The 56,163-nt window shown below is 61.8% G+C and carries 56 protein-coding genes and 5 pseudogenes (2 of these 61 cut by a window edge); 32 read left to right on the top strand and 29 right to left on the bottom strand.

Annotated elements, in window-relative coordinates; all coding sequences use genetic code 11:
• The 6 genes from FJ425_RS01740 to FJ425_RS01715 all read left to right on the top strand — a co-directional run.
• Positions 1-201: the 3' portion of a hypothetical protein gene (locus FJ425_RS01740; protein ID WP_140721303.1), read on the top strand. The gene continues 288 nt to the left of window position 1, outside the view; 201 of the gene's 489 nt are visible here — the last part of the coding sequence; its start codon lies off the left edge, out of view; its stop codon occupies positions 199-201.
• A gap of 17 nt (positions 202-218) precedes the next feature.
• Entirely contained in the window at positions 219-1,328 is a 1,110-nt protein-coding gene (gene sctQ, locus FJ425_RS01735) for a type III secretion system cytoplasmic ring protein SctQ (protein WP_246677860.1), read from the top strand.
• Positions 1,321-1,974, top strand: a complete 654-nt coding sequence (sctR, locus tag FJ425_RS01730; protein WP_140541207.1) for a type III secretion system export apparatus subunit SctR — start codon at positions 1,321-1,323, stop codon at positions 1,972-1,974. The genes sctQ and sctR overlap by 8 nt, the downstream gene beginning before the upstream one ends.
• A gap of 18 nt (positions 1,975-1,992) precedes the next feature.
• A complete protein-coding gene (locus FJ425_RS01725; RefSeq protein WP_140721298.1) occupies positions 1,993-2,262 on the top strand; it encodes a flagellar biosynthetic protein FliQ in 270 nt (89 codons plus the stop codon).
• Positions 2,263-2,271: 9 nt separating this feature from the next.
• Positions 2,272-3,087, top strand: a complete 816-nt coding sequence (gene sctT, locus FJ425_RS01720; protein ID WP_140541205.1) for a type III secretion system export apparatus subunit SctT — start codon at positions 2,272-2,274, stop codon at positions 3,085-3,087.
• Positions 3,088-3,201: 114 nt separating this feature from the next.
• On the top strand, positions 3,202-4,071 hold the full coding sequence (locus FJ425_RS01715; RefSeq protein WP_246677850.1) for a DUF1445 domain-containing protein: 870 nt from the start codon (positions 3,202-3,204) through the stop codon (positions 4,069-4,071).
• Between the two features lie 344 nt (positions 4,072-4,415).
• On the opposite strand, the gene FJ425_RS01710 is transcribed toward FJ425_RS01715, so the two are convergent.
• Together FJ425_RS01710 and FJ425_RS01705 are read right to left on the bottom strand one after the other, a co-directional pair.
• The gene (locus tag FJ425_RS01710; RefSeq protein ID WP_140721295.1) at positions 4,416-4,670 is read right to left on the bottom strand and encodes a hypothetical protein; all 255 of its coding nucleotides are present in this window, start codon (positions 4,668-4,670) and stop codon (positions 4,416-4,418) included.
• 37 nt (positions 4,671-4,707) lie between these two features.
• Positions 4,708-5,010: a hypothetical protein gene (locus FJ425_RS01705; protein ID WP_140721292.1), complete on the bottom strand. Its 303-nt coding sequence runs from the start codon at positions 5,008-5,010 to the stop codon at positions 4,708-4,710.
• Positions 5,011-5,502: 492 nt separating this feature from the next.
• On the opposite strand from FJ425_RS01705, the gene FJ425_RS01700 reads away from it, so the two are divergent.
• Positions 5,503-7,938 (top strand): EAL domain-containing protein, encoded by a 2,436-nt coding sequence (locus tag FJ425_RS01700; protein WP_140721289.1) that lies wholly within the window; start codon positions 5,503-5,505, stop codon positions 7,936-7,938.
• A gap of 622 nt (positions 7,939-8,560) precedes the next feature.
• On the opposite strand, the gene FJ425_RS31900 is transcribed toward FJ425_RS01700, so the two are convergent.
• From FJ425_RS31900 to FJ425_RS01680, 3 genes are all read right to left on the bottom strand, one after another.
• Positions 8,561-8,890, bottom strand: coding sequence for a hypothetical protein (locus FJ425_RS31900; RefSeq protein ID WP_246676270.1), 330 nt, complete (start codon positions 8,888-8,890; stop codon positions 8,561-8,563).
• Positions 8,891-9,223: 333 nt separating this feature from the next.
• A complete protein-coding gene (locus FJ425_RS01685; RefSeq protein WP_210241682.1) occupies positions 9,224-10,222 on the bottom strand; it encodes a membrane dipeptidase in 999 nt (332 codons plus the stop codon).
• Positions 10,219-11,667, bottom strand: a complete 1,449-nt coding sequence (locus FJ425_RS01680; RefSeq protein WP_140721286.1) for an aldehyde dehydrogenase family protein — start codon at positions 11,665-11,667, stop codon at positions 10,219-10,221. The genes FJ425_RS01685 and FJ425_RS01680 overlap by 4 nt, the downstream gene beginning before the upstream one ends.
• Positions 11,668-11,767: 100 nt before the next feature.
• Here FJ425_RS01680 and FJ425_RS01675 point away from each other — a divergent pair, with 100 nt between their 5' ends.
• Genes FJ425_RS01675 through FJ425_RS01655 form a run of 5 tightly spaced genes read left to right on the top strand, consistent with a single transcriptional unit; the run spans position 11,768 to position 17,039 of the window.
• Positions 11,768-12,676, top strand: coding sequence for a LysR family transcriptional regulator (locus FJ425_RS01675; RefSeq protein WP_140721282.1), 909 nt, complete (start codon positions 11,768-11,770; stop codon positions 12,674-12,676).
• 15 nt (positions 12,677-12,691) lie between these two features.
• On the top strand, positions 12,692-13,696 hold the full coding sequence (locus FJ425_RS01670; RefSeq protein WP_140721279.1) for an Ldh family oxidoreductase: 1,005 nt from the start codon (positions 12,692-12,694) through the stop codon (positions 13,694-13,696).
• Positions 13,693-15,342, top strand: coding sequence for a hypothetical protein (locus tag FJ425_RS01665; protein ID WP_140541198.1), 1,650 nt, complete (start codon positions 13,693-13,695; stop codon positions 15,340-15,342). The genes FJ425_RS01670 and FJ425_RS01665 overlap by 4 nt, the downstream gene beginning before the upstream one ends.
• A complete protein-coding gene (locus FJ425_RS01660; RefSeq protein ID WP_181175760.1) occupies positions 15,339-15,917 on the top strand; it encodes a DUF3726 domain-containing protein in 579 nt (192 codons plus the stop codon). The genes FJ425_RS01665 and FJ425_RS01660 overlap by 4 nt, the downstream gene beginning before the upstream one ends.
• Positions 15,918-15,932: 15 nt before the next feature.
• On the top strand, positions 15,933-17,039 hold the full coding sequence (locus FJ425_RS01655) for an SAM-dependent methyltransferase (protein ID WP_140541196.1): 1,107 nt from the start codon (positions 15,933-15,935) through the stop codon (positions 17,037-17,039).
• Positions 17,040-17,647: 608 nt separating this feature from the next.
• Here the strand turns inward: FJ425_RS01655 and FJ425_RS01650 are convergent.
• Positions 17,648-18,046 (bottom strand): VOC family protein, encoded by a 399-nt coding sequence (locus FJ425_RS01650; RefSeq protein ID WP_140541195.1) that lies wholly within the window; start codon positions 18,044-18,046, stop codon positions 17,648-17,650.
• A 96-nt stretch (positions 18,047-18,142) separates the two neighbouring features.
• Here FJ425_RS01650 and FJ425_RS01645 point away from each other — a divergent pair.
• The 4 genes and pseudogenes from FJ425_RS01645 to FJ425_RS01630 all read left to right on the top strand — a co-directional run.
• Positions 18,143-18,361, top strand: a pseudogene (locus tag FJ425_RS01645) (HTH domain-containing protein); the annotation flags it as partial.
• 130 nt (positions 18,362-18,491) lie between these two features.
• Entirely contained in the window at positions 18,492-19,193 is a 702-nt protein-coding gene (locus FJ425_RS01640) for a Crp/Fnr family transcriptional regulator (protein ID WP_140541193.1), read from the top strand.
• Positions 19,194-19,277: 84 nt separating this feature from the next.
• Positions 19,278-19,523, top strand: a complete 246-nt coding sequence (locus tag FJ425_RS01635; RefSeq protein WP_140721273.1) for a hypothetical protein — start codon at positions 19,278-19,280, stop codon at positions 19,521-19,523.
• 7 nt (positions 19,524-19,530) lie between these two features.
• Entirely contained in the window at positions 19,531-19,758 is a 228-nt protein-coding gene (locus tag FJ425_RS01630) for a hypothetical protein (protein WP_140541191.1), read from the top strand.
• Between the two features lie 1,199 nt (positions 19,759-20,957).
• Here FJ425_RS01630 and FJ425_RS01610 read toward each other — a convergent pair.
• The 16 genes and pseudogenes from FJ425_RS01610 to FJ425_RS31895 all read right to left on the bottom strand — a co-directional run.
• A pseudogene (locus tag FJ425_RS01610) lies at positions 20,958-21,785 on the bottom strand (IS66 family transposase); the annotation flags it as partial.
• Positions 21,786-21,808: 23 nt separating this feature from the next.
• Positions 21,809-21,967 (bottom strand): annotated as a pseudogene (locus FJ425_RS01605) (transposase domain-containing protein); the annotation flags it as partial.
• Between the two features lie 88 nt (positions 21,968-22,055).
• A complete protein-coding gene (locus tag FJ425_RS01600) occupies positions 22,056-22,859 on the bottom strand; it encodes an IclR family transcriptional regulator (protein ID WP_246677849.1) in 804 nt (267 codons plus the stop codon).
• A gap of 75 nt (positions 22,860-22,934) precedes the next feature.
• Positions 22,935-24,134, bottom strand: a complete 1,200-nt coding sequence (locus tag FJ425_RS01595) for an aminotransferase class V-fold PLP-dependent enzyme (RefSeq protein WP_140721268.1) — start codon at positions 24,132-24,134, stop codon at positions 22,935-22,937.
• A gap of 25 nt (positions 24,135-24,159) precedes the next feature.
• Entirely contained in the window at positions 24,160-24,651 is a 492-nt protein-coding gene (locus tag FJ425_RS01590; protein ID WP_140541188.1) for a RidA family protein, read from the bottom strand.
• Positions 24,652-24,666: 15 nt separating this feature from the next.
• Positions 24,667-25,662: an oligopeptide/dipeptide ABC transporter ATP-binding protein gene (locus tag FJ425_RS01585; RefSeq protein ID WP_140721265.1), complete on the bottom strand. Its 996-nt coding sequence runs from the start codon at positions 25,660-25,662 to the stop codon at positions 24,667-24,669.
• Complete coding sequence (locus FJ425_RS01580) at positions 25,659-26,666, bottom strand: ABC transporter ATP-binding protein (RefSeq protein ID WP_210241683.1); 1,008 nt, start codon at positions 26,664-26,666, stop codon at positions 25,659-25,661. Before FJ425_RS01580 ends, FJ425_RS01585 begins: the two co-directional genes overlap by 4 nt.
• A gap of 8 nt (positions 26,667-26,674) precedes the next feature.
• Complete coding sequence (locus tag FJ425_RS01575; RefSeq protein WP_140721262.1) at positions 26,675-27,892, bottom strand: amidohydrolase/deacetylase family metallohydrolase; 1,218 nt, start codon at positions 27,890-27,892, stop codon at positions 26,675-26,677.
• Positions 27,892-28,755, bottom strand: a complete 864-nt coding sequence (locus FJ425_RS01570) for an ABC transporter permease (protein WP_140721259.1) — start codon at positions 28,753-28,755, stop codon at positions 27,892-27,894. Before FJ425_RS01570 ends, FJ425_RS01575 begins: the two co-directional genes overlap by 1 nt.
• Positions 28,755-29,696 (bottom strand): ABC transporter permease, encoded by a 942-nt coding sequence (locus FJ425_RS01565; RefSeq protein ID WP_181175758.1) that lies wholly within the window; start codon positions 29,694-29,696, stop codon positions 28,755-28,757. The genes FJ425_RS01570 and FJ425_RS01565 overlap by 1 nt, the downstream gene beginning before the upstream one ends.
• A 111-nt stretch (positions 29,697-29,807) precedes the next feature.
• Positions 29,808-31,337: an ABC transporter substrate-binding protein gene (locus FJ425_RS01560; protein ID WP_140721256.1), complete on the bottom strand. Its 1,530-nt coding sequence runs from the start codon at positions 31,335-31,337 to the stop codon at positions 29,808-29,810.
• Between the two features lie 761 nt (positions 31,338-32,098).
• On the bottom strand, positions 32,099-32,359 hold the full coding sequence (locus FJ425_RS01555) for a hypothetical protein (RefSeq protein ID WP_140721253.1): 261 nt from the start codon (positions 32,357-32,359) through the stop codon (positions 32,099-32,101).
• A gap of 185 nt (positions 32,360-32,544) precedes the next feature.
• Entirely contained in the window at positions 32,545-32,730 is a 186-nt protein-coding gene (locus FJ425_RS01550; RefSeq protein WP_181175756.1) for a hypothetical protein, read from the bottom strand.
• Positions 32,731-32,946: 216 nt separating this feature from the next.
• Positions 32,947-34,479, bottom strand: a complete 1,533-nt coding sequence (locus tag FJ425_RS01545; RefSeq protein ID WP_140721247.1) for an IS66 family transposase — start codon at positions 34,477-34,479, stop codon at positions 32,947-32,949.
• 69 nt (positions 34,480-34,548) lie between these two features.
• Entirely contained in the window at positions 34,549-34,905 is a 357-nt protein-coding gene (tnpB, locus tag FJ425_RS01540) for an IS66 family insertion sequence element accessory protein TnpB (protein ID WP_140541180.1), read from the bottom strand.
• Positions 34,906-35,137: 232 nt separating this feature from the next.
• Positions 35,138-35,242 (bottom strand): annotated as a pseudogene (locus FJ425_RS31895) (transposase); the annotation flags it as partial.
• A gap of 1,017 nt (positions 35,243-36,259) precedes the next feature.
• On the opposite strand from FJ425_RS31895, the gene FJ425_RS01525 reads away from it, so the two are divergent.
• The 12 genes and pseudogenes from FJ425_RS01525 to FJ425_RS01470 form a co-directional block, all read left to right on the top strand.
• Positions 36,260-36,691: a hypothetical protein gene (locus tag FJ425_RS01525; protein WP_140541179.1), complete on the top strand. Its 432-nt coding sequence runs from the start codon at positions 36,260-36,262 to the stop codon at positions 36,689-36,691.
• Positions 36,688-37,908: a divalent metal cation transporter gene (locus FJ425_RS01520; RefSeq protein ID WP_140541178.1), complete on the top strand. Its 1,221-nt coding sequence runs from the start codon at positions 36,688-36,690 to the stop codon at positions 37,906-37,908. The genes FJ425_RS01525 and FJ425_RS01520 overlap by 4 nt, the downstream gene beginning before the upstream one ends.
• A complete protein-coding gene (locus FJ425_RS01515; protein WP_246676268.1) occupies positions 37,905-38,267 on the top strand; it encodes a hypothetical protein in 363 nt (120 codons plus the stop codon). The genes FJ425_RS01520 and FJ425_RS01515 overlap by 4 nt, the downstream gene beginning before the upstream one ends.
• A 2-nt stretch (positions 38,268-38,269) precedes the next feature.
• A complete protein-coding gene (locus FJ425_RS01510) occupies positions 38,270-38,701 on the top strand; it encodes a hypothetical protein (protein ID WP_246677848.1) in 432 nt (143 codons plus the stop codon).
• 123 nt (positions 38,702-38,824) lie between these two features.
• Entirely contained in the window at positions 38,825-39,070 is a 246-nt protein-coding gene (locus FJ425_RS01505) for a hypothetical protein (protein WP_140721244.1), read from the top strand.
• Between the two features lie 261 nt (positions 39,071-39,331).
• Entirely contained in the window at positions 39,332-39,784 is a 453-nt protein-coding gene (locus tag FJ425_RS01500; protein WP_140721241.1) for a c-type cytochrome, read from the top strand.
• 83 nt (positions 39,785-39,867) lie between these two features.
• On the top strand, positions 39,868-40,953 hold the full coding sequence (locus FJ425_RS01495; RefSeq protein WP_246677847.1) for a c-type cytochrome: 1,086 nt from the start codon (positions 39,868-39,870) through the stop codon (positions 40,951-40,953).
• Between the two features lie 159 nt (positions 40,954-41,112).
• Positions 41,113-42,186 carry a cytochrome c oxidase subunit II gene (gene coxB / locus FJ425_RS01490; RefSeq protein WP_181175754.1) on the top strand — a complete coding sequence of 358 codons (1,074 nt, stop codon included), beginning with the start codon at positions 41,113-41,115 and terminating at the stop codon, positions 42,184-42,186.
• Positions 42,183-44,096, top strand: a complete 1,914-nt coding sequence (gene ctaD, locus FJ425_RS01485) for a cytochrome c oxidase subunit I (protein ID WP_140721232.1) — start codon at positions 42,183-42,185, stop codon at positions 44,094-44,096. The genes coxB and ctaD overlap by 4 nt, the downstream gene beginning before the upstream one ends.
• Complete coding sequence (locus FJ425_RS01480) at positions 44,097-44,693, top strand: cytochrome c oxidase subunit 3 (protein WP_140541173.1); 597 nt, start codon at positions 44,097-44,099, stop codon at positions 44,691-44,693.
• Positions 44,693-45,637 carry a cytochrome c oxidase assembly protein gene (locus FJ425_RS01475; protein ID WP_140721228.1) on the top strand — a complete coding sequence of 315 codons (945 nt, stop codon included), beginning with the start codon at positions 44,693-44,695 and terminating at the stop codon, positions 45,635-45,637. Before FJ425_RS01480 ends, FJ425_RS01475 begins: the two co-directional genes overlap by 1 nt.
• Positions 45,636-45,968, top strand: a pseudogene (locus tag FJ425_RS01470) (isochorismatase family protein); the annotation flags it as partial. The gene FJ425_RS01475 and the pseudogene FJ425_RS01470, both read left to right, overlap by 2 nt.
• 2 nt (positions 45,969-45,970) lie before the next feature.
• Here the strand turns inward: FJ425_RS01470 and FJ425_RS01465 are convergent.
• From FJ425_RS01465 to FJ425_RS01435, 6 genes are all read right to left on the bottom strand, one after another.
• On the bottom strand, positions 45,971-48,271 hold the full coding sequence (locus FJ425_RS01465; protein WP_140721223.1) for an FdhF/YdeP family oxidoreductase: 2,301 nt from the start codon (positions 48,269-48,271) through the stop codon (positions 45,971-45,973).
• A gap of 1,135 nt (positions 48,272-49,406) precedes the next feature.
• Positions 49,407-50,225, bottom strand: a complete 819-nt coding sequence (locus FJ425_RS01455) for a transglutaminase family protein (protein ID WP_140721217.1) — start codon at positions 50,223-50,225, stop codon at positions 49,407-49,409.
• A 31-nt stretch (positions 50,226-50,256) separates the two neighbouring features.
• On the bottom strand, positions 50,257-50,508 hold the full coding sequence (locus tag FJ425_RS01450) for a DUF1488 domain-containing protein (protein WP_246677846.1): 252 nt from the start codon (positions 50,506-50,508) through the stop codon (positions 50,257-50,259).
• Positions 50,509-50,610: 102 nt separating this feature from the next.
• Positions 50,611-50,853, bottom strand: a complete 243-nt coding sequence (locus FJ425_RS01445; RefSeq protein WP_140721623.1) for a hypothetical protein — start codon at positions 50,851-50,853, stop codon at positions 50,611-50,613.
• A gap of 86 nt (positions 50,854-50,939) precedes the next feature.
• The gene (locus tag FJ425_RS01440) at positions 50,940-51,305 is read right to left on the bottom strand and encodes a hypothetical protein (protein ID WP_140721215.1); all 366 of its coding nucleotides are present in this window, start codon (positions 51,303-51,305) and stop codon (positions 50,940-50,942) included.
• Positions 51,302-51,562, bottom strand: coding sequence for a hypothetical protein (locus FJ425_RS01435; RefSeq protein WP_140721212.1), 261 nt, complete (start codon positions 51,560-51,562; stop codon positions 51,302-51,304). Before FJ425_RS01435 ends, FJ425_RS01440 begins: the two co-directional genes overlap by 4 nt.
• Before the next feature lie 492 nt (positions 51,563-52,054).
• On the opposite strand from FJ425_RS01435, the gene FJ425_RS01430 reads away from it, so the two are divergent.
• From FJ425_RS01430 to FJ425_RS32290, 4 genes are all read left to right on the top strand, one after another.
• Positions 52,055-52,393, top strand: coding sequence for a co-chaperone GroES (locus FJ425_RS01430; protein WP_140721209.1), 339 nt, complete (start codon positions 52,055-52,057; stop codon positions 52,391-52,393).
• 56 nt (positions 52,394-52,449) lie between these two features.
• Positions 52,450-54,084: a chaperonin GroEL gene (gene groL, locus FJ425_RS01425; protein ID WP_140721206.1), complete on the top strand. Its 1,635-nt coding sequence runs from the start codon at positions 52,450-52,452 to the stop codon at positions 54,082-54,084.
• A gap of 23 nt (positions 54,085-54,107) precedes the next feature.
• A complete protein-coding gene (locus tag FJ425_RS01420; RefSeq protein ID WP_140721203.1) occupies positions 54,108-54,323 on the top strand; it encodes a hypothetical protein in 216 nt (71 codons plus the stop codon).
• Between the two features lie 355 nt (positions 54,324-54,678).
• On the top strand, positions 54,679-54,807 hold the full coding sequence (locus FJ425_RS32290; RefSeq protein ID WP_281407496.1) for a hypothetical protein: 129 nt from the start codon (positions 54,679-54,681) through the stop codon (positions 54,805-54,807).
• Positions 54,808-55,275: 468 nt separating this feature from the next.
• Here the strand turns inward: FJ425_RS32290 and FJ425_RS01415 are convergent, their stop codons facing one another.
• Positions 55,276-56,163 carry the 3' portion of an FAD-binding oxidoreductase gene (locus FJ425_RS01415; protein WP_140721200.1) on the bottom strand. Its footprint extends 231 nt past the window's final position, so the window shows 888 of its 1,119 coding nt (coding positions 232-1,119); its start codon lies beyond the right edge, outside the window; it ends in the stop codon at positions 55,276-55,278.

Genomic DNA, 56,163 nt, shown 5'->3' with positions numbered 1-56,163 from the left:
ATGGCCGGCGACCTCGAGAAGCGACGGAATGTCGAGCTGTCGGCAGTCCGCAACGAGCACCGTGCGAGCATCAAGGCTGTGACCAAGCTGGACAGGCTATCGGAGCAATTGGCCAAACGCGACGCGTGTCGGCGCCAGGCCCTTGCCGAGCTTTCCGAGGAAGAGGAGCGCGGCCAGCCGCGCTCGTCCACAGAACGATAGCCCAATCAGTGATCGATATGGATGTGATGCCTCAGGACTTCGCGCCGGCAAGAACGAAAGCGCGGGCAAAACCGGCGAAACGCGCGGCCGCACAGTCGAGCATCGGCGAGCCGCTGACTTTGGCAACGGTAGCAGCCGCGGATGTCTGGGCGTTGAACGCCTTCTACCGTCGCCGCACTGCCGCGCGGATCACGATTGCCGGAAGCGCCATGGCGATCGCGGCCGCTTGGCCGGGGCCGAATTCCGCGAACCAGCCGCTATGCGCTGTTGGCTTCACCGTCGGGGACATGGCCGGGCAATTGCGCCTGCCGCTTTCTGTTGTCGAGCGAGGTCTCGCCAGGGTCGACGGAGCGGTCGATATGAAACGGCTTGCGCCGGCCCACGCCGCGCTCCTGTTGGAGGCGACGTTCGAACACGATCTCGAATGGATCGAGGACAGGCTGGGCGAGAAGATCGCGATTACCTCGCTGGCACCGGCAGATGCCGTTTCAGGGGAAACTACATTCGCTTTCGCCCTGACCGACAAGGATGAAACCATAGGCTGCGTCCTGACAGCGAATGACACCGGTCTGCCGGTACGGATCGGCCGCCTTCTCGACGAGCTCGGCAAACCAAGGCCGCCGGTCCCGGCCGAATTTCCGCTGTCCGTCCATCTTCGGCGCGGTCCGCTTGCGATCACCATTGGCGAGCTTCAAAGCCTGCAGGCTGACGATGTGGTGCTGTTCGACGATACGGCGGAAGAGGGCGTGGCGACGCTCATCATTGCCGAGCGCCTATTCGCGCCGGTGGGGCTGACCGCCGGCGGGCCGCAATTGCTTGCCGCGCCGACCGCAATCACTGGATCGAACTGGGAGTGGGCCATGAACCAGAACACGCCGCCGCCGGACACCTTGGAAGAATCGACTTTGGACGAATTGCCGGTCGTCCTTGCCTTCGAGGTCGGCCGCACGGCAATGCCTCTTGGACAAGTAAGGCAGCTTGCGCCCGGCGCCATCATTCCGCTCGCCGATGTAGCCGACGCGACTGTCGACATCATTGCCAACGGCAGGCGTGTCGGTCGCGGCGAGATCGTGCGGATCGGAGAAAGCCTGGGCGTGCGGGTCCTGCGCATGTTCGACAATGCTTGACAACTCGCCCAACCTGCTTGGAATCCTGATCGCCGTCGGTGTGGTCGGGTTGCTGCCGCTGGCGGTCGTCACGATGACGGGCTTTCTGAAGATCTCGGTCGTGTTGTTTCTGATCCGCAACGCACTCGGCGTTCAGCAGATGCCGCCCAATTTGGTGCTCTATGGCATAGCGCTCGTGCTGACCGTCTATGTCACCACGCCATTGCTGAGCGAGATGTCGAGCCGGCTTCAGGAAGGGCAGGTCCAGTTCCAGACAACCGACGATCTCGCCAGGGCGGCGCAACTGGTCCGGGAACCATTGCAGCGCCACCTCATGAAATTCACCCAGCCGCAAGAGCGTCAGTTTTTTCTCGATGGAACGGCCCGCCTGTGGCCGGAACAGGCCCGGCAGAATCTCAAGGACGACGATCTGTCCATTCTGGTTCCTGCCTTTGTCGCCTCCGAGCTTACCCGTGCCTTCGAGATCGGCTTCCTGCTTTATCTGCCTTTCCTCATCATCGACATCGTTGTCGCGAACGTGCTGATGACGCTCGGCATGATCATGGTTTCGCCGGTCCTTATTTCGATCCCGCTGAAACTGTTCCTTTTCGTCGCCATAGACGGCTGGTCGCGGCTTATGCATGGCCTCATCCTGAGCTACTCGTGACGCTGCCGGGGGTTTCATATGAGCAATGATTTCATCCTGGCGAAGGTCCAAGGCGCGCTTCTCACCGTTTTGCTGGCCTCCAGCCCGGCCATCATCACCGCACTGGCCGTCGGCGTGCTCGTCGGCCTTGCCCAGGCGCTGACACAGATTCAGGACCAGTCGCTGCCGCAGACGATAAAGCTCGTCGCCATCCTTCTGGTTATCATCGTCTTTGGTCCATTGCTCGCTCAGCAGATTGCGCAGCAGGCGTCGACGGCGCTGGACGAGTTTCCCGTCGTCACCCGTTGAGACACACGGATGCCGGTCGAACCGCTCTTCACCTCGGTCAAAGAGCTTCAATTCTATCTCCTGGCAGGCGCTTTCGCGCTCGCGCGCATGACCGGGTTCATGCTGCTCATGCCGCTTTTTTCGCGCGTGCCGCTGTCAGGGCTTCTGCGCAGCGGTGTGGCGTTGGCGCTGGTGGTTCCGGTCTTTCCGATCATCGTGAACAAGTTGACGACCACCGATCTGCCGACGACGATGATCGTGTTGTACATGCTCAAGGAGGTCGTGGTCGGGGTAACACTCGGGCTGGCGATGGGCATACCGTTCTGGGCCGCGGAAGCGGCGGGCGATATACTGGATCTGCAGCGCGGCTCCTCGATGGGTGCGCTGATCGATCCGATGATGACCCATGAGACGGGGGCCACCGGCACCTTGCTCGCCATCATCATGGTCACGATCTACCTCGCAGCCGGAGGCCTGCAGCTTTCGTTGACCGGTCTCTACGACAGCTATGGCCTTTGGCCGATCGATCATCTCCTGCCTGTGTTCAGCAAGGACGCTGCTGGAATCTTCCTCGGTCTGCTGAACCGCGTCGTGGTTATGGCGCTGACTCTCGTTTTCCCGCTCATCATCAGCATGCTCTTGTCCGACATCGTGCTGGCCTTCCTGGCGCGAGCCTCGCCGCACCTGAACGTTTTTGCGCTTTCGCTGGTCGTCAAGACACTGGTCTTCAGCCTCGTCTTCGTCCTCTACGCAGCTTTCCTGCTCTCCTACATGAACCGTGACCTGGGCTTTCTGCGCGAGGCAGGTCGCCAGATAGAAGCGATCGGCTGCCGAGATTGTCAGTGAGAGTCAGTATGTCTATGCTAAAGTTCTAATAATTTAGAGTTTGCCATCTAATTAATAAATACAATTTATCGAAGAGGAAAGATTCTGATAATTTGACAATCCGCTGGCTTGCCGATGATCTTACGCGATTTCGTGAATCGTCCATTTTTCCGGAAGCCCATGCCTCGCCAAGTCACTTCATTGTTCTATGACAATTTGCGAGTGATCGATGCAGATAAACTGCGGAGGCTCGTTAGAGCGGGGGCCTACGAAGGCCGGACAGGAGGGCTTGCGAGGGGCAAGCTCCAAGCCAACGTCGTGATTGTTCCCCGTCGCTTTGCCGGCGATTTCCATCAGTTTTGCGTCCGCAATCCCAAGCCCTGTCCGTTAGTGGGCGTGAGCCGTGCGGGCAGTCCATTTCTTCCAGCGCTAGGCGACATCGATATCCGCACCGATGCTCCGCAATACAATATCTACCACTTTGGGGAGGTGACCCATCAGAGGACAGATATCATCGACCTCTGGCGGGACGATTTTGCCGCCTTCGCGCTCGGTAGTTCGCTTACCGTCGAAGTGGCCCTCCTGGAAAAGGGCATCAAACTGGGCAGCACCGGCTGCGGCAAAGTCCTCCCAAAGTTTCGGACCAAAATCAAGACGCGCGGCGCAGGACCTTTTGAAGGCGAGATGGTCGTCTCCATGCGTCCCATAAGACGAGGTGATGTCGACAAGGTTCGCGCCCTTACCGCACGCTTCCCGCTTGCCCATGGTTCTCCTGTCCATGTCGGAGACCCATCGATTATCGGAGTAGGAGATCTGATGGCTCCCGACTGGGGTGACGCGGTCGAGATCATGGAAGGGGAGGTCCCAGTGTTCTGGGCAAGCAGCCTGACCGCGCAAGATGCTCTTGCTCGCGCCGAACTCGCGGTCTCGATCACGGTATCGCCAGGGCATATGTTGATCACCGACGTCGATGCAAAAGCGGATGCCGGCACTTTCAAGCTTTGATAGTCGATTCCAAATCTCAGGAACCGAGGACCTGAAAAGGTGGCAGAAAGGACATTCACAGTCAGCGCGCAGTTGAGCGGGGAGGTGTCCGTTTCTGTACCCGGAATGGGGCGGAGGAGGTTGGAAATATAGGGGATAAGTCCGGCCAGAGATTCCGCAACTTCATGGTCAGGTTGATCGAGGACGCCGCAAGGGGCGCATAACGAGCCTGCTGCTGTCCATGACGAAATGAGCGGGCCGGCACGAAGAGCCGGTCGTCGCGCCCACTCAGTCGCAGGCGGGAGCAAAAAAGGCCATCCCGGTAAATGCGGAGGTGGACGGCCTTCTTTGCAATACTTCAAACCTTAATAGGACTTCTTCGCGGCGCTCCTCTTGTGCTTCACCGGGCACTTGTGCTTCTTGGTCGCCTTGCAGGCCTTCGTTACGTGCTTCTTAGCCTTCTTCATGGTCATAGCATCCGAGGCGGGTGCAGAGCCAGTTGCGTCCGTCGCTGCTGGCGCTGGCTTCGTAGCCGCGGCGGCGTCGTTAGGGCCGAGAACTGGCATCGAGACGGCGAGCGCGAATGCAAGACCGACGGCAGACAGAAGAGACTTTTTCATGTGTCTATTCCTTGTTTGGCAAGTCGGGGGTTGAGCGTCACCGATCAGGACCGATGGGTGTCACTCCAAGCAGCTTCAAAGCTTTCGCGAGCATCCGGATTCCCTGCGCCTCCTTCTTCTTGGCGCAGTACCGGTTTCCCTTTCTCTGAAGAGCCTTCGCCGCGGTGACCTGCGTTGCCGCGGCATGCGTTTTGAGGGCTTCGTCGACTTGACGGCTGAGAATGGTGCAACGCTCGGTCCGGGTGAGCGGCGCCGCCTTTGAGGTGGAGGCTCCGATCGCTGCCGTAGCGAGCGACAAGCTGAGCAACGCACCCATCAAGTTGATCGAGATTCTGTGCATCGCTTGTCGCAAACCCGAGCAAGTGCAGCACTGCTGCAGCCGATGAACTGATCCCTCCAGAGCATGATACGCTTGAATGATTTCTGCAGTTTTTCCTGAATGTTTCTGGATTGTGTCTGCCCTCGTGCGGAAGGTTCGCTGCCGCAAATGCCGGAGGAGCATGCGCGACGTCAAAACTTGGTGGTGGCATGACACGGCTCATTCACGCCTGCGGTGGTGGCAATCGAGCTGTCGGGCAGGAAATCAATAGAGTTAGAGCCGGCGGTCTGTTTCGTTCGATAGCCTCCGACAGTGCGGCGAGCGGGCGGAGGGAGTTAGCCCGCCTTTAAAGATAAGCGTTTCTATTTGCAGCCGTTACAGCCGTTAGCATTCAGTGGCTGCGGCGAGTAAGGGTCCTATTTTGCTAGATTAGAAATCCATAATCTGGGTGGATCATTAGCGGTTCCTAAACCGGACAACACTAACCTCTGCCGATTGGTAGGGGGGCCCCGGATGAATGCCTTCAGGCGAACAATAGGCTTCGGCCTAATCATGTTGATTAGCGTTGTCACCCTGGTGGGGTTGCGTATTGACGCGAGCAGGGAATTTGCGCTTGCCAAGGAACGATATCTGGAAAATTCACGGGCAACTTCGAGGGCGACTGCAAAGACCGTCGAAGACGCTCTGAACGCCATCTATCAGAATGTCCGAACCCTGACGTTCCTGCCGAGCGTCCGGGCCCTTGACCGACACGGCACCAACCTCGGCGACGAAGGGCGAGCAACGATCCAGCAGATTTACAACAACCTCGCCGACAACGTCTCGATCTCGGAGGTCTACTTCCTGCCTCTGGATTTCGATCCCGATCGGTTCGACGCCGTGACCGGCAAGCTGGAGGAGCCAATTCTTCAGTTCGACCAGCTAATCGTCAATGCCAAGGCGAGATCCGAAGCTGCGGCAGCGCCCAAATCCAGGAAGCTGGACGAGAATGCGCTGACTCGCCCGCCCGAGGAGGTCGAGACCTATGAATACCACGAGCTGGCAAAACAGCTTGCCTGGCTGAAGGCAAACTACCCCAACTCAAGCACCCTTGACGGGCTAAACGTGCCGATCATCGGGACCAAAGAGCTGATCACCTGCGACAACACGAATTTCATTCGCACCGGCGATGATGCCGACCGGTCTGGCTTCATTCTTTCGGTTCCGGTCTTTGGACAGGACGGAACCCTGCGCGGCTCCGTTTCGGCGATCATGCTCACCTCGGCGCTGCGAAAGCTGCTGCCTGGCAGTGGCTATGTGATCGTCAATGCCGGATATGGCTTCGAGTCCGACCAGCACCGGATGTCAGAATCGCTGGTGACCAATACGAGATCTTTCACGGGACCTGATCCCAGGCTGATCTATTCCGAGGTCATCCCGCTGTCGCTCAACGATCCGAGAAGCGCCTGGCGCCTTTGGGCTGGCTTTCCCGACACGCAATTCACGAGCAATGTCGATGTTCGATCGGTGCGGGAGTTCGAACTGGCTGGGTATGTGGCCGTCGGTATTGTCACCTTGCTGGCGTTGATTTGTTGGTACTCCATCGGTCGCACCATGATCATGCAAGCGCAGGCGGCTGAGACGCTTGAACAGAGGGTAGAAGAACGCACCGCCCAGATCCAGCATCTGGCAACACACGACATTCTGACCGGACTTCCCAACCGCGGTCTACTGGCCGACACGATGGACGAAGCCCTACGCAGCCTCAGGCAAGGCGAGAAGCTTGCCGTCCACTGCATCGATCTTGATCGCTTCAAACCGGTCAACGACACCTTAGGCCACCCCATCGGCGACGAGTTGCTGAGAGCTGTCGCGGACCGGCTGAGGCATCATGTAGGCGAGACCGCCATGGCCGCCAGGGTGGGCGGCGACGAGTTCGTTCTCGTTCAGCTTCTGCTTAATGGCAACGATCAGGCCGGGGCGCTTGCCGGCCGGGTCATTCATGCTTTGTCCGCTTCATTCTCCATCCAGGGCCACAATATCAACATCGGTTGCAGTGTCGGCATTGCCGTTTTCCCGAACGACGGACAAAGCCCGGAAACGTTAATCCGCAACGCCGACCTCGCCCTATACAAGGCCAAAACCGAGGGCCGTGGCACATGCAGGTCGTTTGAACCTGGAATGGACGCACGGCTGCAGGAGCAGCGCCAATTCGAAGCCGAGTTGGCGCAGGCAGTGTCGAAAGACCAGTTCGTGCTCCACTACCAGCCTCTGCATGATACGAGGACCTCGAAGCTCACCGGTTTCGAGGCGCTGGTTAGATGGAACCACCCGGTGCGTGGACTTCTGCCGCCTGCAGAGTTCATCCACCTCGCCGAGGAGTCAGGGGTTATCGACGGTCTGGGGGAATGGATCCTAAAACAGGCCTGTAATGACGCGTCGAGATGGCCTTCCCACGTCAAGGTTGCCATAAACTTCTCGCCTGCGCAGTTCAAGCAGCCGGGGCTGGCGCTTCAAGTAGCCTCGGCATTGGGCGCGTCAGGCTTGTTGGCGTCACGGCTCGAGCTTGAAATCACCGAGTCGGTGCTATTGGCGCACAATGAAAATACGCTCCAGACATTGCACAGCCTACGCGATCTCGGAATCAGCATCGCGATGGACGATTTCGGAACCGGCTACTCATCGCTCAGCTATCTGCGCTCTTTCCCTTTCGACCGCATCAAGATCGATCGTAGCTTTGTCAGCCTGATATGTGAAAGCAGCGAAAGCCGGGCGATCGTCAAGGCCGTCGCCGAACTTGGGGCCACTCTCGGTATGACCACGACAGCCGAGGGCGTCGAAACTGAGGAACAGTATCAGTTGATCAGGGAGCATGGCTGTACCGACGTACAGGGTTGGCTGTTCGGTCGCCCCCTACCTCAGTCTAAGGTCTTTGCCCTATTCGAAGAAGCAGCCCATTTGAGAGCTTGATAATCGATCAATGGACCAAGATTGGCGTGCGATGCGATCCATACAGGTCGTACGGCTAGCCACGGCTTGGTTCAGGCAGGCGGGTTCGCCGGTTCGTGAGGTCCCCCGGTCAGACGCTTGTGCTTCCCGAACAGGTGCAGCTTTTCGGGGTATCCAAGCCTCAGCGCCGCGTCGCAGGACGGGCATTTGAATGAGGATATGGTTTTAAACCATGTGCCTTTTCGAACGATGGGACGTTCGCACCGTGGGCACTCAAAGGTGAGATATTCGTCGTCAAGCTCTTGAGGAATCGGCAATCCGGCACCTTTAGGCTGATGGATGCCCACCATCATCATAGGTAATGGTGGGCATGCATGAACTGGCGATGAAGGGACTATGCTCGCCAGCACTCCCAAATGAAGATCTGCGGAATATGTTGCGTCGTCTGGACTTATGAGTTGGCGGATAAGACGTCTGTCCGACGCGTGTTACGACTGACGGGCATGACACAGGTGTCGGGGGAACAACTCGGGCATTTGCGCTGTTCCCGAGTAGCCTGCCGCGCACGTTGCCACTTCGCGCCCTCAGGCTACTCCAGTACTGCCCGCTGGCTCTGGCCGGCGGCTTTTTGTCGGACGGCGGCCTAGCCGTGCACAGCCTCCGTTTGCGGTATATAGAGCGTCCCTGATGGGACTTTCGCCGCGACCTGAAGCGTGAACAGGAGATGATTTTCATCGTCCGTCACTTTCATGGCTTCATATACTTCCAGAAAAAAGCGCTTGCTCTCGTCCAACTTGGTCCAAGGGGAAAAGTTCCTCGGCACTCCAAAACGTAAAACCCCGGTATAAACGATGGCGTCGCCCTCGTGCGTATGGGCCTTCTCGCGCACCGGCAAGACGTCCTGTTCGACCTGGAACGTATTCCGATCGACGATTTTGGGCGCTGCCATATTCTCGCTTGTAACCTCGGTCATCAACTTCTTCTCATCGCGCGGGGTACCGTTCAATCACCTCAGCCACACCGTCCGGATTGTCGGCCACTGCATAATGGCTGGCGCCTGGGACTACGTCGCTTTCCACATGCGTCATGCCCTTCGCGCGATAGCCGTCCACCAGGCCAAAAGCCGACTTTCTGCTCGCGGCCCCAAGGTTGGCGGGCCGCGATGCGCTTCAAATCGGCCGTAGAAACAGGCTTGCCGCTCGACGGAAGCAGACGTTGGCGGCGACCAGAGTGGCCGCGGTGCTAACGGGATCTGGCGTGGTATTAACCTGAGACCGTGCTTGGTGTGTACGCATGCGGGGCAAATCTACCTACTGGTGGCTTGCGAATCCCGGGTCGAAGGCAGATTGGTCTCGAGGAAGCGATGCCAGGCGCCGCCGAGCAAGAGCGACGTTTGCGCCTTGTCAAAGCCCGCCGAGAGAAGGCCCTCCGAAAGCGTTGCAAAATCGAGGTTCGACCTGAACCAGGATGGTTGCTGCGGGAAACTTGCCGCCGCCTGTGTCTCGCGGGTCCAGCGGCCTTCGCGCATCCAGCGCACCACGCTGTCGGGCTGGTCCTGGCAGAGATCCGAGCCGATGCCAAGATGGTCAGGTCCCATGATCCCGGCCGCTTCCGCAGCCATTTTCCCGAACTGCTCCAGCGTCGTGTCCGATCCGTTCGGAAGGTGCAGCGGATACAGCGACAGGCCGAGCAGCCCCTCCTTTGCGCGCAATGCCTGCAAGAGGGCCTTGGAGACATTGCGGTTGCTGTCGCGCAGCCAGCGTGGATTGGCGTGGCTGACGACCACCGGCCGCTCGGAGAGCGCGATCGCTTCCAGTGCGGTCCGCTCGCCGGCGTGGGACAGATCGATGATCATGCCGAGCCGGTTCATCTCGGCGATCACCTCGCGCCCCATCCGTGTCAGGCCGCTGTCCTCCTTTTCCATCCAGCCGCAGCCGAGCAGCGACTGGTTGTTGTAGGTGAGCTGCATGAAGCGGATGCCGAGATCGAAAAGCATCTCGATCAGGCCGATGTCGTCCTCGATCGGCATCGGGTTCTGCAGGCCAAGCAGGATCGCCGTCCGGTTTGAGGCCCGCGCCCGCTCGATGTCGCCCGCATCGCGCGCCAGGAGGATCAGGTCCTCATTGTCGCGAAGCCAAGTGCGCCAATCGACGAGATGGCGCACCGTCTCGCGGAAACCTTCGTGATAGCCGACCGTGGCATGAACCGCGGTCAGCCCGCCCCGGCGCATCTCCTCGAAAATTGCGCGCGACCAGTTGCAGTATTGCAGCCCATCGATGAGCATCTGCGGCGCGTCGCTGGTCATTCGGGCGCGCCCGCGTGGATGTAGGAGGTCTTGACCTGGGTGTAGAACTCGACCGCGGCGCGGCCTTGCTCGCGCGGACCGTAGCTCGAGGCGCGGACGCCGCCGAACGGCACGTGATAATCGGTGCCGGCGGTCGCCAGGTTGACCATGACGCAGCCGGAGCGCGAGGCGTGGCGGAACTTCGTGGCGCGCGCCAGCGAGCGCGTAGCGATGCCGGCCGTCAGCCCATAGGGCGTATCGTTGGCAAGGAAAATCGCCTCGTCGAGATCGTCGGCAGCCATCACGCAGGTTATCGGCGCAAACATCTCCTCCTGGTTGATGCGCATGCGCGAGCGGCCGTTGAGGAATACGGCCGGCGCCATGTAGTGGCCGCGATGCGCCAGATCGAGCGCCTCGCCGCCGGTCGCAAGCTCGGCGCCTTCGCTGATGCCGAGCGTCACATAATCGAGATTGGCCGAGAGCTGCTCGGCGCTGACGACCGGCCCCATCTGGACGCCGGCTTCGAGCGCATGGCCGACCTTCAGGGCCTTTGTTTTCGCCAGCAGCTTCTCGACGAAGGCGTCATGCACCTGCCGGTGGACGATCAGGCGGGACGAGGCCGTGCACTTCTGGCCGGTGCCGCCGAAGGCGCCGTTCACGGCAAGGTCGACGGCGCGATCGAGGTCTGCATCGTCCATGATCACAAATGGATTCTTCGACCCCATTTCGAGCTGCAGCTTCACGAAGCGCGCGGCGGCGAGCGCGGCGATGCCGGAGCCGATGGCGCCGGAGCCGGTGAAGCTCAGCCCTTGTATGTCGGCATTGACGGCAAGCTCGCGGCCGATCGTCGATCCTGAACCCATCACCAGGTTGAAAAGGCCCTTCGGGATCGCCTGCCGGCTGATGATCTCGGTGAGCGCCCAGGCGCTGGCCGGCGTGACGCTGGCCGGCTTCCAGATAACGGCATTGCCGAAGGCAAGCGCCGGCGCGATCTTCCAGGACGCGGTGGCGATGGGGAAATTCCAGGGCGAAATGATCGCGACGACCCCAAGCGGCTCGCGCTCGATAAGCACATCGACGCCGGCCCTGACGGAATCGGACGAGGAACCCAGATTGCGCAAGGCCTCCGCGGCGAAATAGGTGAAGAACTGGCCGGCGCGATAGACCTCGCCGACGCCCTCGAGAAGGGTCTTGCCCTCCTCGCGCGACAGCAGCTCGCCAAGCTCCTTCGAGCGCGCCATCAACTCGCGTCCGATGGCGTCCAGAACGGCGGCTCGCGCTTCCAGCCCGGCCGCCGCCCATTCCGGTTGCGCGCCTTGCGCCGCCGCGACGGCGTCATGGATGTCGGACTGCCGTGCCTGCGCGAAACGCCCGACAACATCGGTCACGTCGGACGGATTGATATCCTCGACCCAGTCGGCACCGTCGCGCCATTCACCTGCAACGAAGTTCTGACCGCTCAACATCCTGTTCCACCTGCATCAATTCGGTTGACAACGACCTAACCAATGCTGTGAACTTCAATCAAGCTCAATTTTTGGCACAAATGTTCAGGCAAGCTTAACAGTGACCAGAACCATCAGCCTGACCGGCATGCGCAGTTTCGTCGCGGTCTGCGAGACCGGCGGCGTGCGTGCCGCCGCCGACCAGATCGGCCGCACGCCGTCCGCTGTGTCGATGACCTTGAAGCAACTGGAAGACGATATCGGGGCGCCGCTGTTCGAGAGCGAGCGCAAGGGCGCGCTTTCGCCGGTCGGCCGTATCGTGCTCGACGAGGCGCGCGCCATGATCGCGCATTACGATCGCGCCTGCCTGGCGATCACCAGCTACGCGGCGGACCGGCGGGGGCGCTGCGACGTGGCCAGCGTGCCTTCGGTCGCGGTGACCTTGCTGCCGCGCGCGATCGCCAAGCTTCGCGCCGAAGGCAGCCGGTTCGACATCCACGTCCGCGACAGCGATTCCAGCGCCATCGTCGAGGCGGTCGAGAATGGCATGGTGGAGGTGGGCCTCTGCGTGCTCGCTGGCAGGCGGACGCAGCTTAGCTTCGAGCCGCTGTTCCATGAGCCGCTCGATTTCGTCTGCCCGGCCGACCATCCCCTGGCAAGATCGAAGCGCCCGTTGAAATGGGCTGAGCTCGATGGCGAGAGCTTCATCCGCAATGGCGCGGCCGCGGCACTCGGGCTTGCCGAGACCGAAGCGCTCGCCGCCGGCTCCAAGCTCACCGCGACCAATGTGAGCTCCAATTTGGCGATGGTGGAGGCCGGGCTCGGCGTTACCATCCTGCCGCGGCTCTGCCGCTGGAAATCGAGCCACGACGTGCGCTTCGTGCCGCTTGCCGATCCGCGTTCGAGCCGCACCGTCGGCTGGATCGCCAAGGAGGGTCGTAACCTGCAGCCGGCGTCGCTGCGCTTTATCGAATGCATTCGCCTGCAGACCCGGGCGAGCGAAGGAGAGTTCGGCTATGCGGCGGCATGATCGGTGGGTGAGGGAATGACACGCCTGACGCAAGCCCGCATCGAAACGCTCGCCCGCGCCGCGTTGCTGCGCCACGGCGCCAGCGAGGGTCAGGCCGGGGCGCTGGCCGCGGGCATCGCGGCGGCGGAACGCGACGGGTTGAAGTCGCACGGCTTGATGTATCTGTCGACCTATTGCGAGCATCTGACCTGCGGCAAGGTGCTGGGGCAGGCCGAGCCGCGCCTGACGCGGCCGGCTCCGGCGGTCGTCGCGGTCGACGCCGCCAACGGCTTCGCGCATGCGGCCATCGCCCTCGGCCTGACGGCGCTCATCGAGGCGGCACGCACGCAGGGCGTGGCGGCGCTCGCCATCCGCAACTCCTATAATTGCGGCGCGCTCGGCTATCACACCGAGCGGATCGCCCAGGCCGACCTGGTCGGGCTAGGCTTCACCAATGCGCCGGCCTCGATCGCGCCCTGGGGCGGCCGCGAGGCGGCGCTGGGCACCAATCCCTGGTCGCTGGCCGTCCCGGACGGGCAGGCCGGCGCGCGCTTCGTCATCGACCAGAGCGCCAGCGTCGTCGCCAAGAGCGAGGTCATCAAGCGCGCCCGCGCCGGCGAGCCGATCCCACCCGGCTGGGCTTTCGACGCAAGCGGCGAGACGACCACCGATGCCGGCGAAGCGTTGAAGGGCACGATGGTGCCGGCGGGCGGCTACAAGGGCGTCGGCTCGGCGCTCTTGGTGGAGGTCTTCGCCGCATGCCTGACGGGAGCCAACCCCGGGCTTGTCGCCAGCCCCTTCTCCGGCAAGGCCGGTGGCCCGCCTGGAACCGGCCAGTTCTTCCTGGCAATCTCGCCCGATGCGACCTCGGCCGGGGCATTCGCGGGGAATCTGGAAACCGTCACCGGCGCCTTTGTCGGTGAAGCGAGGCTTCCGGGCACGAGGCGCTTTGACGCGCGAGAGCGGAATGCAACCGAAGGCATCGCGGTGGCCGCCGAAACGCTCGCCACGCTCGAAAAGCTGGCCGGGACCGCCGCATGACGGCGATCGCGCTGCGCCCGCCGGAGGTCGTCATGCGCCTTAAGCGGCTGGGCGCGGCGCATCCGACGCGGCTCAGCTTCCTGCGCCAGCTGATCCGCCGCGCCACCAGGGAGAAATGGCGTGTCCGTAAGCACCTGTTCGACCTCAACGACAACGGGTTCGGGCGTGCGGTCTATGCGGTCGAGACGCCGGCCAGAACCTACAGCCTGGTCGCCTTCTCGACCCCGCTCGACGATGAGAAGCGATCCGACCGGGTGATCGCGCAGGCCTGGGACACGAGCTACGTGCTTTACGACGGATTGCCGGGTCAAGCCGAAATCGCGCGACTGGAAGCAAATGCGCCGCTGCAGGAGGCGGGCCGCTACACCAGAAGCGAGTTGGTGCTGGCGCGCGCGAACAAGAGCGTGCGGCTGTTCGAGGACGTGGCGTCGGCGCTGGTGCGGGGACAACAGCCGGACGCGGAGCAACTTCTCGGCGTCGGCTATCTGCTGCGCACCACGGCCGTCTACGGCAACGGCAAGTTCGGCATTGCCGACCGCGACGAGATCGCCGCGCGCCCGGAGCTTGCCGGGTCTTTCCAGGCCGAGATGCTCACCGTCTGGCTGATCCGATCCTTCACGCTCGACTTGGTCGACCACATCGCGGGTCGCCGCAATCCGGCCGGCGCGGCGAGGCTGGCGCCGGACTTGCGCCGGGCGCTCGGCGTGGGTAACGCCACGGGACTCGGCATGGCGCCCTTCCTCGTGCGCCATCCGCTGCTGACGCATAGCTGGTTCCTCGCCCGCGAAACCGCGCTGGCGCGGGTGCGCGCCGAGCCGCAGGCAGGCGAGGCGGAACGGAAAATCTTTGCACAGGCGCTCGCCGATCTGGCCCAACGCGTCGCCCGCTGGCACAGCGACGATGACCGACAGGCCGCCGCGACACGATCCCTGGCCGCCGATCTCGATAGGCTGGCCGAAAACCTCGACCGGCTTCTGGCGAACCCGCAGCCCTGGGACGTGCTCTACCGCTTCGCGGAAGAGCACTTCTCCCTGGAAGGGCAGGAGGCCTGCGTCTCCCTGATCCTCGAGCCGCACGGGGCGCTGGTCGACGAGCTCGGCGACACGATGAAAGCCGACGAGACGCTCGGCCATGCCATCGACGGCGGCATGGACTGCGGCTCGCTGCGCCAGGCGCTTCTCGACTGCTATTCATGGGCGAGGGCAATCGACTTTGCTCAGCCGGCTGCCAATGCGCGCTTCTGGTATGTATCGGCGGAGAAGCTCGAGCCCCGGCTCGGCGAGCGGTTCGAGGAGGACGGCGCCGAGCTCGAACAACCTTTGGCCACCGCGCGCGATGCCCTCAGCCTGGCGGCCGCGTTGGCGCAGGAGCCGGCCTCGGCCAGTGTCGCGGACTTCCTGCTGCGCCGGCCTGAATGGCGCCATGCGGTGCGGCGCGCCCAGATCGTCGCGAAATTCCCCTATGCCGAGATCCACGACAATCTGATCGGCGCCGAATTGCGGCCCGTCGACATATTGCGTGCCAAGCTGGCCTTCTTCGGCGCGCGCAGCTTCGATCCACGGTCTGACCGCTGGTTGCGCATCGCGCTGTTCAGCGGCGAGCCGCTGATCGAGGATGTCGCCGCGCAGGCAGGAGAAGCCGCGTGATCGACCTGTCGCTCAACGAGGTGGAAACGCTGAGCGCCAAGGCGGCGCGGGGCGTCGGGTTTTCATGGGGACTAGCCGATGATGTCGGCCGCGCCGCACGCCGGATCGCCGTCGAGGACGACAATTGGGGCATGGCCATGCTGAGCCTTGCCGAAAACGCGCAATCCCTCACGGCGCCCGATCCTGCTCGCGCGGCGCGCTGGCGAAAAGGCGAGGCCGACAAGCCTGCCCAAACGCCGCTCTGTCCGATCCGAACCGCGGCTTTGCTGCTCGACGCTCCGCCTCCGGCGAGCGCGTTGCCGCTGGCGATCATTGGTGTCGGTCTGCCGGTCTGGCTCGACGCCATGCTGCGCCGCTCGGCCATGCGCGTCGCGCGACCTGCGGGGCTGGCGAAGCGCGCCGGTGTCGTCATCGAACATCGCGCCGAAATCGAGCAGCCGGCCACAGGCCGGCGCGGCGCGATAGACGAGCAAACCCTTGCGGCGCTCAGTTCCTTCGCCGCCAGAACCTATGTGCCGGAAAGCGAGCGATCGCGCATGCGCGGCGCGGGCGGCGGCCGGGTGGACGATGAATAAAAAAGGGAGAAGAAAATGAGCGCAGCCGATGGCCAGAAGATCGCCATGCGTGGGGCGGGCTACTACTCGGCAAACACCGTCGGCGCCAAATACGTTATCGATAAGGTCGGCGATCTCGTCGTCAAGGCAGTCGCCGGGATGCCTCGGCTGGCCGATGGCCAGCCATTCGCCGTCGCCGATTTCGGCGCCGCTGACGGCGGCACCTCGATGGACATGATGCGGCGGCTGGTCTCCGCCGTTCGGGAGAGGGAACCGGACCGGGCGATATCGATCACCTACACCGACCTGCCCCATAATGATTTCTCGACCCTGTTCCGGCTGAGCCAGGGACTGCTGGGAACCTCCGCCGAGGTTCCGCTGGCCGAGACGCCCGGCCTCTACATCTTCGGCAGCGGCACCAGCTTCTATCGCCAGATCCTGCCGGACAATTCGCTGTCCTTCGGCTTTTCCGCCACGGCGATGCACTGGATCAGCAAGCGGCCCTGCATGATCGCCGACCATGTCCAGGCGGTCGGCGCCACCGAGGCCGAGCGGGCGCAGTTTCGCGCCCAGGGGCTGCGCGACTGGGAGACGATCCTATTGGCGAGGGCCCGTGAGCTCAGGTCCGGCGGCAGGCTGGCGCTGGCCAATTTCTGCGTCGACGAGGAAGGCCGCTATCTCGGACATACGACCGGGGTCGACATGTTCGACACCTTCGCGCGCCATTGGCGCGATTTGGTTGCGGCGGGGCGGATCAGCGAGGCGGAATATGTCAACGCGACGTTCCAGCAATTCTACAAGACGCCGGACGAGTTCGCAGCACCCTTTCGCGATCCCGTTTCGCCGGTGTCGCAGGCCGGGCTGAGGCTGGAAAACATCTTCACCATGCTGACGCCGTGCCCCTATGCCGAGGCCTTCCGGGTCCATGGCAACGCGCAGGATTTCGCCAGGGCCTATGTGCCGACGCTCCGCTCCTGGTCGGAAACCGTTTTTGCCAACGCGCTCGATCCCTCGCGTCCCGCCAATGACCGTGCCGCAATCGTCGACGATCTTTACGGCGCTTATGAAGCCGAGGTCGCACACGCTCCCGAAGGTCACCGCATGGACTACGTCCACTGCGTGGCGGAGATCGTCAAATCGTAAGGGGTGCCGAGAGTTTGCGCGCCGCTTCCTGAAAACGTTTAGATGACGATTATCCGGGCCAAACTGGACGTCCATTCTTGAAGTTTCACGGCCTCCGCCCCCGAACCGCCTCTGTGCCACAAGAAACATCGAAGCCGATCGCCGCTGGAGCGCGTCTATAGTAAGTGATGTGCCGCTCACGCGTGGGCGGCGTACAGTTGGATCAGGTGCGACGCGTGACCTGAACCTTAAAACGGGTTCTTGTCTGGATTGATCGCCTGAGGAAGCAGCAATGCTGCTTGAGTCCTAGCCGCCGCACAGACTTCGGATGTCGGCTGGCTAAGAGCCAGATTCAGCCCGTACTGACCATACTGCCAATTTTGGTCCTTGGCAGCCTGATCCAAGTCTGACTTGTTAGAAATCGCCTTCACGGCTTTCCGCATATTTTCGACGTCAGTCTCACTGAAAGAGAGATCATTATGGCGATAGCAGGTAACCGTCCGGTGAAGCACGCACATCTGCATTAAAGTATCGACTTTTACCGTCGTAGGGAGCTTTTCCGCCTGGGGGCGTGGTCTACAGGCTGGCGCGTCTGGATGTCGCAGCCAGGCTTGGACTTTCACCGTGGTCTATCGCGACCCGAAGCGCAGCTTGGCCGCATCGGTCACGGGCGTGAACAGGCTAACCAGCGTACCTTCCGGATCGCGGAATTGGGCGGCACGGTTGCCCCAAGGCATGTCCTTAGGCTCCTGAACGACTTCTACGATTTCCTTCAGACGAGCAAATTCGGCATCGACGTCCGCGACCAAAAATTCGAGAATGGCCGTGCGATTAGAGGCAGGTTGCGCGCTGCCTTCACGGAAAAGAGCGACCGTTCCCGCCCCGCCGATCGCGATAACCCCGCCAGCCACGACAATTTCGGCAAAGACCGGGGCGAGCCAGTCGGCTGTTGTCCCGGTGAGCGTTTCGTAGAAGCGCACGACGGCAGCGATGTCGGCGGCGATCAAACGGGTCGAAGCAAATTTCATGACGGATCCTCGCGGGTTGGCCACGGCGAATGCGGTGGCCTGCGTGTGCCTTGTGGCATAGGGCTGCTGCCAGCATGATGGCAGCAGGTGACAGCAGTGCGCCGCGCCGATCGCCTTTTCCAGATCATCCAGATCCTGCGCCGCTCCAGCCGGCCCGTGACGGCGGCAGCGCTGGGCGCCGAACTTGAGATGTCGAAACGCACGGTCTATCGCGGCGTGGCTGACCTGATCGGCCAGCGTGTTCCGATCGCAGGGGAAGCTGGCTTTGGTTGCGTTCTGGCCGATCGCTATGACACGCCGCCACTAATGCTGACTTGGCAATGCGCGCACGCCGTCATATTGCTAGTCGGCCGCCCGAGGCTTATGCTCCTGGATATCGGCCGCCAGATGTTCGGATGCAGCCGACAGTGAGAGGTACGTGCTCTTGCCCGTTAGGGAGAGAGCCATGCCTCAACTCAATCTTCGCAACTACATTTTGAAATCTATTGCTGCAGAGGATTTTGCGCTTTTGCAGCCGTCCATGCATCGTGTCGAACTCGCTATCAACGCCCGGCTGGAAGAACCCTATCACTCGATCGAGCATATCTATTTTCCAGAGACGGGTATCGCATCGGTGGTTGCCACCATGACCGGAGGACGACAGAGCGAAGTCGGCATCATCGGTCGCGACGGCATGACAGGGGTTACGATAATTCTCGGTCAGGACAGTTCTCCCAACGCAACCTATATTCAAGTCGCCAGCAATGGCTGGTGCCTGCCTGTTGAAAATCTTCGCGCTGCGATTGCAGAAAGCCGGACCCTTCGCGAGTCGCTGCTTCGCTACGCCCACGCATTCCTAGTTCAGTCATCCCGAACGGCACTGGTCAACGGTCACTCTAAGATCGAAGAACGACTGGGCCGATGGTTGCTCATGGTCCATGACCGCGTGGGGGGAAGCAAGATCAACCTGACGCACGAATTTCTCGCGACTATGCTCGGCTCTCGGCGCACCGGCGTTACTGCGGCCCTCCAAATGCTCGAATATAGGGGACTGGTCCATGCCAGGCGCGGCGAGATCACAATCGTCGACCGCGCCGGAATGATAAAGCTCACGAGAGGCGCCTATGGGGAGGAGGAGCAACGCCACTTCGGCATTGCCCCCGGCTGAATTGTCCGGAATCGGACATAAGCTTGTAGACGGCCGAATATTGGCCGTAAATCGTGCTGGTTTGGGTTCAGGGAGGAACTCGCAATGACCAACACTTTTCAAAGCGTTACGGTTGAAAAGGCGACCGAAGCTTATGTCCTTTCCAGAGGCCGGGCTTGCTTCCTTTCCATCGCACAGGCAATCCGCGCAATCCGAAGACTGATGCCGGCCTGCAGAGCCACCGACCACGAACTGGAGGAGATGTTGGCGGCCGCCTGCATCGTTCATGGTGTGCCCGTCGCCTTCGACGTGACAACGGCCGCCAGCGCGGAAACGCGGCTCCACTCGTAGGACAGCGATGCCCGCGCTTGCGCAGACGCTCACTGCATCGGACGTTCGCCAAGCGATTATCTGTTACCTGATTGATAAGGTCGACAATTCGAGCGTTTCGATATCCGAGGTCATCCGGGGCCTTAGAGAAATGTTCCCGCTTTGCGAAATGACGGATTGGGAACTGGCCGACTACATTGCACGAAGCGCGATCGACGCTGGGTTTGCGATTGAATTCGACGCGGGGGTTCCCTGATCGTCGTCATCTTGCCGGTCAGCGGTAGTGGCGGCCCATTCGTCCCGATATGGAACATTTCCCTCGCTAAGATTGTTACGGTAGGCGGTCGATTCCTCAGGGATGCAGCCGCCTCCAATAAGTCCCCTCATGAAAAAGCCCGTTGTCCTGTCCCCCTGGCAGCGGGCTTTTTGGGGACGAGATGCAGATCGAACTAGAGAAGCAGCGGCAATGTTGGGTTTTCGTCCCAACAGAGCCGTATCGAACGGATCGACTTTAGGCGGGGTCTTCTCGAAAATCCTGCAACGACGCGTGGCGCAAGTCATCCTCGCCCGTGCAGACGCTTCACACAGCCAATCAGCCCCAGTTTGATCCACTGCCTCGCCGGCCGCTTCCACGGAGGAGGAGGCGCTTGCCAAGGCGATCATTGCGACAGTTGAAAGGCTCACCAGCAAACCAGAATGAAACCCGTGTCTTTAGCCCGCTTACAATGGCGTCGCGTTAATTGCGGTATTAAACCTTGAATTCGCTGCGATTCGTCGCTTATCGATTGCAGCGGCGTCTGTTCGGGTATTTTCTGCTCTTTCCCGCCATATTTGCCCGGCTCCGCCGCCGTGACCCACGTTTCGTCAAGCTGGCACTCGTTCTTAGTAACCTTGTCGTCCTCTTCGGCCCCCGTTACGCAGGTTGGCGCCTTGGATTCGCAGACTGACGACGTTGGCGCCCATCGCTTGATAGCGCCTACAGTCCTCGTGAACGGCGGATCGCTGAAGCCGTTCTAATGGCAGGCTCCCGGCTATTTCCTTCAGGTCATCAAGGACCGAAGCAATATGGGGCCAAGGAAAGTCCGTCGGGTCGTAACCCTCCGGCAAAGGCCGCGGTGGCGCCGATATTGGACGAAGGCCGTTAGTGGTTGCCGAACTCAGGTCGGGCACTCACCAGAAGTTTGGCGACCCGCTTCTCTCAGCTAGCTGTCCGCGGTCCGTTAGTCCCATATGCTCGGTAGCTACGGCGAATAGATAGGCTGCGATGTCACTCGCGGTGGCGCTTTCGTCCATCAACATCACGTAGACCGTGTCGGCGTAGGCGTCATATTCGCCGGTGGCATCTGGTATGCCGGAGACGCCGATAGGATCCCAATCGTGCAGCAAAATCTCCCGAACCCGAGCCCGGTTTTCTCGTGACTGATACTTGTTTCGCCCGTGAGCCATTCTCTTGTCCTATGCAGCGATGGCCTTCGATGATCGACGTTTCCAGTTCCACGGCAGGAGTTCGTTCAGCCGGCCTTGCGGCGTGTCGGCGATGCGGGCGAGCACGTCGCTCAGCCAGGCCTGTGGATCGACGTCATTAAGCTTCGCCGTGCCGATCAGCGTATACATGATGGCAGCGCGGTCGGCGCCACGGTCTGAACCCGCGAAGAGCCACGACTTTCTGCCGAGAGCCAGACCACGCAGCGCCCGTTCGGCAGCATTGTTCGTGAGACAGATGCGCCCGTCTTCGAGGAAACGGGTGAAGCCTGCCCAGCGCTTGAGCATGTAGTCGATCGCCTGGGCAACCGGCGCGTGGCGCGAGAGCTTGGCCCGCTCGCCACGCAGCCACTCTTCCAGGTCAGCGACGAGTGGCGCAGCCCGTTCCGACCTGACGGCGAGGCGCTGCTCGGCAGCCATTCCATTTATGTCGCGCTCGACGTCGAACAGGAGATCGATGCGTTTGACGGTCTCGAAGGCGATCGGCGAGATCGGCGGCGCCGTCTTCCCTCGACGCGCACTGGCGGCGATGTCGGCAAGGACGAAGAACTTGCGCCGCGCATGGCTCCAGCACAGCGCTTCCGTGACCGGTCCGGGTCTCCGGTCGGGGAGATAAAGCCCGTTGTAGCCGGCATAGGCATCGGCCTGCAGAATGCCGGTGAACTGCCTTAAGTGCCGCTCGGGATGATCGCCCGACCGGTCGCGCGAGGCATAGAACAGCGCTGCCGGCGGTGCGGTCCCAACAAAGGGCCGGTCATCGCGGACATAGACACAGGCTCGGCCGGTATCGGTCTTGCTGCGGCCTTAACCTTCTGATTGGCGATGTAGGCCCAGGGTAGGAGATCGTCGATCTGGCTGTTTGGGTGGCCATTGACGATCCGGGCGAGCACTTCGGCGAGGTAGCCGAGCGGCTCGACGTCGTTCAGCTTGCAGGTCTCGATCAGCGAAGCGACGACGGCCCAGTGCTCGGCGCCGCCGCCTGCAGCGCTATCTTGGCGTCTAGTCCAGGTCGAGGCGCGGTTGCCAGTAATGACGGACGCGCGTGGGATGCCGATCGGTCGCCGTTGTTAGTCACCTTACACTGCGCCAGCCCAACCGGGATTCGATACGCCTGGCGCTAGCTTTGACCAGATGGATCAGATCCGGGTTCTTCTGTTTCAGCTTGATATCGGGAACCACGATAGAGATCGTCGCCCTGCAAGCCCCCTCGCCGTCGCATATGGGGGCGGCGATGCAGGCCACAGAGAAGTCGGATTCACCGGCCTGGATTGAGAGGCGTTGTTCGAGGGCCGCGGCGGCCGTGCTCGCCAGCACCTTCTCATCCGTTTCGGCTCGGCCGGTCGGGGAAGCCGTTGCGGAGCGCGCAAAAATGGCGCGGCGTTCCTCTTCCGGCAAGTGGCCGACCAGCATGCGGCCGGAGGCGGTCCAGTTGAGGGGGCTGCGGGTGCCTACGCGCGAGGTCACCTGGAAGTGGTCCTTGCCCTCCTTCATGGCGAGCACCACCATGTGATCGCCATCGCGCCCGCAAATCTGGATGGTCTCGCCCGAGCTTAGGGCGAGTTCGTGCATCTCCTGGATCGCGACGTTGAGAAGATCAAGGGTGCGCGCATAGGTCAAACCATAGTGGTAGAGGCGAGGCCCGAGCCACAGGAGGCCGTTGTCCTGCCGGTCAAGCAACTCCTTCTCCACCAGGTCGTCAACGATCACATAGATGGTCGACAGCGGCGCGCCTATGTCGCGGGCGATCTCGTAGGCGGTCGCCGGTCGCTCCACCTTCTGCAGATAATCGAGGATCTGCAGCGCCCGGTCGATGCCGCTGGTGCGCGAGCGGCGCGGCTCAGGCGCCGCAATTGGCGCCGCTTCGATGTGGGCCACTATCCTGGTCATTGGTTCGGACATCTTTCTCAAGGCGAGTGTAGAATGGGATGGCTGTTTGCGATACCTGATATATCAATCCGGCCATTTCAGGATCGCCGCTTCCCGTGCGCGCAGGCGCTCCTCAAAGGACGTGGCGGCCATCACGTTCGACTTGCGCGCCTGATCCAGTTCCACGGCCAGTCGCTTTGCCACGACAAGCTCCTCACCCGGATGCAGATTGCAGGGGTCGAGGAAGAAATAGCCGTGCTCGACCTCATGGTCGCGCACGACGACCGGAGGGTCGCCGGCAGCCAGGCGGTCGGCCAGATCCCAGGCGGCAACGCGGGCTTCAGCAGGGTTGACCGAAACTTTCAGACGATCGAGCGGATTTTTGGTCGGATCCGGGGCGATCTCGGCGATTATACCCGGTCGGCCATCGAGCGCCTCGACCCAGCAGTCGAGCGCCTTGCGTTCGCGGGCGCGGATGCCGTCATGGTCACGTGTTTTCCATGCCTGAAGTGCCGCCACAGCGCCGACGATGCCTTCCTTGCCCACCTTCATGCCGCGGCCAATGCCGCGATTTTGCAGATAGACGTCGCGCACCCTTGCCTTGGGTCCTGCAACGATGCCCGAGGTTGGGCCGCCGAGAAACTTGTGACCGGAATAAAGAACCAGGTCGGCTCCATCGGCCAGGAAACCCTTCAGGTCGTATTCCGACGCCGCATCGACGATCACCGGTACGTTGCGCGCGTGGGCCACTTCGGCGAAAATCTTCAAGGGGATTTGCGCGTAGCCCACCACGTGGTGTGACACGACGTAGACGGCGGCCGCGGTGTTTTCGGTAAGGGCGCCGGCGAGTTGATAGGCCGCGGCACTTGTCGCCTGGCCGACCGGCACGACCTTGGCTCCGGCAATACGGATCGCCTGCTCGATGGGCGCGCCGTAGCTCACCATATGGCCGGACTGGATGACCACCTCGTCCTTCAGCCCGGCCGTGTCGGGCAGGCGTTCGATCGCGACCAGATCAGGTCCGGTCATGCAGGCTGCCACCGCCAGGCTGATCGCCGCCGAGCAGGACGCCGTGACAAAGCCGGCTTCGGCGCCGGTCAGGTCGGCGATCACGGCGCTGGCGCGACGTTGTAAGTCACTCATTTCGACGAATTCGGTCAGGATCGCCGCCACTGCTTCGACGGCATCCGGCACCACGATGGAGGCGCCGAGCCCAGTCATCGTGCCGGAAACATTGATGACCGGTCTCAAGCCAAGGCGGCGACGAATGTCCTCAATCGGCATGGCGGTGGTGCTCCTTAGTGGGAATTCAATCGATGGCGATGATGGCTTCGATCTCGACGGTGATTTGGCCAGGCAGCGAACCGTGCCCGACGGCCGAGCGCGCGTGAATTCCGGCCGGGCCGAAGACGTCGATGAACAGATCCGAGCAGCCATTGATGACGGCAGGATGGTCGGCGAAATCGGGCACGGCATTGACCATGCCGAGCAGTTTCACCACACGCCGCACACGGCTCAAGTCGTGGAGCGCAGATCGCATCACGGCAAGCAGGTTGATGCCGGTCAGCCGTGCATGTGCATAGGCCTGCTCCACCGTCACGTTGCCGCCGACCTTGCCGGTGTGCTGCATGCCGTCAGCCTCGGTCGGCCCCTGACCGGACAGGAACAGAAGCTTGCCTTCCTGAACGTGGGTGACAAAATTGGCGATTGGAGGCGGTGCCTGGGGCAGGGTGATGCCCAGCGCCTTCAGCCGGTCATTGGGCGAGTTTTCCGATCGCTTCATCGGCTCGGAAAAAGTCATGTAAGCGAACTCCAGTCAGTCATTTCTTTGGTCGTGGCGAATGCAGGCCACATGATGTCCGCCGCCGATGGGCGAAACCGGCGGGATTACCGCGGCGCAGGCTTCGATTGCTTCCGGACAGCGAGTGCGAAAGACACAGCCCGATGGCGGATCAATCGGGCTGGGAATATCGCCCAGGAGCGGGACCCGAACGCGCACGCGCGTTGGATCCGGCACCGGTGCGGTTGCCAGTAACGCCCTGGTGTAGGGATGCCGTGGCGCCGCATAGACCAGCCTGCTTGGACCACGCTCCATCACCCGGCCGAGATACATGACGACGACCTCGTCGCACAAATATTCAACCACCGACAGGTCATGCGCGATGAACAGCAGCGTCAGGCCAAGCCGCTTTTGCAGATCGCCAATCAGGTTGAGCACTTGGGCCTGCACCGAGACGTCGAGCGCCGAAACCGGCTCGTCGGCAACAATGAATTCTGGTTCCACCGCAAGTGCCCGGGCAATGCCGATCCGTTGGCGCTGGCCACCTGAAAATTCATGCGGGTAGCGAGAGGCATGATCGGGTGAGAGGCCGACAAGGGCAAGAAGCTCGGCAATGCGGTCCTGCCGCGCCTTGCCACGCAAATAGCCGCGCGCGTCGAGAGCTTCGCCGAGTATCGCGCTGACACGCAGGCGCGGATTGAGGCTGGAGAAAGGGTCCTGAAAGACGATCTGCAGCTTTTGCCGATAGGCACGCATCTCGCGTGCCGACAGCGAGAAGAGATCGACGCCATTGAACAGGGCTTTGCCGCTGGTCGGCTCGATCAGACGCAAAATGGCGCGACCGGCGGTGGTCTTGCCGGATCCGGATTCACCGACCAGACCGACTGTCGAGCCGCGCTTGACCTCGAAACTGACGTCCTCCACGGCGTGCACGACACGGCCGTCGCGCGCGGGAAACCGCTTTGTCAGTGCCTGGACGCTGAGCAGGGGAGCTGCTTGTGTCGTGTCGTTGGTTTCAGCATCGGCAATCATAGTTCGGCGCTCCGGATGCAGCGGGAGAACCCTGCCGAGCCCGCCGGCATCAACGGTGGCGGGGCGGCCCGGCACGGGGCGATTGCGTAATCGCAGCGCGGCTCGAAGGCGCAGCCGGGCGGCAGGGCGGTGATCGCCGGCACGCTGCCGGGGATGGAGTAGAGTATTTTGCGCTCGCCGGCCGCATCGACGTCGCGCGCGGCATTCGGCGTGCAGGCAAGCAGGCCGCGCGTATAGGGATGGCGCTGATGCGCGAACAAATCGTTGACGGGTGCCTGCTCGACGACGCGGCCGGCATACATGACAACGACATTGTGCGCGATCTCGGCGACGACACCGAGATTGTGAGTGATAAACAGGATCGACATGCCGAACTGCTGCTGCAGCCGTCGCAAGAGATCAAGAATTTGAGCCTGGATCGTCACGTCGAGCGCCGTCGTCGGTTCATCGGCGATCAGCAGCGAAGGATTGCAGGCAAGCGCCATCGCGATCATCACGCGCTGGCGCATGCCTCCTGACATCTGGTGCGGATAATCATCGAGACGCGATGCGGCATCGGGAATTTCCACATGCCGCAGCATCTCCAGCGCCCGCTTGCGGGCCTCCTGCCGGCCGACCGGTTCGTGCAGCGCAATCATCTCGCCGATCTGGTCTCCGATGCAGTATAGCGGATTAAGGCTTGTCATCGGCTCCTGGAAGATCATCGCGACCTCCCTGCCGCGGATCCGGCGGAAATCCTTCGCAGCGAAGCTTGCGAGATCGTCGACTTTGCCGGCCCGGTTGCGAAATAGGATTTTGCCGCCGGCAATACGGCCCGGCTTCGACAGCAGCCCCATGATCGACAAGCTGGTGACCGATTTTCCCGAACCGGATTCGCCGACCACGGCCAGCGTCTCGCCGCGCTTCAGGTCGAAGGTGACGCCGTCGACCGCCTTGGCGGTGACGCGCCGGGTCACGAACCAGGCCTTGAGGTCCTGGACCGACAGGATCGTGTTCTGGGCCAGCGCCTCGCTCAAGCTTTCCATCCGCAATGAGGACAAGCGCCGTCGCCGGCATGCGCCGATGGCACGTGCCGGTGGGCTTCTATCGCATTCGCTCCCAGGATCGCGTAGCGCGGTTCGAACAACTGGTTGAGCACGCTAGTCGCACCCTGGGAGTCTTTCACCGTCAGTTCGGCATCGACCAGTTCGAACAATGTGAATTCCGCCGGCTTGCCCTTTTCCAGCAAGCTGTCGGCTGGCAGTCGGATGGCCCGGCGTGGTGCCACAGTCGACGCTGTCACTACGTCCTCGAACGCCATGCCCAGCGACAGAAGCTTCGACATGGTCGTCGCCATGTCCCACACGGTACCGTCGAGCGAGCGGTTGTGCAGATCGGTCGAGATCGTCTTCGGCGGCAGGCCGCGTTCCAGAGCGGCCTTGGCGACATCAAACGAGAAGGATGCCCCGCCATGGCCGACATCAAGCACGATGCCGCGCGACGCCGCGTCCTCGGCCAGACGGTAGAGATCGTCGTCCTCGAGGATCGAGCCGCCCGCCTTGCCGTTGAAGCAATGGGTGACGATGTCGCCCTCGGTCAGCAGGCCGAGAATGTCGTCATAGAGCGGCGGCGGCTCGCCGACATGCACCATCACCGGCAGCTTGACGATGCGGCCGAGCTTCTTGGCCAGCTTGACCGGCGTCAGATCCCAGCCGCCGGTGATGACGTGGCTTGCCCGCACCTTCAACCCGACGATGACGTCGCGGTTGGCTTCAATGGTGGCGATGGTTCGGTCGATGTCGATCGAGCGCATGTCGATCAGTTCGCTCACCCGGTTGCAGGCGACAAGCCCGATCGAGCCGATGTTCAAGAACGCGTAGAGGTTCTCCTGTGCCGGCTCGACGATGAATTCGCGAAAGCCGTGGAAATTCGCCTCGCCGGCAGAGCCTGCATCAACCATGGTGGTGACGCCGCGCGCGGCACCACATTGCTGGGGCCGAATGGAGATATCGGTGCCGCCATACCAGACATGGACATGCAGATCGGTCCAGCCGGGCGACAGGAAGGCGCCGTTCGCCTCCACCACCTTGACGTCGTCGCCGGCGCCAATCATCGAGCCGATCTCCGCGATGCGCCCGTCCTTGTCGACGAGCACGTCGATGGCAGGACCGAAACGATCGCCGAACGCCACGGGCCTGCCGCCCCTGATCAGCAGCGGCTGCTTCATTTCGGGAAAACGGTTGCCGAACATCAGATGTCCTTTACCAGACGGGGATCGAGAAGGTCGCGCAGGCCGTCGCCAACCAGTTGCAGGGCCAGCACGGTGATGACGATGGCAGCGCCCGGGAACATCATGATCCAGCCGGCCTGGTCCATGTACTGACGGCCGACCGCAATCATCGTGCCCCAGGTCGGGATGTCCGGAGAGATGCCGACACCGAGAAACGATAGCCCGGCTTCGGCCAGGATGGCGTTGGCGAAGATGAAGGTTCCCTGCACCAGGATCGGCGAGGTGACGTTGCGCAGCACGTGACGCACCAGGATGACCGGCGTCGGCACGCCGAGCGCGCGCGCCGCTTCGACATAGGGCAATTCGCGGATCACCAGCGTTGAGGCGCGCACCACCCGCGCCAGCCTCGGCGCGTAGACGATGCCGAGCGCGACGACTACGTTGACTGCCGTGGCGCCGAGTGCCGCCACCAGGGCGATGGCAAGCAGGATATCGGGAAACGCCATCATGGCGTCGACCAGCCGCGAAACCGGCGTGTCGAGCTTCCTGAAAAAGCCGGCCGTCAGCCCAAGCACAATACCGATCACCGAGGAGAAGACGACCACCGCGAAGCCAACCGACAGCGAGGTGCGCGCCGCATAGAGCATGCGCGTGAACACGTCGCGGCCGAGATCGTCGGTGCCGAACAGATGCTCGAGGCTTGGCGGATGCAGCCGGCTGGCGATCGAAAGCTTGGTCGGCGCATAGGGCGCGATGATCGGCGCCAGGATCGCCGCCAATGCGATGACGACGAGCAGGGCCAGCCCCACCGCCGCCGTCGGGCGGCCGAGCAGCCGTGATAGAAGATTGGGCTCCTGCTGCAGCGGGGTTGCGATGGCGGCCATCAGTAGCGCACCCGCGGATCGATGAGGATGTAGAGCATGTCGATGACGAAATTGACCAGCACGTAAAGGCCAGCGATGACCAGCAGCGCGCCCTGGATGACCGGATAGTCGCGCCGCAGCACCGCCGAGACGACGAGGCTGCCGACCCCCGGCAGGCCGAACACGGTCTCGGTGACGACGGCTCCCGAAATCAGCAGCGCCGCCGTCAGGCCGATCACGGTGAGGATAGGGATAAGTGCATTCTTCAGCGCGTGTTTCAGCACCACGCGCCATTCGCTCATGCCTTTGGAGCGGGCAGTGCGCACATAATCGTCGTTGAGGACATCGAGCATCGAGGCGCGCGTGAAACGCGTGATCAGGGCCGAGCTGACCAGCCCGAGCGCCAGCGCCGGCAGCACGAGATGGGCGATGCGCTCGCCGAACGAGGCGCCCGGGCCGCCATATCCCGACGTGTCGAACCAGCCGAGCCTGACGGCGAAGAACTGGATGAACAGCAGGCCGAGCCAGAAGCTCGGCACGCTGGCCGCGAACATGGCGATGGTCGTCGCCGCCTGGTCGAAAAGCGAGCCGCGCCTATAGGCAGAAAGGATGCCCACCGGCAGCGCGATCACGGTCGCGATCATGAGCGAGAACACGGTCAGAAAGAAAGTTGGTTCGGCGCGCTGGAGGAGTGCCGTGGTGACCGGCTCGTTGAGGAAGATTGACTGGCCGAAATCTCCCTGCATAACCCCGGCGAGGTAGTGCAAGAACTGTTGCGGGATTGAACCATCAAGTCCCAGTTTGGTGCGAAGGGTGGCGATGTCGGCGGCGGTGGCGTCGGGACCGAGCATGATCGCGGCCGGGTCGCCCGGCGTCACCCGCACGATGACGAAGACGATGGTGGCGACCAGGGCCATCACCACGACCATGCCGAGGAGCCTGTTGAGAACCGAGCGCAGCATCCGCGTTGATATCTCCGGGGCCGGTTTTGCGGGAAGGGCCGCCGGACCGCGGCGCCTCCCGGATCATGCCACGCTGCCTTCCCGCGACGGAGCGGGAAGGCAGGGGATTGGCTATTTGCCTTCGAGGTAAGCGTTCCAGAAATAGGGCCAGGGCGCCGGCGTGACGCCCTTGAGGTTCGGCGCCTCGGCGGCGAGCGCGTTGAAATCGCCGACCTTGTAAACCGGCGCTTCGTCGTAGATCACCTTCTGCACGTCTTCGTAGAGCTTGGCGCGCTTGGCCGGGTCGGTCTCGGAGTTGAAGGCATCGAGCACCTTGTGCTTGGCATCGCTCGACCACCAGCCCGGCGTGTTGTCGGACATGAAGCCGTTGAGCGACGGTTCGGCGAGAAAGGGACTGTGGGTGATGTAGATGTCCCACAGCGCCGGATCGGTGCGGTTCTTGGTCAGTGTCGCCCATTCGACGACATCGAGCTCGACCTTGAAGCCGGCCTGCTCCAGATAGGCCTTAGCCACTTGTGCCATCTTGTAGTGGAACTCGTACTGGCGGCTGGTCAGGATGCGCAGCGGCTTGCCGTCATAGCCGGCGTCCTTGAGCAGTGCGGCGGCTTTCTCGGTGTCGCCCTCGGGCTTGTAGGCCTCGGTACCTGTGTCCGAGTGCCAGGCGAAGCCTTCCGGATACATGGCACCATCGACTGCATAGAAATCCTTGGACCCGAAGGCGGCGAGCAGCATATCCTCAGGCGCCAGCGCTGCCTGGATGGCCTTGCGGATACGGACGTCGGAATTCAGCCCCTGTTTGGTGTTCATCACGAACACGGGCCAGCCGAACGGCTTCAGGATAAGCGGCTTTGTCTTGCCGCCGGAAATCTTGTCGTAGGATTCGACAGGAAGAGAATCGGCATAGGCGAACTGGCCGGCGACGGCGCCCTCGACGCGCGTATTAGGATCCGGAACCGGCACGAAGCGAATTTCGTCCAGATATTGTTTCCTTGCCCCACCATAGCCGTCCGGCTCTCCGTCGCGGGGCCTGTAGCCATCGAAGCGGGCGAGTTGGATGAACTGATCCGGCTTACGGTCCTTGAGCATGTAAGGCCCGGTCCCGATGAACTTTGTCAGCGGATCTTCGTCGGCATTCTCAGAGGGAATGATGATGGCCGCCGCATTGTTCAACGACAGCAGCGACAGCAGCGGCGCGTAGGGTTTCTTCAGTGTAATCTTGACCGTCCTCTCGTCGAGGGCGTCGAGCGAGCTTATGACGTCCGCCGCCTGCTTGCCGCGCGTCGCCACCTTCATCCAGCGTTTCAGCGAGGCCATGACATCGGCCGATGTCATATCCGAACCGTCGTGGAACTTGATGCCCGTCCTTAGCGGGATCGTGTAAGTCAGGCAGTCCGGCGATATCGTAGGCATGTCGGCGGCCAGGAGCGGCGTGATGCCCCACTTGTTGTCGAACGTATAGAGCGTCTCGTAAATGTGCTGGGTGATGATGCCGACCAGATCGGCGGTCGATGCCATTGGATCCAATGTCGGAGGCTCGCCGACGGTGGCGACGTCGATCACCCCCCCCTTCTGCGGTTCAGCCCATGCCAGCGCCGGCAGCAACGCGGCGAACGACGCGACGACTTGCAGTACGCGCTTCATTCGTTCTCCTCCATGTTCCAGTTTTATGGAATATATAGCTTAGTTACGCACTAAGCTTACGCCGATGGCTCGTCGCGTCAAGCGGCGAAGCCCGAGCTGGGCTAGATTGCGGATCCCGTCCGTGCGCGAATGGTCATGAGACAACTTCTTCAGATCTCGCCGCACTGGCCGAACCCGGGTTTCCGGATAGCGTTGGGCTTCGTGGCGCTGCCTTGTGCTGTTGGCGCGTTCTTCCGACGGAAGACATGCCAGTGCTTGGATGCTCAGGATTGCGGCTGAGGCGGACTGAGCTTGCCCCCAGGTTCTATCCAGTTTTGAGTTCGTTTCCGGCGTGGGTTTGTGCCGGCCGAGTGCAGAATTGGAAGGCGAAGCTCATTGTCAACCGGGACATACGCGGCGAAGGTAGCACCCAGCGTTGCCATACCTCATCCTTGGCCAAGAGAGCCTATAAGGGTCCTGATATCGAAGGGGGCTTCCCGGCGAGCCGCGCCGTGCGGTAGAGGTTGTGCTATTCAGTGGTTGGGAGGCTCAGACTATGAAACTACTCGGCGTCTTTTTGCTGCTCATATCCGTCATTCCTGCTGGAGCGGATGACCGGTCCGACCTACGAGACAGACTTCTGAAGTGCGTGAGGTTCCCCGCCTCGTCAGTTGACCTGCGCCTCAAAGCAAGTTTCAAGGCGAATTTGGATAAACGAGGCAAACTTGCGTCGATCAGCGTTCCTACGCTCCGCAAACAAACGCAGCTTCGATCAGCGCGACTCAGCTTGCCGCCGAGGTAAAGAGGTGCTGGCCAACTGGCGCTGATATGGTCAACATCGATTTGACCAGCGCTTTTCCCTGAAGCCCTTTGCCGAGGTGCCCGAAGCCTTCAATTGGCTGCAGCAGCATCTGCTCGGCGACCGGGAGATGGTCGAGATCCTGGCCCTTGGCGTGCACATGACAACAGGCCATGCTGGAAGGCGGGATGGCCTTGCGGGCCCGGGGGGCCGACCAAGGTCCACATCCTTCAATCACCTGCATAGGGGTCGACGGTACTCGCGGCACCACTTGTGGATGCACCGCACAGGATGAGTCTGGCCAAGGAGCCGGTGGCTAGTGTCGAGCGCTACGATGCGCTGCGCCAAGCTCCGGAGGTGCACCACGCGTCATGATTCCGTCATAGGCTCTGAGGCGACGGGTTGCGGTTCAGTTTGAAATGAGCGAGCCTATTTAGCCTTCGCATCATCCTTGCGGACTATCGACAGCTTAGGCCCATTCGCCTCACGAATGATCTTCGCGGCTTCGTCTATGGTGATGCCGCACTTGCGGGCATAGTAGGTTGCTTCTGCCGCCAGTTCGCCTTCTACCGGCGCTTCAACGACATGCGGCCTAAGCTTTGCCTTCTTCCCCATCGGCCGAATCATAGCACAAACTCCATGCTCTGATAAGGAAAGCCTGTCGCGCCCGCGCCCGTCGTGTCAGATAATGGCGCAAGCCGCGCCGAGGGCGCCGGGGATGTCGTTGTCGCGTTACAGTAGTGTCTACTGGCCAGGTGAGCTGGACATGCTCCAGCGGGTATTTGACCGCTTGTGCGACGAGCGTTGCCTAGTCTAGCGTAAGCAATGTTCTCAGGCCACGGCCCTGAGTTCAGAGGCGCGGATGTAAGCCCAGGGCAGGAGATCGTCGATCTGGCTGTTTGGGTGGTCGTTGACGATTCTGGTGAGGATGTCGGCGAGGTAGCCGAGGGGCTCGACGCCGTTGAGCTTGCAGATTTCGATCAGGGAGGCGATGACGGCCCAATGCTCGGCGCCGCCATCCGAGCCGGCGAAGAGCGCGTTCTTGCGGTTAAGCGCGATCGGACGGATTGAACGTTCGACCGTGTTGCTCTCGATCTCGATGCGTCCGTCGTCGAGGAAGCGCGAGAGGCCTTCCCAGCGCGAGAGCGTGTAGCGGATCGCCTCGGCGAGCTTTGTCTTCTGACTGATCAAGCCGAGCTTTTCGCGCAACCAAGGTTCGAGGTCGGCAATAAGTGAAGCGCTCCTCTCCTGACGCATCGCACGGCGCTTGTCGGCCGATAGGCCGCGGATGGCGTCTTCGATCTTGTAGAGCTCGGCGATCCGTCTTAGCGCCTCGCTGGCGATCGGCGCGGGACCGGCAGCTGCCAGTTCATAAAAGCGCCGACGGACATGGGCCCAGCAAAAGGCGAGCGTCACGCCGCTCTTTTCGGCCAGCGCGCGATAGCCACCATAGCCGTCGACATGAAGGATTCCGGTGAAGCCTGCGAGATGCGCGATCGGACGCTCGGCCTTCCGGTCCGGCGCATAGACATAGGCCACGCTTGGCGGGTCGCTCCCCTCCCACGGTCGGTCATCGCGGGCATAGGCCCAAAGTTGCCCCGTCTTCGTCTTGCCGCGGCCGGGGTCGAGCACCGGCGCTGTCGTCTCATCGGCGAAGAGTTTTGGTGAGGACCTCAGCTTTCCAAGCAGCCGCTCGTGCACCGGACGCAGATGCCAGGCGGCACGGCCGACCCAGTCGGCGAGCGTCGAGCGATCGAGATTGATGCCCTGCCGAGCGTAGATCTGCGCCTGACGATAGAGCGGCAGATGATCGGCATGTTTGGAGACCAGCACCTGGGCGACCGTCGCCTCGGTCGGCAGCCCGCCTTCGATCAGCCGGGCGGGCGCCGGAGCCTGAACGACAACGTCCTCACAAGCGCGACAGGCATATTTGGGCCGACGCACCACGATCACACGCAGCTGCGCCGGCACGATATCGAGCCGCTCGCTCGCGTCTTCGCCTATCCGATGCAGGCCACTGCGGCAGCACTGGCGGGCATGGTCCTCGATGTCGACGACCTTCTCCACGCGAGGAAGGTGTGCCGGCAGCGAGCCACGGTTGGCCCGACGCTTGGTAGTCCTTGCCAGACGTTCCGTGGCAGCAGCCTGCTCGTTCTCTTCCTCGCCGGCCGCCTCGATCTGCTCGGCCTCTTCGAGCCCCAGCAGCAGCTGATCCTCGGGGAGCGTCTCTGCGCGACGGCCGAAGCGATGGCGCTGCAATTCCTTGATGATCTGGATCAGCCGGGCATTCTCGACGTCGCGCGCCAGGACCATCGCCTTCAGCACATCCGGATCATCGGGAAGCTGGTAAGCCGTCATCGCCATGAGCCGATCAGACCATATTCGCCAACGGCTCGCGACAGCGGAATCGATGCTGATTCACTTCGTCGCGGGTCAGCCCGCCTGGGCTGGAATGCGGGTCCGGCGCGCTTCGTGGACGCGCCGCCAATCGAGCCCTTCGAGCAGCGCCGAGAGCTGTGCAGCCGTCAACCTCATCACGCCGTCATGCACTTTCGGCCAACGGAACTCGCCATCCTCCAGACGCTTGGCATAAAGGCAGACGCCGGTGCCGTCCCAGAAGATCAGCTTGATCCGGTCGGTGCGCTTGGCGCGGAAGACATAGACCGCGCCGCTGAACGGATCGGCGCCCATCGTCTCGCGCACCAGCGCGGCCAAGCCCTCAGCACCCTTACGGAAGTCCACCGGCTTCGTCGCCACCATGACCTTGACCGCACCCGTCGGCCCGATCACGACGTAGCCTTCAACGCGCGGATCACCGCCGCAACAGTCCTGGCGTCAGCGCCACGGCCGACCCGCATGGTGACGCCGTCGATCTCCAGTTCGATCATGCCGGCATCGCGGGCGGGGTTCCGTTTGCGTTGTGGCTGCCGTTTCCCCGTCGGTTCCGACTCCGGCGCCGCCACCACTGCCGGCACAACGGTTCCGGTGCCAGCGTTTCCGCCAACGGCGCACGAGCGGCGCAACGCCAGGCAAACAGCTGCTGCGGGGACAATGCATATCGCCGGGCCACCGCACTCACAGTCTCGCCGGCATCGTAGCTTTCCGCCACGATCCGCGCCTTCTCCTCCGGCAGCCATTCCCGCCGACGACCGGAACCGGAGAACACCTCGAACCGGCGCGCCGGCTCGGGATCGCTGGATTTAAGCGTAAGCTCTGAAATCGTCATGTGTCGAAGCCCTGAAAGCTCCAACATCCTCGCTCAGGCCGACCTCCGAAAGGTGCCGCCGGAACAGCGCTTACAGTCTAGCCAAGAGAGACCGTGATCAGCGCGAATATCTGGCTATGGAACTCTTCCAAGTTTTCGATGACGGGACGCGCGACGAAGCGGAGCTTTGGCGGACGCTACACTGAAGAACCCACTGCATTTAGGCGGCCGCTATAAACATTGCGTACGATAGGGTTTGAAGTGATCGCGGGAGACCGTTACATCCCAAAACCCACTATTGAGGAAGCAGTCTTTTCCTATCGGCGACGGTCAAAAAAATTGACAAGTGCTAGCATGACGCTGCCCATTTGGAAGCTGTAGTCAGCAAGCGAGGCGAGGGTCATCTCCGAGCTATGCGGGCAAAACTGATAGACATTGCTAGTCCGTGATTTGAACCTATGGGCCAACTCTTGAGGCCGAGGCGATAGAGACTTTCGGTAAGTAGCTCGCTGGTTGCTCGCGGAAGCATACGGAACGATAGGGGAAGCTTCGTGATTTTGGCCCTCGAAAAACGCAATGAAATCAGTGCCACAACCATGCCCTCCGGGCTCACCATAACCTTTGATTTCATTGACGAAAACTGCCGTTGGCTCAAAACGTTTTGGGCCTATTGAGGACCCATACATTCTTCTGTTGGGTCGCACTGTCAAAGTCGAGCCACCCCATCGTGTCCTCAAGCCGTCTCGCTGCATGAGAAAAGGTCTTCGCCAGCGCTCGAGCTGGCAGGTCGATGACTACCGCTTTCGAAGCGAAGTTGAGCAACTCATCAGTAGACGAGTTGCCGGAACTGCGCCAACGGACTCTGCCGTCCAAGTGAGTGGAACCTTCCGATCGACGCTGCCTTATCTTCATGTTTGAAAAAGTAGCGAGAGGAAGCAATTGAGCAGCATTGCCTGGCGGAGTCTGCTTTTACTGCAGGTGCTTGCACTGGCGCTTGCCTCCTGCTCCTCATCTGAAACCGTCGAACAGCAATCGAAGCTTGCCGCCTCGACGGCTGAGGCGGCGGTATTGGTGACCGATGCCTGGCTTTCCGGCGCCGCACCGCCGCACTATGCATCTGCGGCCCTACAATCCTTTGCCGGCACGCTTGGTGACGCCGACCGGCAAGTTCAATCGGCCCCCTCATCCGATATCGCAAGGCGGGACGCGCTGAAGTCGGCGGTCGGCCGGCTGACGATCGCAGCAGCCGCGGCCGAGCGCGCCGTTAAGGCTGAACAGCAGATCCAGGCCAGACAGGCGCGGCAGGATCTTCGCGCCGCGCAAGCGGATCTCACCGCAGCCTATCGCCAATATTTTGCGCAGCAGCAATGAAGAAGCTGCTCGAAATTTCACTCGGTGTCGTGACCAGCGTCGGCGGCTTCCTGGAGGTCGGCTCGATGGCGACGGCGGCGCAGGCCGGTGCATTGTTCGACTACCAGCTCATCTGGGCCATTGTACTTGGCACCGTCTGCATAGCCTTCCTGGTCGAGATGGCTGGCCGGTTCGCCGCCGTGAGCCATCACACCATTGTCGACGGTATTCGCGAACGTTTCGGCTTTCATGCTTTCATTTGGCCGCTGCTTGCGGTCTTGTTGGTCAACTTCCTGGTGCTTTCCGCCGAGATAGGCGGCGTTGCCATTGCCGCCGAGCTTGCCACCGGAATCAGCTTTCAATGGTGCGCGTTGCCGGTGGCTTTCCTTGCCTGGCTGCTGCTGTGGAAAGGCACGTTTGGGCTCATCGAGAAAGGGGTATCGATGCTTGGCCTGGTCACGCTCTGCTTCGTCGTCGCAGCCGTGATGCTCCGCCCCGACTGGAAAGAGGTGGCGGTCGGGGCCGTGCCCAGCCTGCCGCAGCAGGACACAGCAAAATACTGGTTCATGGCCGTCAGCATTCTCGGCGCATCGATCTCGCCTTATCTTTTCATGTTCTATTCGTCGGGCGCGATCGAGGACCAATGGGACAAGAGTTACCTCGGCGCCAATCGGGCGATTGCCGGCCTTGGTATGGGCTTCGGAGGGACGATCTCGGTCGCCGTGCTGATTGTGGCCGCGCTCGTGCTCGGCGCCCATGGCGTGAACCAGGTGGATGACTATAACCAGCTTCCGCTGATGCTGATCCCGATCTTCGGCTTCTGGGGCTTCGTCCTTTTCGTTGCTTCGCTAGGCATTGCCTGTTTCGGAGCCGCTCTCGAAGTGGGTTTGCAGCAGGCCTATCTCGTCGCGCAGGGATTCGGCTGGACATGGGGTGAGGATCTGAAGCCGCGCGATGATCCCGGATTCAGCCTCGTCTACACATTGACGCTCTTCCTCGCCGCCGTCCCGATAGCGTTCGGTCTGGACCCGTTGAAGCTCACCATCTTCTCGATGGCGCTGACCGCGGCCAGCCTGCCGCTGACGGTCGTTCCGTTCCTTTTCCTGCTGAACGACGACCGCTATGTCGGCAAGCATCGCAATGGTGTCATTTCGAACGCGGCCGTGATCTTCGTCATCGCGCTCGGCTTCGTGCTGGCGGTGGTGACCATTCCGCTGCAGATATTCGGAGGCACATGATGCAGCTGCTGCGCGATATACTGGACAAGCAGGTCGTCGATCGCGAGCAGGTCAAGATCGGCAAGGTTGACGGTCTAGTCGCCGAGCTGAGGCAAGGCAAGCCGCCCAGGCTCGTTGCCGTCGAACTTGGCTCGATCGCATTGGCGCGCAGGCTTGGCGCACGGCTTGGGCGGTGGACGGCGCGCCTCGCGGCAAAGCTTGGCGGCAAGCGCCAGGCAAGGCCGCATCGGATCGCATGGAACAAGGTGCGCGACATCGGCGTCGACATCGAATTCGATATCGACGTTCGCAGGACGAAGATCTTTGCCTGGCAGCACTGGTTGCGCGATCACGTCGTCGGCCGGATCCCGGGAGCCTGACGATGGCGAATGTGAACCTCGAGCATCTGGCCGGCCGGCGCGTGTGCTCAGAAAGCGGCAAGAGCATCGGCTACATCGAGGAGATCATCGCCGAGCAGGATCGTGACGATCTCGTCGTCATCGAATTCCATATCGGCATCTTCGCGGCGTTCGAACGTCTGTCCGCGTCGACGGTCGGCACCGCATTGCTCGATTTCTTCAGGCTGCGTCGCAGGTCGGGCCTCTATCGCATACCTTGGGACAAGCTCGACATTACCGATCCGGCGCACCCGCGGCTGCTCTGCTCGGATGACGAGCTCTCGGGATTCGAAGATATTGGCAATTCTCGAACAAATCCCGCTCCCCTCCATCAGCGCGACAGTTTGAGGCGGCGGTCTTCCGATGTTGTCCGAGACGCTTTGCACCGACCGCGGGCGCGCCGTCTGTCCAGATGAGCCCGGACTTGCCGACGGCAAGGCCGCTACTCTTGCCATATTGCGTTTTTGCCCAAGGAAACTCCTCGTATGCGGAACGATCGAGTCCAACTGCCGTTACCGTCAAAAAGGCAGGAGCGAGCAATGACTGGACGCACCACCCACGATCAGCAGATACGTGTCATCGAGAAGCATGAGAATACGAAAAACGCGCCCAAGGAATTCGAGGCCAAAGCGGAGCTGAAGCGGTCGGCGGCGGAGCGCGAGGCAAGGCGGAAGGGGTCGAGCCTCAGGGGCGATACGCCTGACCTGGTCGATCCAGACGATCGCAATATCCTTCGCGGTAAAAATCAAGAAAGTGCCCATAACAAGAACCGAAGTTCCAAGTAGGATCGCGCTCTGCGGCACCCGGTGGAGGCCCCGGCAGCAATCGGTGCCTTCTCGATAATCTGTGGCAGCAGTCTTTTGCGCAACTTGCGCGGGTCCTTAGAAGGATTCTCGACGAATAACTGTGATCGGTTTCGACGTGTTCGACTGGAAAAGGTCTTCAGGCTGAACCACCACCTTCGCTAGCGGTTGGCCACCAAAAAGACCGCCTGCGGGAATGGAACCTCGCCCCTCCTGCAAAGTTAAAGCGCGGGAGCGATTGTCATGTCAGCAAACGCCGGCCTCCTGGTAGGCTGCGCATTTTGGTTCCTTGCCCATGGCAGCAGCTGGGTCGCAGCCGAGGAACCCGGGCATCGACAAGCGAAGGTCGTCGAACCTCTGATCGAGCCCATGATTCCGGATACGCCGCAATCCTCGAACCCAACCGCACCCCAAGACTCGCCGGGCAGCGGGCTGTCGCTGTTCCTGAGCAACGGTTGTGGTGCATGCCATACCATAAGAGGCACCGAGGCTTGCGGGACGATTGGCCCGGACCTCTCCCATGTCGGATCGCGATCAGCGATTGGCGCCGGGGTCCTGCCGAACACCGAGGAAGCCTTTGCACGTTTCGTCGCTCGCCCTGATCTGTTCAAGCCAGGCGTGAAAATGCCGGCGTTCGACATGCTGCCGCAAACCGAAATCCAGACGATCGCGCGATATTTGAAAGCCTTGCAATGACGCCTGGTTCTCGTGCCGAATTCGGGACAGCGTCGTCCAATGCTACTGCCGAAGAAGACGCCGTTCGCGTGGCGAACCAGCCGATGATGATCCGCGTGAAGCATGCCGTATTCGGCGCCATCGGTTTGCCTGTCGTCCTGTTGCTTGGGGCATGGATCGGCTTTTTCAACGTCGGCGCCAGCAGCGGCCATTGGAAGGTGACGGCCTGGTTCCTTCAACTCGCCATGCGCTCGGCCGTACGCACCTATGCATTGGCCGTGGACGCGCCGAAAACGCTCGACCGGCGGGGGCTCCCGGCGGCAGCCGGACATTTTGCCCGAGGCTGCGCGATCTGCCACGGCGCGCCTGGCGAGCTCCGCTCGCCGGCGGTGCTGCGGATGCTTCCGCAACCGCCGGATCTTGCGCTCACGGTCGGAGATTGGACCGACGCCCAGCTTTTTCGGATCGTCAAGCATGGAATACGGTTCACCGGCATGCCCGCCTGGCCGGCCCGCGACCGCGATGACGAGGTCTGGGCAATGGTTGCTTTCCTGCGGGAACTGCCAAAACTCAATCCCAATGAATATCGGGCGCTTGCCTTCAATGGCAGCGATGCAACCGGCAGCGACCGGCAACCCGCCACCCCGGATGTTCTCTCCGACTGCACGCGCTGCCACGGAGGCGACGGCGAGGGCAGGAGTGAGGCCGTGCCCGCGCTGGCCGGGCAGAAGGAAGCTTACCTGCTCGCCAGTCTTCAGGGTTATGCCAAAGGAGACCGCACGAGCGGCTTCATGGCTCTGCCGGTGACCGGCATAGCTCCTGACGAAATGGCCGCGCTTGCCCGGTATTTTGCGATGCTGCCACCGGCCTCGGGGGAACACGATCAAATCCCGGCAGCGGTGATCAACAGCGGACGGCAAATCGCAGAAGCCGGAATTCCGGAGCGGAACGTGCCTGCCTGTGACGGCTGTCACATCGGCTCCGACAAGAACCCGATCTATCCGCGCCTCGACGGTCAGCACGCCGCTTACCTCGAACAACAATTGAAGCTGTTCCGGTCCGAGAGCCGAGGCGGCACGCCATTCTGGCGTATCATGGCGACTGCCGCCCAACGCCTCACGGACGACGATATACGGGCGGTATCGGCCTACTTTTCCAAACCGGCGGAAGATGCTCAGCAACCACCATAGTACGTCGCCCGGAAACATTGCAGGGCCGAGAGCGCCTGCCAAGCAGGGCGCCTCGAAATCGGTTCAAGGAACTTTATGCCATCCTGCCAGTTCCAACAGCGCACAGACGGCCTGAGCGGACAGCCGGCTGAAGCATCCTTTGCGGGTGAACTAGGCTGAATGCACTTCCGGCGGCCCCACGAGACATGGAATTTCGGGACTGCAGCCTGTCCCGGCCCCCTGTCGCAGCTATGGCGCGTAGATGCCGCAAAACAGAAGAACGCCGCCGATCAGGCAGAAGGCGAGGAGTGTCGCAACGTAGAAGCCTGGTTCGCGGAAAATCCTGATATCGCGTTTCAGACTCACGGCTCGGCCCCTTCGGTACTCTACGAAGCCCTCAACACGGAACGGGACCGGCGAGTTCCGGATCTTGTGTTTCGTCTGTTTCGGAGAGCCCCCAATTGGCGGGCGTTGGCCAGCCTTCCGGCTGCCGCCGGCGCTCTCGTCTCTGGCTGCACCGGTATGCAATCGGCCCTCGATCCGCACGGCGAGCGGGCCGACGCTCTGGCTGTTCTGTTCTGGATATTCACGGCCGTGCTCGGACTTGTCTGGCTGGTCACCATGGCCGGGTTGTTCTTCGCGCTGACACGCCGGCGAGACAGTCGCGGCGAACCGGCGCAAGCGCGTCCAGCCGTCAAACGGCCGATGCGTATCGCCTTTGCTGCGATGCTGACATCGACCGTCATCATTCTCTCCGGCCTGGCCGTGCTCAGCTTCGACGGACAAAGGGCGGTTTACGGAGACGGGGCCGGGGCGGCCATAACAATATCCGTCATAGGGCACCAATGGTGGTGGCAGGTCCGCTATGAAGGAAACAACGGTTTCGAAACGGCGAACGAGATTCGCATTCCGGTAGGCAGCGCGGTCGACATCAAGCTCACCACGAGTGACGTGATCCACTCGTTCTGGATACCAAGCCTCGCCGGCAAGCTCGATCTCATTCCAGGCAAAAGCAATGAGCTCCATATCCAAGCGGATAAGCCCGGCGTGTACCGCGGCCAATGTGCCGAATTCTGCGGCCAGCAGCATGCGCATATGGCGATCTTCGTGGAGGCGCTGGAGCCGAGCGAATTCGAACGCTGGCGCGCAAAGCAAGCCGCGCCGGCAAGGACGATGGCTCATCTTGCGAAGCAAAGTGTCGTTGCTTCCGCGGCATCGTCTCCATTCGCCGCCCTTTCGGAGCGTTCGCGATGAGCCAGGCGGTCGACGAACGTCACGAGACCCGTGACACCGATCTGGATGACGAGGAACTGCGCGCGAGGCTGAGCAAGACCTGGGGCACGGCGCGTGGTCTGATAGGCATTCTCTCGACAGTCGATCACAAGATCATCGGCATTCGCTATATCGTCACCGCCTTCGTCTTCCTGTTGGCCGGCGGCATCATGGCGATCATCATGCGGCTGCAACTCGCACGACCGGACAGCCACTTCGTCGACGCCGAGCTCTACAACCAGCTTTTCACCATGCATGGCACAACGATGATGTTCCTGTTTGGGGTGCCGGTCGGCGAGGCGTTCGCCGTCTATCTGGTGCCGCTCATGGTCGGCACCCGCAACATCGCCTTTCCGCGCCTGAATGCCTTTTCCTACTACGTCTATCTGTTCGGCGGCCTGATGTTGTGGGGCGCTTTCGCGTTGAGCATCCGCCCTGATGTCGGCTGGTTCTCCTATGTGCCCCTCGCAAATCTGAATTTCACCCCAGGCAAGGGGCCGGACTACTGGGCGCAGATGATCACCTTTACCGAAGTCGCGGCGCTCGCAGTCTCGGTCGAGATCGTCGTCACAGTCCTGAAGCAGCGCGCGCCGGGCATGACGCTTGACCGCATTCCACTCTTCGTGTGGACGATGCTTGTCCATTCCTTCATCATCATCTTCGCCATGCCGGCGATCATGCTCGCCTCGTCTATGCTGATCATGGAGCGGCTGGTCGGCACGCAGTTTTTCAATCCGGACGCGGGCGGCGATCCGCTGCTTTGGCAGCACCTTTTCTGGTTCTTTGGTCACCCCGAAGTCTACATCATCTTCCTGCCTGGAACCGCTTTCGTGTCGGCGATCGTGGCGACATTCTCCCGGCGGCCGGTCTTCGGCTATTTGCCGATGGTGCTGTCGCTGATCGCGATCGGCTTTTTGTCCTTTGGCTTGTGGGTCCACCACATGTTCGTGACGGGCCTGCCTGAAATCGGCGCCGCATTCTTCACCGCCTCCAGCATGGCAATCGCCATTCCGAACGGGGTCCAGATATTCTGCTGGATTGCGACGCTATGGGACGGCAAGCCGGTGCTCAAGACGCCGTTGATCTTCGTGCTCGGTTTCTTCTTCATCTTTGTCGCCGGCGGCCTCTCGGGCGTGATGCTGGCGTCGGTGCCGATCGATACGCAGGTGCACGACACCTATTTCGTCGTCGCCCATTTCCACTACGTGCTTATAGGCGGTACCGTCTTTCCGCTTGTCGCGGCCGTCTATTACTGGTTTCCGAAAGTGACGGGCCGGCTGATGGATGAGCGGCTCGGCAAATGGCAGTTCGTCCTCGCCTTCAGCGGTTTCAACATCACGTTTTTTCCGATGCACCTGCTCGGCCTGCGTGGCATGCCGCGCAGGGTCTACACCTATCCCGCGGAGATGGGCTGGGGCGGACTCAACCTGCTCGCCAGCGCCGGCGCGCTGCTGTTCTTCGCAAGCTTTCTGCTCATGCTCTACAACATGATGGCCAGCGCCCGCTCGGGCGCCCTTGCCGGCGACAATCCCTGGGGCGCCGACACGTTGGAGTGGGCGGCCAGCTCGCCGCCCCGGCCGCAGAACTTCGATCGCATTCCGTGCGTCACCAGCGGCTCGCCGCTATGGGATCAGGGCGACGACAGGGCGGTGGTCGGCGGCCTCAAGGTTGATGAGCGCGAGCTGGTCGTGACGAGCATCAGCGAGGCCCGGCCCGACATTCGCGAGGAATCGCCCGCGCCCTCGATCTGGCCCTTTCTGGCGGCGCTTGTCACAGCCCTCGCGTTCATCGGCTCGATCTACACGCCCTGGGCGATTACTTGGGGTTCGTCCGTCGTCGCCATCGTGCTGGTCGCCTGGTTCTGGCCGAAAACGATCGAGGAGAATGTTTAGATGGCCCGCAGCGTCATCGATGTCTCAGGTTTGCCGACCTATGCCTTCGGTTCGCGTGTCACCCCCTGGTGGGGGACCTTCTCGTTCTGCCTGCTGGAGGGAACTGGCTTCGCCCTCGGCATCGGCGGTTATCTCTACCTGGCCGTCACCAACAAGGATTGGGCGAAGGACGCGGTGCCCTTGAGCCTGCTCTGGTCGGCGCTCTTCACGCTCGTCCTTGTCGTCAGCGCGCTGCCGAATTTCCTGATCAAGCGAGCAGCGATGCGGGAGAGCTTGCGCTCGGTCCGTCTGCTGCTGCTGATCATGAGCGCGATTGGGCTGGTGCTTATCGGGCTGCGCATCATGGAATTCTCGGCCTTGCCGGTACGCTGGAGCGACAATGCCTATGGCTCCTTTGTCTGGCTCCTTCTCGGCCTTCATGGCGTGCATGTGCTGACTGACGTCGCCGACACCCTGGTCCTTACCGTGCTGATGTTCACGCGGCACGGAACGGGCAAACGCTTCAGCGATGCCGAGGATAATGCGTTCTACTGGTATTTCGTCGTGCTCTCATGGCTGCCCCTTTACGCCGTGCTCTATTGGCTGCCGAGGTTGTGATGCCGATCGCCCGCTCCGTCGGCGAGGCATCTTTGCTCGGAGTATTTGTTTCGGCGCTGTGCATCATGCCGGCGCCCGCCACATTCGCACATGGTGCAGGCCAAGGAACCGGCGGCTGGTCCGTGGCCGGCTTGACTGTTGTTCCGCTTGGCGTCGTGCTGCTTCTCTACAGCGGCGGCGTCGCACGGCTGTGGCGGCGGGCGGGAGCGGGGCGTAGCGTCGCGTGCTGGCAACTGGCCTGCTTCGCGACAGGCTGGTCAGCGCTTGCCGCGGCCCTGATGTCGCCGCTGCATGAATTGGGCGAGCGGCTCTTTACGGCGCATATGCTCGAGCATGAGGTCCTGATGGTGGTCGCTGCCCCTGCGCTTGTCCTGTCGCGACCGCTCGGCGCCATGTTGTGGGCGTTCCCGCCCGTCATACGACGACGCCTGGCGCGCGCGGCGCGATGGCAGGTCGTGCGAATAACATGGCGAGGCCTGATCGAGCCGGCCTCCGCAACGATCCTGCACGGCCTTGCCATCTGGTCATGGCACATGCCGGTTCTCTTCGACGCTGCACTCGCAAGCGAGCCGGTGCACTGGCTGCAGCATTTCAGCTTCTTGGCAAGCGCGCTGCTCTTCTGGTGGGCTTTGCTCAATGGCCGGGCGCGCCGGAGAGGCTACGGCGCGTCGGTGTTCTATCTGTTCTTCACCTCGATGCATTGCGGGCTGCTCGGCGCGATCCTGGCCCTGTCAAAAAATAAGCTATTCGTTCCGAGGAACTCAGTGGCGTCACAATGGAATCTGACCGTTCTCGAAGACCAGCAACTTGGTGGCTTGATCATGTGGGTGGGGGCCTCCGCCTTCTACTTGGCGGCCGCATTGATCCTGGCGGCTTTTTGGATCGGAAGCGGATCGTCCGCCATGAAGAAGGTCGCCGGTACTGCGAGTTCCATGCGAGACTAAACCGTTAGCACTTCTGCCGCCGCTGCCATCGTTTTGTCCACCGGCACAGGTGATCGACAAGCCCATCTATTCGCCTTGGCCGGAGAGTAAGCTGCAGGCTGTGCTTGCGGCACGCCAAATCGACACGCTGGTGGTCACCGGCGGTGAAACGATGTTTGCGTCCTCGCAACCGTTCTTGGCGCCACCGAAATCGGCTATCGCGTCGGTCACCGATGCGCTTTGCAGTTCCTCCGACGCCACGCATTACGCCCTCATGACCGTCTACCACCAGCGCTTCACTCAACAAGTCGAGACAGTCGACATGGAGACGATTCTCTCGGCCTGGACCTAAAGCTATGCGACGATCCTCACCGGCACCGACTTCGCCGCCGGGACGTGCGCTTTATGAGCCCTGTGCCACAGCGGAATCAAAGGATTGAGTTCGGGATAATAGCCGGCGCAGTTGCCGCTTGGTATGGAGTAAGGCGTGACCCGCAGGCCTCCCACCCGCCGCTCGACACCGTCATCGGCATGCGCCTCGAGAGCGACTTCCTGCCCGGCGCTGAGCCCCATCCGTCGGATGTCTTCCTCGTTCATCAGCAGGACCATTCGCGTTCCGATGATGCCGCGCAACCGATCGCGATAACCATACACGGTCGTGTTGAACTGGTCGTTCGACCGTACTGTGATCAGCGTCAGTACGTCCTCGCCCGACACATCGATGTCGGGGTCGGTTTCCAGCGTGGTGGGCAGCTTGAAATTCGCCTTTTTGTTCGGCGTCTGCCAGACGCGCTTCGACGCCTTGATGTCGCGATGGAATCCACCTGGCGTGAGGAAGCGTTTGTTAAAATCCTTGAAATGTGCCGGGAAGCAGCGCTCAATCTCGTCGCGGATGCGGGAATAGTCAGCGACCCAGTCGTCCCAGGGAATCGAACTCATGCCGGCGACGGTCGCCTTGGCGAGTTCCGCGACAATGCTTGGTTCGGACATGAGATGCTCGCTCGGTTTTGGCCGCGACCCGAAGGAGCCGTGAATGCAGGCGGTCGAATCCTCCATCGAGACCCATTGCGGCCCGCTGGCCTGAATGTCCTTCTCCAGCCGAGACAGGCATGGCAGCAGATACGTGACTTTCCCGGCGATCAAATGGCTGCGGTTGAGCTTGGTCGCGATCTCGACATGCAGGTCGAGGTTCCGCCAGGCCTTCTCGACCAGTCCGGTTTCCGGAACGGCCCGCACGAAATTACCGCCGAGTCCGACGAAACCGCGAACCCGCCCGTCGATCACGCCCTCGCACGTCTCGACGGTATCGAGCCCCTTATCCCGCGGCGGCTCGAAGCCGTAGAAGTCGCGAAATTTGTCGAGCGGGACGAGCTCCGGCTTTTCGGAAATGCCGACCGTTCGCTGTCCCTGCACGTTGGAGTGTCCGCGCAACGGCGATATGCCGGCTCCGGGCTTGCCGATATTGCCGCGCATGAGCAGCAGGTTACACAGCATCTGCACATTCTCGGTGCCGTGGCGATGCTGAGTGAGCCCCATGCCGTAATTGCCGATGACCGCATTGGCCGAACTGTATACTTCAGCGACATGTTCGAGATCAGCCCGCGAGATGCCGGAACGTCGAACGATGTCTTCCCAATCGGTCGCGCGCAGATAGGCTTCGAAATCGGCAAAGCCGTATGTATGCTCCTCGATGAAAGCGGTATCGAGGACGCGTTTTCCGCCTCGCTCTCGGGCTGCGTCATCGAGCGCCAGCACAGCCTTGGCGATACCATTCATGGCCGCAATATCCCCGCCCGCCCGGATCTGGAAGAAATCGCTCGACATTTTCGTTCCTGGCCCTGGCGACAGCATCTCGACCGGGTTCTGCGGGTTCTTGAATCTCACCAAGCCCCGCTCCCGCAGAGGGTTGAAGGTGATCACCGGGACACCGCGCTGGCGAGCGTCCTCGATGGGGTGTAACAGGCGCGGCGCGGTGACACCGGTATTGTGGCCGAAGAAGAACATCATGTCGGATTTGGCGAAGTCCTCCAATTGCACCGTTCCGACAGGAGAGCCGATCGATTCCGGTAGGCCGACCGACGTCGACTCGTGACACATGTTCGAGGAATCGGGCAGGTTCGAAGAGCCGTAGATGCGGGCGAAGAGCTGATACATGAACGAGGCCTCGAGCGAGGCGCGTCCGGACGTGTAGAAGACCACGGACTTCGGGTCGAGGCGCCGGAGTTGAGCGCCCATATCGCCGAACGCGTCCGGCCACGCCACAGGCTCGTATTTGTCGGTGGCGCGGTTATAGCGCATCGGCTCCGTCAGGCGTCCCTGTTTCTCAAGATCGTGATCCGGCCAATCCAGGAGTTCGGTCACGCTATGGGTGGCAAAGAAGGACGGCTCGCAGCGCCTGCTGGTCTGCTCCCACATCGTCGCCTTGGCGCCGTTCTCGCAGAACTCGAAAGGCCGCGGCTCGGCCGGCTTCGCCCATGAGCAGGAGACGCACATGTAGCCGTCCGCCTTGTTCTGCTTCAGCAACATGCTCCATATGTCGGACAGCAGCAGCCCCTGGTCCCGCGCGTTGCGGATCAGAGACTTGAGCGAGCCCCATCCGCCGGTCGGATGATTGTATTTCTTGATCTCGACGCGATCGGTGACAGCAGGTTCCATGTGAGTCGTCCAAAAATGAGGAAAGCAAAGGGAAAACCAAAGCGGGCCTCAGTTGTTCCAGCTTGCCTCGTCAGTGACTCATCGTAGGCCGCCAGTGCTCGGGCTCGCGAACGGTAGCGCACGGTCGCGTCGGATGGCTCAATTGTGTCCAAAGAGGCGCTGCCGATCTCCATCAAGAGTGCCGAAGGACGGTGCCGGACAGCCTTCAACCTAGCGGACGATTGAGGTGGTGCCCGTCTGTCATCAGCTTCGCGCTGCCCAGGGCCAGCGTGCCGCCGGTGCTGGTGAGGGTGGTCAGCGTCTGGTCGAAGCTGTTGAGGTCCAGCGTGCCGCCATTGACCTGGAAGGCCTTCGAGCCGATGACGGCCTGGCCGATCCCGCGCGCAAGGTTCCGCTGTCGACGATGGTCTGGCCGGTATAGGTATTCGCGCCCGAAACGACCAGGCTCCGGCTCCGGCGCTGCGCAGATTGCCGGCGCCCGAGATCACGCCCGAAAACCCAAATTGTGGCAAGCGCTGCGGCGGCTTTCGGGTTGATGATGAGCGCCGCGGCATTGGCGCAGCAGGGCACTTCTACACTGCCGGGCGGAGCAAGCTCGCTGCGGGAGCGTTATGAAGATGGAGCCTGACCTGCCAAAAATGACTGACGTCCGGCTGCCGCTGCGCTGCGCTCGTCGATCGGAGAGATCGTGCTCACGCCCGGCGACAAGCGCGGCGAGGTCCATGCCGAGCTACGCGGCGAGCTGCATCAGATGTTGGGTCGAGTTTAGAATATAGCTCTCTTAGCGCGCGAACTATAGCCTAACGCCGTATTGATGGTAGCGGTAGAGCGCTACCGCCTTTCCTCCCGCTCGGAGAGCATGCGATATTTTCTACAGTGTCGGGCGTGATGGGCCTGTCTCGGGTTGCAAAGACCGGTGGGGACGGGAGAGTCTGACCCGAACGCTATCCACGACGCGAACGGCAGTTTTGCGCCCAGCTTCGGTCATCAAAGTTAGCTGTGCCCCTGCCTAAAAGCGGACGTCGCAGGCGACCGCGCTGGAAGTCATGATAGCGCCACTAGCAAACGATCCGCTTGGCGCCAGCCCCTAATTCAACAGGTCGAGAGGCCGCGCCCCGCCCCGCCTGCAAATTGTTCATGTGAGATGAAGCTTCTGCACTTCGTAGGTCCAGACCCGAAACCCTTTGAGAACATGCGGGCCGAAGGAGTTGATGAGCGGAATGTCGGCCGCATCGCGGCCGCGGGCGACGACGATCCTGCCAATCCTGGGCGTGTTGTTTCGGGGATCAAAAGTATGCCAAGCACCGTCCAGGAAGACCTCGATCCAGGCGCTGAAGTCCATGGGGTCGACGACCGGGACCCCGATGTCGCCGAGGTGTCCGTTGACATAGCGTGCAGGAATATTGAGGCAGCGGCACAAAGTCAGCGCGAGATGGGCGAAGTCGCGGCAGACGCCTATGCGTTCCTGGTACGCCTCGAAGGCCGTTCGCGTCGATCTGGCCTGCATGTAGTCGAATTGAATATGACCGTGGACGAAGTCGCAGATTGCTTGCACGCGGCCCCAACCTGGGGCAGTGGCGCCAAACATGTCCCACGCCGCCTGGCTGAGACGATCGGTTTCGCAGTAGCGGCTGCCCATTAGGTAGACAAGGCAGTCGTCCGGCAAATCCCACACCGCTACTTCGCGGGCAGCTGGCAGCAGCCTGTCTATCTTGCCGTCATCCTCGATCGTTGCATCGCCCCACATCGTCAGGTCGCCCGCGGGCGCGACAAGCCGGCGGCATCGGTTGCCAAAGAGATCATGGTAGGTCGATGTCGGAACATCGGGCGTGGTGAAGACCGTTTCGGGGATCCTGATGTCGGCCGCGCGGTCGTGGTGGACCGATAGCAGGCATACCAATGCGGTCGGTTGCTGGCAGGTCAGCGTGATCTCATAGCCGTAGCGGATCAGCATGTGGATCTTTCCTGCCGGAAATCAGCGGGGGTCAGAGTGCAGGATTCGCGACGTTGCGGGAGTAGGCTTGGCAAGCAACATCATGGATGGACATCAGCAAGGCCTCGAATGCTGAAAGGTATGTTGTTTCAGCAGGCCCGGTCTCGGCCAAGGCGATATCCGATTTCGCGAGCGCCTGACATCGACCAAGAAGCAAGCCGTCATGATCGGTGAGGCGGACGGCGTTGCGCGCTGAAAACGTGGAAGTCGGTCCAGGAGCGACCAACTTCCACTCGACGGCCATTTGATGGTCCATAGAAATCGCACCCGGACGCGCCGCCCTCATTTTCCCAGACCGCAAGCGCGGCGACGTTGCGGGTCCGACAGCTTTCGTTGTTATGGCCACTCATGATGTTAGCCGATCCTCATTACTCGCCTCCCCGGCGAGAACGCCCGAATAGAGCCTTGCGCCATTCGCATCGGCGATCGTCATGGCGTCCGGCCGCTGCGGCATGTTCAGGGTCCCAGCCAAAAGCCTGGCGATTTCGATCGCATCGTCGAGGTCGGCGGCTTCCGCGGCCTCGCGGCCGAGCACGGCATGCGCATCGTCCGCTTCTCGGGTGCGATAGAATTCGATCATGATCTTCATCATCATCCATCTCGCTGTGTCAGTTCTCGCCTTAGCCGCGAGGGGTACTGATGTTAGGAAGTCTGGTGTGGGCGCCGAACACGCTTTTAGGCTTGGGCAGGGCCTTTTCCTGCTTCGGCTTCCTGATTTCCCGGCTCGAGCGTTTCGGTCCCTTTGCCATGTGCGAACGTCCTTTCGATGAGCGTTATGGTGTCACCCGGCGATGTGGCGACCGGTTCGAGACTGTCTTGCGTCGCCACCCGTTCATGAGGTTCGCCGTCGTTGCGGATGCGGTACTGCGCCGAATCTTCCCTCGACGGGAGTCTGGCTGTGATCCGGTAGATTTCCGAAGTCTTTGGAAACGTGCCGAAGCCGCCCTTCAGCCGGACAGCCTGTCCGAGGGCAAATAGATGCGTTGCGGCTTCGCGGCGGACCGGGTGTGCGTTGCGTTGCATCATCGTGGTTCTCATCATTGTCTCTGGTCCTGCTCCAGTGCGGCTTTGAGCGATGCCGGTTCGATCGGCACCATCTGCCGCGTAGCACCGCTTGCGGAGATCGCCGGCAGGTGAATGAAGGTGGCGACGCGGCGCCACGCGATCAGGGAAGCTCCTTCGAGGGCTTCCTCGTCGTGATCGACGCGGTAATCCCCGGGTGGTTGCGGTGCATCAAAGCCGGGCAGCGAAAACGCCGACTTGAAGCGAACGATAGTTGGTGTGGTGCGGCTGGTCATTTGTTGCGGCTTTCAGCGGAAACCCGCGCCTGCGCGTTTCCGTATCATTCCCACTCGAACCACCGGAATGATGCCCGACGCTGCCAGTACATCCGTGGTCAGCGTCGATGTCATTCCAGGGGTTCGAACGGAACGAAATGTGCGCCGGACCGGCGCTGCACTCGTTTTCGAGAATTCGGTGGTGAATGGCGGGGCTCTGACACAAAGCCAACTCGACCAAATCAACGAGTTTTACCTATGCGCCTCATTTGAGTTCTAAACAAGGTCGAGACGCTTTTTATTTGTCCCTTGAAATAACAGACGCACACCCGCAAAATTCAAGCCGGCAGAAAATTTCCCACAAGTGCGGATGAATTTCTGCGCGGCTCGAATTATTTCATTCGAATTCTTGGTCATCAGCGAGAAATAATTCTGGCACTCCTATCTATCGAGTGCCAGCCCGCCTATACAGAGGCAGCGGCCGCCCAATGCCGGCCACAGAAAGAAGTTCCCATGAAATTCCGGCCACTCCACGACCGCGTCGTCGTTCGCCGCGCCGAAGGCGATACCAAATCCAAGGGCGGCATCATCATTCCCGACAATGCCAGGGAGAAACCGCAGGAAGGCGAAGTGATCGCCGTCGGCCCGGGAGCACGCGACGAAAGCGGCGCCTTGATCGTGCCCGATGTGAAAGCCGCCGACTTCATCCTGTTCGGCAAATGGTCCGGCACCGAGGTCAAGATCGATGGCGAGGACCTTCTGATCATGAAGGAAGCCGACATCAGGGGCATCATCGACAAGAGCGAGACCGGCATTGTCGACAAGACAATGGCCGTCAAGAACGCCGCCTGACCGGGCAGTCTTCACGGCAAACCGCGCACTCCAATTTTCGAACGGGATCAACGATCATGTCTGCCAAGGAAATCAAATTCTCCACCGACGCGCGCGACCGCATGCTGCGCGGCGTCGAGCTCCTGAACAACGCCGTCAAGGTGACGCTCGGCCCCAAGGGCCGCAACGTCATCATCCACAAGGCTTATGGCGCGCCGCGCATCACCAAGGACGGTGTGACGGTGGCCAAGGAAATCGAGCTTACCGACAAGTTCGAAAACATGGGCGCCCAGATGGTGCGCGAAGTGGCCTCGAAGACCAACGACCTTGCCGGGGACGGCACGACCACCGCCACGGTGCTGGCCGCCTCGATCCTGCGCGAAGGCGCCAAGCTGGTCGCTGCCGGCATGAACCCGATGGACCTCAAGCGCGGCATCGACCAGGCGGTCACCGCCGTGGTTGAGGAAATCAAGGCGCGGGCCAAGAAGGTCAAGTCGTCGGCCGAGATCGCGCAGGTCGGCACCATTGCCGCCAACGGCGATGCCAGCGTCGGTGAGATGATCGCCAAGGCCATGGACAAGGTCGGCAATGACGGCGTCATCACTGTCGAGGAAGCCAAGACCGCCGAGACCGAGCTCGACGTCGTGGAGGGCATGCAGTTCGACCGCGGCTATCTCAGCCCGTATTTCGTCACCAATGCCGACAAGATGCGCGTCGAACTGGAAGAGCCCTATGTGCTTATCCACGAAAAGAAGCTCGGCAACCTGCAGGCGATGCTGCCGATCCTCGAAGCAGTGGTGCAGGGCGGTAGGCCGCTGCTGATCATCTCCGAGGACGTCGAAGGCGAGGCGCTGGCCACGCTGGTCGTCAACAAGCTGCGCGGCGGCCTCAAGGTCGCGGCCGTCAAGGCGCCGGGCTTCGGCGATCGCCGCAAGGCGATGCTGGAAGACATCGCCGTGCTCACCGCCGGCCAGATGATCTCGGAGGATCTCGGCATCAAGCTGGAAAACGTCACCATCGACATGCTCGGTCGCGCCAAGCGCGTGCTGATCGACAAGGACACCACCACGATCATCGACGGCGCCGGCGCCAAGGCCACCATCCAGGCGCGCGTCGCCCAGATCAGGGGTCAGATCGAGGAAACCACGTCCGACTACGACAAGGAAAAGCTGCAGGAGCGGCTGGCCAAGCTCTCCGGCGGCGTTGCGGTGATCCGCGTCGGCGGTGCTACGGAGTCGGAAGTCAAGGAGAAGAAGGACCGTATCGACGATGCGCTGAACGCCACGCGCGCGGCTGTCGAGGAAGGCATCGTGCCCGGCGGTGGTGTGGCGCTGCTGCGCGCCAGGTCGGCGCTCAAGGGCCTGACCAGCGCCAATGCCGATGTCACCGCGGGCATCTCGATCGTGCTCCGGGCCCTCGAAGCGCCGATGCGCCAGATCGCTGAGAATTCCGGCGTCGAAGGGTCGATCATCGTCGGCAAGCTTGCCGACAGCAAGGACCACAATCAGGGCTTTGACGCCCAGAACGAGGTATATGTCGACATGATCAAGGCAGGCATCGTCGATCCGGCAAAGGTGGTGCGCACGGCACTGCAGGATGCCGGCTCGATCGCAGCGCTTTTGATCACCGCCGAAGCCATGATCACCGACATTCCGGCCAAGGATGCCGCACCTTCACCTAGCGGCGGCGGCATGGGCGGAATGGGATACTGAGACCTTGGCGCCAGGAGACGGCCGTGCGTGAACCGACGCTCCCCCCGGTGTTCGGCAGGCTTGGGGCCAAGTCGCCGGTCGCCATCGTGGCGGCTTCGGCCACATCCAGCAATATGACGAACCTGGCGGCCCGTATGCGAGAAGGTCTCTCGTCGCGCAGGGGCCTGGCTTTGAACCTCTGCGTGGTGCTGTGGACAGTACTTGTCCTGGCGGCGGTATTTTTCATTCTGCAAACCTGAACCGATCGGCGGCGGGCGAAAACGAAAGGACGCGGAATATGGCAAACCGCCACGGCTTCGTATGGACCATCCGGACAGCTGGACCGTTTTCGACGTCTTCACCGGCCAGCTCGCCGAGTCCGATCACAAGATCATGGTCGGCATCAATGCCGGCCAAGCGTACGAGATGGTAGCCGGCTGAGCGATCAAGACGCCAAGCGGCGGGAAGAGGCCGGCCGCTGACTTGTACCGATGTACCAACGAATAAATCCGCCGGAATGTCGGGGGCGTACAGTCCCATTGTCGCTGGCCAGAACATGGGCACCGGCGCTTGAGCGCGTCCATCATACTCCCGCCCCTCGATGGGAGCCGGATTATGGACAACGATCATTCCGCCGATGTGATTTCGACTTTTGACTGCAATATCCTGCGCGACGCCTTCAGAACATCGGTCATCGAAAATCGCACCCTGAGAATCAATGGCAGGGAAACGCCGCGCTTCTGATCCGCGATTATGCCGGCAACTCCGATTTGATTCGGCACTGCTGGCCTGGATCGTACGAAAGTAACCTTGTCGCCGTGCATAACTTGCCGGAGCGGGCAGCTGCTCCGCGCTCGCTTTCATGTTTTGCCTGAAAGGATGATGAGCATGAGATACTTGAAACCCCGGATGCTCCGGTCGTAACGATCGAGCCAATCGTCGAGGCCGCAAAAGTCCTATTGAAGCGGCCGACGACCAGAAGCGACGAAGCCGCAAGACGAAAGATCGCCGACACCGACCGCACGATGCGGCGGGCGCGTCACCTTGCTGAAAGCAACCGCCTGCTTTAAGGCTCGTTTACATTCATATCGGTTGTCGGGATTCCCACGGACGCAATCATTTGATTCAAGGCTGAAAAATGGAGGTTGGCGGTTTCGAAAAGGGATTATCCCTTGTGGCCTGTGGGCCGCCAAGCGCAATCAATGTGCGTCGTCAGGCTGCGCCGGCGAAGCGATCGATCCTGAAATCGTCGAGTGGCGTTTCGCAGCGGCCGGTCGTGATCAGTTCGGCGATGGCCTCGCCGACGCCCGGGCCGAGCTGAAAACCGTGCCCGCAAAAACCGAAGGCATGGAACAAGCCCGGCGTCGTTGCCGACTGCCCCATGATCGGCAGCATGTCGCTCGTATAGCCCTCGCATCCGGACCATGTGCGGATGACCGCGACCTTTGCGATCGCCGGAAGCAGCCGCGCGACGGCGCGCAACTGTAACGGCAGGCGCCTGGGGTCGGCTCTTGCGTGGCCGGGGTCGAGATCCACCGGCACCCTTTCGGCCGCGCCGCCGAAGACGATGTTGCCCCGCTCGACCTGGCGCAGATAGGCGCCATGCTCCTTGTCGCGTGTCCATATGCCGACCACCGGCAGGATCCGGTGCGGCAACGGCTCTGTCACGCCCATCTGCGGGCCGCGCGCTTCCAGTGGAACTTCTTCTTCGAATTGCGCAGCGACGCGGGCGCCCCAAGCGCCGGCGGTGTTGAGCAGGTACTCGGCGGCGAACGCGCCTTTTGAGCTAGCGATACGGAATCCGGCGTCGGTGTGGCTGATCTTATCGACCTTGGCATCCTCGACGATCTCGACCCCCAGCTTGTGGGCAGCCTCGGCAAAGGCCGGTGCGATGAGCCGGGGATTGCCGCTGCCGTCATGCGGCGAGAATGACGCAGAGATCGCCTCGGGACCGAGGCCGCGAAACCGGGAGCGGATTTCGCGCGGGCCAAGTTCCTCCAGCTCCAGTCCCCAGGGTCGCGCCGCCTGAGCATAGGCCCGCATGTCGGCAAGACTTCCCTCATCGAAAATCAGTCGGATGTGGCCGGTGGCGCGAAATTC

The organism is Mesorhizobium sp. B2-7-2 (assembly GCF_006440775.1).
Taxonomy (GTDB): Bacteria; Pseudomonadota; Alphaproteobacteria; order Rhizobiales; family Rhizobiaceae; genus Mesorhizobium.
The sequence above is the reverse complement of the archived record's forward strand: the minus strand, read 5'-3'. Positions and strand labels throughout refer to the sequence as shown.

Bases quoted from the DNA above. Each gene is read 5' to 3' on its own strand.
- FJ425_RS01700 (WP_140721289.1), top strand. From the start codon at position 5,503: ATGAATGCCTTCAGGCGAACAATAGGCTTCGGCCTAATCATGTTGATT.
- FJ425_RS01500 (WP_140721241.1), top strand. From the start codon at position 39,332: ATGTCAGCAAACGCCGGCCTCCTGGTAGGCTGCGCATTTTGGTTCCTT.
- FJ425_RS01495 (WP_246677847.1), top strand. From the start codon at position 39,868: ATGATGATCCGCGTGAAGCATGCCGTATTCGGCGCCATCGGTTTGCCT.
- FJ425_RS01570 (WP_140721259.1), bottom strand. From the start codon at position 28,755: ATGGCCGCCATCGCAACCCCGCTGCAGCAGGAGCCCAATCTTCTATCA.
- FJ425_RS01575 (WP_140721262.1), bottom strand. From the start codon at position 27,892: ATGTTCGGCAACCGTTTTCCCGAAATGAAGCAGCCGCTGCTGATCAGG.
- FJ425_RS01650 (WP_140541195.1), bottom strand. From the start codon at position 18,046: ATGAAATTTGCTTCGACCCGTTTGATCGCCGCCGACATCGCTGCCGTC.
- FJ425_RS01665 (WP_140541198.1), top strand. From the start codon at position 13,693: ATGACGGCGATCGCGCTGCGCCCGCCGGAGGTCGTCATGCGCCTTAAG.
- FJ425_RS01585 (WP_140721265.1), bottom strand. From the start codon at position 25,662: ATGATTGCCGATGCTGAAACCAACGACACGACACAAGCAGCTCCCCTG.
- sctQ (WP_246677860.1), top strand. From the start codon at position 219: ATGGATGTGATGCCTCAGGACTTCGCGCCGGCAAGAACGAAAGCGCGG.
- FJ425_RS01555 (WP_140721253.1), bottom strand. From the start codon at position 32,359: ATGCAGGTGATTGAAGGATGTGGACCTTGGTCGGCCCCCCGGGCCCGC.
- FJ425_RS01680 (WP_140721286.1), bottom strand. From the start codon at position 11,667: ATGTTGAGCGGTCAGAACTTCGTTGCAGGTGAATGGCGCGACGGTGCC.
- FJ425_RS01710 (WP_140721295.1), bottom strand. From the start codon at position 4,670: ATGAAAAAGTCTCTTCTGTCTGCCGTCGGTCTTGCATTCGCGCTCGCC.
- FJ425_RS01595 (WP_140721268.1), bottom strand. From the start codon at position 24,134: ATGCCGATTGAGGACATTCGTCGCCGCCTTGGCTTGAGACCGGTCATC.
- FJ425_RS01475 (WP_140721228.1), top strand. From the start codon at position 44,693: ATGCCGATCGCCCGCTCCGTCGGCGAGGCATCTTTGCTCGGAGTATTT.
- FJ425_RS01455 (WP_140721217.1), bottom strand. From the start codon at position 50,225: ATGCTGATCCGCTACGGCTATGAGATCACGCTGACCTGCCAGCAACCG.
- FJ425_RS01590 (WP_140541188.1), bottom strand. From the start codon at position 24,651: ATGACTTTTTCCGAGCCGATGAAGCGATCGGAAAACTCGCCCAATGAC.
- groL (WP_140721206.1), top strand. From the start codon at position 52,450: ATGTCTGCCAAGGAAATCAAATTCTCCACCGACGCGCGCGACCGCATG.
- FJ425_RS01450 (WP_246677846.1), bottom strand. From the start codon at position 50,508: ATGGCCGTCGAGTGGAAGTTGGTCGCTCCTGGACCGACTTCCACGTTT.
- FJ425_RS01430 (WP_140721209.1), top strand. From the start codon at position 52,055: ATGAAATTCCGGCCACTCCACGACCGCGTCGTCGTTCGCCGCGCCGAA.
- FJ425_RS01435 (WP_140721212.1), bottom strand. From the start codon at position 51,562: ATGACCAGCCGCACCACACCAACTATCGTTCGCTTCAAGTCGGCGTTT.
- FJ425_RS01630 (WP_140541191.1), top strand. From the start codon at position 19,531: ATGCCCGCGCTTGCGCAGACGCTCACTGCATCGGACGTTCGCCAAGCG.
- FJ425_RS01705 (WP_140721292.1), bottom strand. From the start codon at position 5,010: ATGCACAGAATCTCGATCAACTTGATGGGTGCGTTGCTCAGCTTGTCG.
- FJ425_RS01715 (WP_246677850.1), top strand. From the start codon at position 3,202: ATGATCTTACGCGATTTCGTGAATCGTCCATTTTTCCGGAAGCCCATG.
- FJ425_RS01545 (WP_140721247.1), bottom strand. From the start codon at position 34,479: ATGGCGATGACGGCTTACCAGCTTCCCGATGATCCGGATGTGCTGAAG.
- sctT (WP_140541205.1), top strand. From the start codon at position 2,272: ATGCCGGTCGAACCGCTCTTCACCTCGGTCAAAGAGCTTCAATTCTAT.
- FJ425_RS01550 (WP_181175756.1), bottom strand. From the start codon at position 32,730: ATGGGGAAGAAGGCAAAGCTTAGGCCGCATGTCGTTGAAGCGCCGGTA.
- FJ425_RS01505 (WP_140721244.1), top strand. From the start codon at position 38,825: ATGACTGGACGCACCACCCACGATCAGCAGATACGTGTCATCGAGAAG.
- FJ425_RS01685 (WP_210241682.1), bottom strand. From the start codon at position 10,222: ATGACCAGCGACGCGCCGCAGATGCTCATCGATGGGCTGCAATACTGC.
- FJ425_RS01445 (WP_140721623.1), bottom strand. From the start codon at position 50,853: ATGAAGATCATGATCGAATTCTATCGCACCCGAGAAGCGGACGATGCG.
- FJ425_RS01465 (WP_140721223.1), bottom strand. From the start codon at position 48,271: ATGGAACCTGCTGTCACCGATCGCGTCGAGATCAAGAAATACAATCAT.
- coxB (WP_181175754.1), top strand. From the start codon at position 41,113: ATGCACTTCCGGCGGCCCCACGAGACATGGAATTTCGGGACTGCAGCC.
- FJ425_RS01670 (WP_140721279.1), top strand. From the start codon at position 12,692: ATGACACGCCTGACGCAAGCCCGCATCGAAACGCTCGCCCGCGCCGCG.
- FJ425_RS31900 (WP_246676270.1), bottom strand. From the start codon at position 8,890: ATGACCGAGGTTACAAGCGAGAATATGGCAGCGCCCAAAATCGTCGAT.
- FJ425_RS32290 (WP_281407496.1), top strand. From the start codon at position 54,679: ATGGACAACGATCATTCCGCCGATGTGATTTCGACTTTTGACTGCAAT.
- FJ425_RS01640 (WP_140541193.1), top strand. From the start codon at position 18,492: ATGCCTCAACTCAATCTTCGCAACTACATTTTGAAATCTATTGCTGCA.
- FJ425_RS01565 (WP_181175758.1), bottom strand. From the start codon at position 29,696: ATGCTGCGCTCGGTTCTCAACAGGCTCCTCGGCATGGTCGTGGTGATG.
- ctaD (WP_140721232.1), top strand. From the start codon at position 42,183: ATGAGCCAGGCGGTCGACGAACGTCACGAGACCCGTGACACCGATCTG.
- FJ425_RS01515 (WP_246676268.1), top strand. From the start codon at position 37,905: ATGATGCAGCTGCTGCGCGATATACTGGACAAGCAGGTCGTCGATCGC.
- FJ425_RS01510 (WP_246677848.1), top strand. From the start codon at position 38,270: ATGGCGAATGTGAACCTCGAGCATCTGGCCGGCCGGCGCGTGTGCTCA.
- FJ425_RS01635 (WP_140721273.1), top strand. From the start codon at position 19,278: ATGACCAACACTTTTCAAAGCGTTACGGTTGAAAAGGCGACCGAAGCT.
- FJ425_RS01520 (WP_140541178.1), top strand. From the start codon at position 36,688: ATGAAGAAGCTGCTCGAAATTTCACTCGGTGTCGTGACCAGCGTCGGC.
- FJ425_RS01480 (WP_140541173.1), top strand. From the start codon at position 44,097: ATGGCCCGCAGCGTCATCGATGTCTCAGGTTTGCCGACCTATGCCTTC.
- FJ425_RS01560 (WP_140721256.1), bottom strand. From the start codon at position 31,337: ATGAAGCGCGTACTGCAAGTCGTCGCGTCGTTCGCCGCGTTGCTGCCG.
- FJ425_RS01655 (WP_140541196.1), top strand. From the start codon at position 15,933: ATGAGCGCAGCCGATGGCCAGAAGATCGCCATGCGTGGGGCGGGCTAC.
- FJ425_RS01440 (WP_140721215.1), bottom strand. From the start codon at position 51,305: ATGATGAGAACCACGATGATGCAACGCAACGCACACCCGGTCCGCCGC.
- FJ425_RS01725 (WP_140721298.1), top strand. From the start codon at position 1,993: ATGAGCAATGATTTCATCCTGGCGAAGGTCCAAGGCGCGCTTCTCACC.
- sctR (WP_140541207.1), top strand. From the start codon at position 1,321: ATGCTTGACAACTCGCCCAACCTGCTTGGAATCCTGATCGCCGTCGGT.